62 protein-coding genes and 1 pseudogene (1 of these 63 cut by a window edge) are annotated in these 57,486 nt (G+C 35.1%); 15 read left to right on the top strand and 48 right to left on the bottom strand.

The features are described 5' to 3' along the window. Together AABM59_RS07200 and AABM59_RS07195 are read right to left on the bottom strand one after the other, a co-directional pair. Positions 1 to 287, bottom strand: the start of a protein-coding gene (locus AABM59_RS07200; protein ID WP_338408288.1) for a pyridoxal-phosphate dependent enzyme. The gene continues 1,075 nt to the left of window position 1, outside the view; only the first 287 of its 1,362 coding nucleotides appear in the window; it begins with the start codon at positions 285 to 287; its stop codon lies beyond the left edge, outside the window. An 18-nt stretch (positions 288 to 305) separates the two neighbouring features. Beyond that, the gene (locus AABM59_RS07195; RefSeq protein WP_338408287.1) at positions 306 to 2,249 is read right to left on the bottom strand and encodes a putative porin; all 1,944 of its coding nucleotides are present in this window, start codon (positions 2,247 to 2,249) and stop codon (positions 306 to 308) included. Positions 2,250 to 2,421: 172 nt separating this feature from the next. Here AABM59_RS07195 and AABM59_RS07190 point away from each other — a divergent pair, with 172 nt between their 5' ends. Next, on the top strand, positions 2,422 to 3,081 hold the full coding sequence (locus AABM59_RS07190; protein WP_338408286.1) for a ribonuclease HII: 660 nt from the start codon (positions 2,422 to 2,424) through the stop codon (positions 3,079 to 3,081). Between the two features lie 29 nt (positions 3,082 to 3,110). Here AABM59_RS07190 and lipB read toward each other — a convergent pair whose 3' ends face one another. Then, a complete protein-coding gene (gene lipB, locus AABM59_RS07185; protein WP_338408285.1) occupies positions 3,111 to 3,809 on the bottom strand; it encodes a lipoyl(octanoyl) transferase LipB in 699 nt (232 codons plus the stop codon). A gap of 305 nt (positions 3,810 to 4,114) precedes the next feature. Here lipB and lysS point away from each other — a divergent pair, with 305 nt between their 5' ends. Then, on the top strand, positions 4,115 to 5,824 hold the full coding sequence (gene lysS / locus AABM59_RS07180; RefSeq protein ID WP_338408284.1) for a lysine--tRNA ligase: 1,710 nt from the start codon (positions 4,115 to 4,117) through the stop codon (positions 5,822 to 5,824). A 92-nt stretch (positions 5,825 to 5,916) separates the two neighbouring features. Here the strand turns inward: lysS and AABM59_RS07175 are convergent. The 3 genes and pseudogenes from AABM59_RS07175 to AABM59_RS07165 form a co-directional block, all read right to left on the bottom strand. Continuing rightward, positions 5,917 to 6,069: pseudogene (locus tag AABM59_RS07175) on the bottom strand (DUF438 domain-containing protein); the annotation flags it as partial. A gap of 9 nt (positions 6,070 to 6,078) precedes the next feature. Continuing rightward, positions 6,079 to 7,641 carry an FAD-dependent protein gene (locus AABM59_RS07170; protein WP_338408283.1) on the bottom strand — a complete coding sequence of 521 codons (1,563 nt, stop codon included), beginning with the start codon at positions 7,639 to 7,641 and terminating at the stop codon, positions 6,079 to 6,081. 33 nt (positions 7,642 to 7,674) lie between these two features. After that, complete coding sequence (locus AABM59_RS07165; protein ID WP_338408282.1) at positions 7,675 to 8,727, bottom strand: DUF2891 domain-containing protein; 1,053 nt, start codon at positions 8,725 to 8,727, stop codon at positions 7,675 to 7,677. 60 nt (positions 8,728 to 8,787) lie between these two features. On the opposite strand from AABM59_RS07165, the gene AABM59_RS07160 reads away from it, so the two are divergent. Next, entirely contained in the window at positions 8,788 to 9,024 is a 237-nt protein-coding gene (locus AABM59_RS07160) for a hypothetical protein (protein ID WP_338408281.1), read from the top strand. A 63-nt stretch (positions 9,025 to 9,087) separates the two neighbouring features. On the opposite strand, the gene recQ is transcribed toward AABM59_RS07160, so the two are convergent. Then, on the bottom strand, positions 9,088 to 11,283 hold the full coding sequence (gene recQ, locus AABM59_RS07155) for a DNA helicase RecQ (protein ID WP_338408280.1): 2,196 nt from the start codon (positions 11,281 to 11,283) through the stop codon (positions 9,088 to 9,090). A gap of 86 nt (positions 11,284 to 11,369) precedes the next feature. Here recQ and AABM59_RS07150 point away from each other — a divergent pair, with 86 nt between their 5' ends. Genes AABM59_RS07150 through AABM59_RS07135 form a run of 4 tightly spaced genes read left to right on the top strand, consistent with a single transcriptional unit; the run spans position 11,370 to position 14,204 of the window. Next, entirely contained in the window at positions 11,370 to 12,335 is a 966-nt protein-coding gene (locus AABM59_RS07150; RefSeq protein ID WP_338408279.1) for a KpsF/GutQ family sugar-phosphate isomerase, read from the top strand. Next, entirely contained in the window at positions 12,335 to 13,156 is an 822-nt protein-coding gene (gene tatC, locus AABM59_RS07145; RefSeq protein ID WP_338408278.1) for a twin-arginine translocase subunit TatC, read from the top strand. Before AABM59_RS07150 ends, tatC begins: the two co-directional genes overlap by 1 nt. Before the next feature lie 33 nt (positions 13,157 to 13,189). Next, the gene (lptB, locus tag AABM59_RS07140) at positions 13,190 to 13,930 is read left to right on the top strand and encodes an LPS export ABC transporter ATP-binding protein (RefSeq protein ID WP_338408277.1); all 741 of its coding nucleotides are present in this window, start codon (positions 13,190 to 13,192) and stop codon (positions 13,928 to 13,930) included. A 34-nt stretch (positions 13,931 to 13,964) separates the two neighbouring features. Next, positions 13,965 to 14,204: a DUF5808 domain-containing protein gene (locus tag AABM59_RS07135; RefSeq protein WP_338408276.1), complete on the top strand. Its 240-nt coding sequence runs from the start codon at positions 13,965 to 13,967 to the stop codon at positions 14,202 to 14,204. A 39-nt stretch (positions 14,205 to 14,243) separates the two neighbouring features. On the opposite strand, the gene AABM59_RS07130 is transcribed toward AABM59_RS07135, so the two are convergent. Next, entirely contained in the window at positions 14,244 to 15,107 is an 864-nt protein-coding gene (locus AABM59_RS07130) for a glycoside hydrolase family 25 protein (protein ID WP_338408275.1), read from the bottom strand. Further along, the gene (locus AABM59_RS07125; protein WP_338408274.1) at positions 15,094 to 15,828 is read right to left on the bottom strand and encodes a CDP-alcohol phosphatidyltransferase family protein; all 735 of its coding nucleotides are present in this window, start codon (positions 15,826 to 15,828) and stop codon (positions 15,094 to 15,096) included. The genes AABM59_RS07130 and AABM59_RS07125 overlap by 14 nt, the downstream gene beginning before the upstream one ends. Positions 15,829 to 16,105: 277 nt before the next feature. On the opposite strand from AABM59_RS07125, the gene AABM59_RS07120 reads away from it, so the two are divergent. The 3 genes from AABM59_RS07120 to AABM59_RS07110 all read left to right on the top strand — a co-directional run bounded on the left by AABM59_RS07120 (position 16,106) and on the right by AABM59_RS07110 (position 19,108). Beyond that, positions 16,106 to 17,092: a PorV/PorQ family protein gene (locus AABM59_RS07120; RefSeq protein ID WP_338408309.1), complete on the top strand. Its 987-nt coding sequence runs from the start codon at positions 16,106 to 16,108 to the stop codon at positions 17,090 to 17,092. 110 nt (positions 17,093 to 17,202) lie between these two features. After that, positions 17,203 to 18,258: a DUF4105 domain-containing protein gene (locus AABM59_RS07115; RefSeq protein ID WP_338408273.1), complete on the top strand. Its 1,056-nt coding sequence runs from the start codon at positions 17,203 to 17,205 to the stop codon at positions 18,256 to 18,258. 91 nt (positions 18,259 to 18,349) lie between these two features. After that, positions 18,350 to 19,108 (top strand): CpsB/CapC family capsule biosynthesis tyrosine phosphatase, encoded by a 759-nt coding sequence (locus AABM59_RS07110; RefSeq protein ID WP_338408272.1) that lies wholly within the window; start codon positions 18,350 to 18,352, stop codon positions 19,106 to 19,108. 112 nt (positions 19,109 to 19,220) lie between these two features. On the opposite strand, the gene AABM59_RS07105 is transcribed toward AABM59_RS07110, so the two are convergent. From AABM59_RS07105 to rpsL, 39 genes are all read right to left on the bottom strand, one after another. Further along, entirely contained in the window at positions 19,221 to 21,164 is a 1,944-nt protein-coding gene (locus AABM59_RS07105) for a nucleoside-diphosphate sugar epimerase/dehydratase (RefSeq protein WP_338408271.1), read from the bottom strand. A 405-nt stretch (positions 21,165 to 21,569) separates the two neighbouring features. Continuing rightward, complete coding sequence (locus tag AABM59_RS07100) at positions 21,570 to 22,979, bottom strand: amino acid permease (protein ID WP_338408270.1); 1,410 nt, start codon at positions 22,977 to 22,979, stop codon at positions 21,570 to 21,572. Between the two features lie 246 nt (positions 22,980 to 23,225). Next, positions 23,226 to 24,632: a LysM peptidoglycan-binding domain-containing protein gene (locus AABM59_RS07095; RefSeq protein ID WP_338408269.1), complete on the bottom strand. Its 1,407-nt coding sequence runs from the start codon at positions 24,630 to 24,632 to the stop codon at positions 23,226 to 23,228. Between the two features lie 301 nt (positions 24,633 to 24,933). Next, a complete protein-coding gene (locus AABM59_RS07090) occupies positions 24,934 to 27,198 on the bottom strand; it encodes an aconitate hydratase (RefSeq protein ID WP_338408268.1) in 2,265 nt (754 codons plus the stop codon). A 269-nt stretch (positions 27,199 to 27,467) separates the two neighbouring features. Beyond that, positions 27,468 to 28,421, bottom strand: a complete 954-nt coding sequence (locus AABM59_RS07085) for a MoxR family ATPase (RefSeq protein ID WP_338408267.1) — start codon at positions 28,419 to 28,421, stop codon at positions 27,468 to 27,470. Positions 28,422 to 28,499: 78 nt separating this feature from the next. Next, positions 28,500 to 29,930 (bottom strand): peptidylprolyl isomerase, encoded by a 1,431-nt coding sequence (locus tag AABM59_RS07080; RefSeq protein ID WP_338408308.1) that lies wholly within the window; start codon positions 29,928 to 29,930, stop codon positions 28,500 to 28,502. A 393-nt stretch (positions 29,931 to 30,323) separates the two neighbouring features. Continuing rightward, positions 30,324 to 31,424 (bottom strand): glutamine-hydrolyzing carbamoyl-phosphate synthase small subunit, encoded by a 1,101-nt coding sequence (carA, locus tag AABM59_RS07075; protein ID WP_338408266.1) that lies wholly within the window; start codon positions 31,422 to 31,424, stop codon positions 30,324 to 30,326. Positions 31,425 to 31,673: 249 nt separating this feature from the next. Further along, positions 31,674 to 32,204, bottom strand: a complete 531-nt coding sequence (gene rplQ, locus AABM59_RS07070; protein ID WP_338408265.1) for a 50S ribosomal protein L17 — start codon at positions 32,202 to 32,204, stop codon at positions 31,674 to 31,676. A gap of 40 nt (positions 32,205 to 32,244) precedes the next feature. Then, a complete protein-coding gene (locus AABM59_RS07065) occupies positions 32,245 to 33,237 on the bottom strand; it encodes a DNA-directed RNA polymerase subunit alpha (protein WP_338408264.1) in 993 nt (330 codons plus the stop codon). A 21-nt stretch (positions 33,238 to 33,258) separates the two neighbouring features. Next, positions 33,259 to 33,864, bottom strand: a complete 606-nt coding sequence (rpsD, locus tag AABM59_RS07060; protein ID WP_143391037.1) for a 30S ribosomal protein S4 — start codon at positions 33,862 to 33,864, stop codon at positions 33,259 to 33,261. Positions 33,865 to 33,955: 91 nt separating this feature from the next. Further along, a complete protein-coding gene (rpsK, locus tag AABM59_RS07055) occupies positions 33,956 to 34,339 on the bottom strand; it encodes a 30S ribosomal protein S11 (protein ID WP_024981527.1) in 384 nt (127 codons plus the stop codon). A gap of 8 nt (positions 34,340 to 34,347) precedes the next feature. Continuing rightward, on the bottom strand, positions 34,348 to 34,722 hold the full coding sequence (gene rpsM, locus AABM59_RS07050) for a 30S ribosomal protein S13 (RefSeq protein ID WP_132006244.1): 375 nt from the start codon (positions 34,720 to 34,722) through the stop codon (positions 34,348 to 34,350). A 2-nt stretch (positions 34,723 to 34,724) separates the two neighbouring features. Then, positions 34,725 to 34,841, bottom strand: coding sequence for a type B 50S ribosomal protein L36 (ykgO, locus tag AABM59_RS07045; RefSeq protein WP_073370549.1), 117 nt, complete (start codon positions 34,839 to 34,841; stop codon positions 34,725 to 34,727). Positions 34,842 to 34,852: 11 nt separating this feature from the next. Then, positions 34,853 to 35,068, bottom strand: a complete 216-nt coding sequence (gene infA / locus AABM59_RS07040) for a translation initiation factor IF-1 (RefSeq protein WP_007136545.1) — start codon at positions 35,066 to 35,068, stop codon at positions 34,853 to 34,855. A 4-nt stretch (positions 35,069 to 35,072) separates the two neighbouring features. Continuing rightward, on the bottom strand, positions 35,073 to 36,419 hold the full coding sequence (gene secY / locus AABM59_RS07035) for a preprotein translocase subunit SecY (RefSeq protein WP_338408263.1): 1,347 nt from the start codon (positions 36,417 to 36,419) through the stop codon (positions 35,073 to 35,075). Positions 36,420 to 36,431: 12 nt separating this feature from the next. Continuing rightward, positions 36,432 to 36,884: a 50S ribosomal protein L15 gene (gene rplO / locus AABM59_RS07030; RefSeq protein ID WP_338408262.1), complete on the bottom strand. Its 453-nt coding sequence runs from the start codon at positions 36,882 to 36,884 to the stop codon at positions 36,432 to 36,434. Positions 36,885 to 36,894: 10 nt separating this feature from the next. Next, positions 36,895 to 37,077, bottom strand: a complete 183-nt coding sequence (gene rpmD, locus AABM59_RS07025; protein ID WP_338408261.1) for a 50S ribosomal protein L30 — start codon at positions 37,075 to 37,077, stop codon at positions 36,895 to 36,897. A gap of 12 nt (positions 37,078 to 37,089) precedes the next feature. After that, a complete protein-coding gene (gene rpsE / locus AABM59_RS07020) occupies positions 37,090 to 37,617 on the bottom strand; it encodes a 30S ribosomal protein S5 (RefSeq protein ID WP_035668102.1) in 528 nt (175 codons plus the stop codon). A 6-nt stretch (positions 37,618 to 37,623) separates the two neighbouring features. Continuing rightward, entirely contained in the window at positions 37,624 to 37,974 is a 351-nt protein-coding gene (gene rplR, locus AABM59_RS07015; RefSeq protein WP_338408260.1) for a 50S ribosomal protein L18, read from the bottom strand. Between the two features lie 11 nt (positions 37,975 to 37,985). Further along, positions 37,986 to 38,528 carry a 50S ribosomal protein L6 gene (rplF, locus tag AABM59_RS07010; protein WP_338408259.1) on the bottom strand — a complete coding sequence of 181 codons (543 nt, stop codon included), beginning with the start codon at positions 38,526 to 38,528 and terminating at the stop codon, positions 37,986 to 37,988. A gap of 18 nt (positions 38,529 to 38,546) precedes the next feature. Then, the gene (gene rpsH / locus AABM59_RS07005; protein ID WP_338408258.1) at positions 38,547 to 38,945 is read right to left on the bottom strand and encodes a 30S ribosomal protein S8; all 399 of its coding nucleotides are present in this window, start codon (positions 38,943 to 38,945) and stop codon (positions 38,547 to 38,549) included. Positions 38,946 to 39,017: 72 nt separating this feature from the next. Continuing rightward, complete coding sequence (rpsN, locus tag AABM59_RS07000; RefSeq protein WP_338408257.1) at positions 39,018 to 39,287, bottom strand: 30S ribosomal protein S14; 270 nt, start codon at positions 39,285 to 39,287, stop codon at positions 39,018 to 39,020. Positions 39,288 to 39,290: 3 nt separating this feature from the next. Next, on the bottom strand, positions 39,291 to 39,842 hold the full coding sequence (rplE, locus tag AABM59_RS06995) for a 50S ribosomal protein L5 (protein ID WP_133277482.1): 552 nt from the start codon (positions 39,840 to 39,842) through the stop codon (positions 39,291 to 39,293). Between the two features lie 2 nt (positions 39,843 to 39,844). After that, a complete protein-coding gene (gene rplX, locus AABM59_RS06990) occupies positions 39,845 to 40,159 on the bottom strand; it encodes a 50S ribosomal protein L24 (RefSeq protein ID WP_338408256.1) in 315 nt (104 codons plus the stop codon). A 10-nt stretch (positions 40,160 to 40,169) separates the two neighbouring features. After that, on the bottom strand, positions 40,170 to 40,538 hold the full coding sequence (rplN, locus tag AABM59_RS06985; RefSeq protein WP_291101987.1) for a 50S ribosomal protein L14: 369 nt from the start codon (positions 40,536 to 40,538) through the stop codon (positions 40,170 to 40,172). A 2-nt stretch (positions 40,539 to 40,540) separates the two neighbouring features. Beyond that, positions 40,541 to 40,801: a 30S ribosomal protein S17 gene (rpsQ, locus tag AABM59_RS06980; RefSeq protein WP_194312438.1), complete on the bottom strand. Its 261-nt coding sequence runs from the start codon at positions 40,799 to 40,801 to the stop codon at positions 40,541 to 40,543. Positions 40,802 to 40,818: 17 nt separating this feature from the next. Next, on the bottom strand, positions 40,819 to 41,010 hold the full coding sequence (gene rpmC, locus AABM59_RS06975) for a 50S ribosomal protein L29 (protein ID WP_338408255.1): 192 nt from the start codon (positions 41,008 to 41,010) through the stop codon (positions 40,819 to 40,821). A gap of 13 nt (positions 41,011 to 41,023) precedes the next feature. Then, on the bottom strand, positions 41,024 to 41,449 hold the full coding sequence (rplP, locus tag AABM59_RS06970; RefSeq protein WP_338408254.1) for a 50S ribosomal protein L16: 426 nt from the start codon (positions 41,447 to 41,449) through the stop codon (positions 41,024 to 41,026). 19 nt (positions 41,450 to 41,468) lie between these two features. Further along, on the bottom strand, positions 41,469 to 42,224 hold the full coding sequence (rpsC, locus tag AABM59_RS06965; protein WP_338408253.1) for a 30S ribosomal protein S3: 756 nt from the start codon (positions 42,222 to 42,224) through the stop codon (positions 41,469 to 41,471). A 5-nt stretch (positions 42,225 to 42,229) separates the two neighbouring features. Further along, positions 42,230 to 42,640 carry a 50S ribosomal protein L22 gene (rplV, locus tag AABM59_RS06960; RefSeq protein ID WP_338408252.1) on the bottom strand — a complete coding sequence of 137 codons (411 nt, stop codon included), beginning with the start codon at positions 42,638 to 42,640 and terminating at the stop codon, positions 42,230 to 42,232. A 6-nt stretch (positions 42,641 to 42,646) separates the two neighbouring features. Beyond that, positions 42,647 to 42,925: a 30S ribosomal protein S19 gene (gene rpsS, locus AABM59_RS06955; RefSeq protein WP_007136562.1), complete on the bottom strand. Its 279-nt coding sequence runs from the start codon at positions 42,923 to 42,925 to the stop codon at positions 42,647 to 42,649. A gap of 7 nt (positions 42,926 to 42,932) precedes the next feature. Continuing rightward, the gene (gene rplB / locus AABM59_RS06950; protein ID WP_338408251.1) at positions 42,933 to 43,757 is read right to left on the bottom strand and encodes a 50S ribosomal protein L2; all 825 of its coding nucleotides are present in this window, start codon (positions 43,755 to 43,757) and stop codon (positions 42,933 to 42,935) included. Positions 43,758 to 43,766: 9 nt separating this feature from the next. Beyond that, positions 43,767 to 44,057 carry a 50S ribosomal protein L23 gene (gene rplW, locus AABM59_RS06945; protein ID WP_194312442.1) on the bottom strand — a complete coding sequence of 97 codons (291 nt, stop codon included), beginning with the start codon at positions 44,055 to 44,057 and terminating at the stop codon, positions 43,767 to 43,769. Between the two features lie 6 nt (positions 44,058 to 44,063). Continuing rightward, positions 44,064 to 44,693 carry a 50S ribosomal protein L4 gene (rplD, locus tag AABM59_RS06940; protein ID WP_338408250.1) on the bottom strand — a complete coding sequence of 210 codons (630 nt, stop codon included), beginning with the start codon at positions 44,691 to 44,693 and terminating at the stop codon, positions 44,064 to 44,066. Continuing rightward, positions 44,693 to 45,310 carry a 50S ribosomal protein L3 gene (gene rplC / locus AABM59_RS06935; RefSeq protein WP_338408249.1) on the bottom strand — a complete coding sequence of 206 codons (618 nt, stop codon included), beginning with the start codon at positions 45,308 to 45,310 and terminating at the stop codon, positions 44,693 to 44,695. The genes rplD and rplC overlap by 1 nt, the downstream gene beginning before the upstream one ends. A gap of 101 nt (positions 45,311 to 45,411) precedes the next feature. Then, entirely contained in the window at positions 45,412 to 45,717 is a 306-nt protein-coding gene (gene rpsJ / locus AABM59_RS06930) for a 30S ribosomal protein S10 (RefSeq protein WP_011963470.1), read from the bottom strand. An 11-nt stretch (positions 45,718 to 45,728) separates the two neighbouring features. Further along, a complete protein-coding gene (fusA, locus tag AABM59_RS06925; protein WP_338408248.1) occupies positions 45,729 to 47,885 on the bottom strand; it encodes an elongation factor G in 2,157 nt (718 codons plus the stop codon). A gap of 10 nt (positions 47,886 to 47,895) precedes the next feature. Then, positions 47,896 to 48,372 carry a 30S ribosomal protein S7 gene (gene rpsG / locus AABM59_RS06920; RefSeq protein WP_338408247.1) on the bottom strand — a complete coding sequence of 159 codons (477 nt, stop codon included), beginning with the start codon at positions 48,370 to 48,372 and terminating at the stop codon, positions 47,896 to 47,898. A 56-nt stretch (positions 48,373 to 48,428) separates the two neighbouring features. Next, positions 48,429 to 48,812 carry a 30S ribosomal protein S12 gene (gene rpsL, locus AABM59_RS06915; RefSeq protein WP_144893908.1) on the bottom strand — a complete coding sequence of 128 codons (384 nt, stop codon included), beginning with the start codon at positions 48,810 to 48,812 and terminating at the stop codon, positions 48,429 to 48,431. A gap of 340 nt (positions 48,813 to 49,152) precedes the next feature. On the opposite strand from rpsL, the gene AABM59_RS06910 reads away from it, so the two are divergent. The 5 genes from AABM59_RS06910 (at position 49,153) to AABM59_RS06890 (ending at position 57,222) form a co-directional block, all read left to right on the top strand. After that, positions 49,153 to 50,778 carry a hypothetical protein gene (locus AABM59_RS06910; protein ID WP_338408246.1) on the top strand — a complete coding sequence of 542 codons (1,626 nt, stop codon included), beginning with the start codon at positions 49,153 to 49,155 and terminating at the stop codon, positions 50,776 to 50,778. A gap of 83 nt (positions 50,779 to 50,861) precedes the next feature. Continuing rightward, a complete protein-coding gene (locus tag AABM59_RS06905; RefSeq protein WP_338408245.1) occupies positions 50,862 to 53,975 on the top strand; it encodes a SusC/RagA family TonB-linked outer membrane protein in 3,114 nt (1,037 codons plus the stop codon). A gap of 10 nt (positions 53,976 to 53,985) precedes the next feature. Continuing rightward, on the top strand, positions 53,986 to 55,488 hold the full coding sequence (locus AABM59_RS06900; protein WP_338408244.1) for a SusD/RagB family nutrient-binding outer membrane lipoprotein: 1,503 nt from the start codon (positions 53,986 to 53,988) through the stop codon (positions 55,486 to 55,488). Between the two features lie 30 nt (positions 55,489 to 55,518). Next, on the top strand, positions 55,519 to 56,340 hold the full coding sequence (locus AABM59_RS06895; RefSeq protein WP_338408243.1) for a hypothetical protein: 822 nt from the start codon (positions 55,519 to 55,521) through the stop codon (positions 56,338 to 56,340). 18 nt (positions 56,341 to 56,358) lie between these two features. Beyond that, positions 56,359 to 57,222: a hypothetical protein gene (locus AABM59_RS06890; protein ID WP_338408242.1), complete on the top strand. Its 864-nt coding sequence runs from the start codon at positions 56,359 to 56,361 to the stop codon at positions 57,220 to 57,222. Positions 57,223 to 57,486: the final 264 nt, after the last annotated feature.

Here is a 57,486-nt window from a genome sequence, read left to right as displayed (position 1 = left end):
TCAGAAATCACGCAAATCAATTTATATCCTTTGATAATCGCGACCAATGCCAGTCCCATTCCGGTGTTTCCAGAAGTTCCTTCGATAATGGTTCCCCCTGGTTTTAGTCTTCCATCAGCTTCAGCATCTTCAATCATTTTTACGGCCATGCGGTCTTTTACGGAATTTCCTGGATTAAAAGTTTCTACTTTGGCAAGAACCAAAGCCTTAATTTCCGAAACGACCTTGTTTAGTTTTACTAAAGGTGTTCCTCCAATTGTGCCTAAAATGTTTTCTGAATATTCCATTTTTTATTAAATTTAAATTTATTCAAAGAAATTCCAAACCAAACCGAACCGAATCATAAAATCACGATAAGGATTATTGGGTGCCGAATAAAAATTATTTCCAGAAAAAGAAGAATTAAAATGTTCGGCAATCAGGTAAATCCTGGTTCTTTGAATTCGAGCATTAAAGAAAAAATCGAGATTTGGATAATTTCCTATTTGTTTTTTATTTTGGACGAAAAACTCGCCAATCACAGGATTATAATCATTGGCATAATAATTTGTAAAATAGTTAAGCGTTACTCCTGTTTGTAAAAATAAGGCTTTATGAAACATGTTGTCCGAATAATAAAATGTGTTTCTGCTGACAATTTCGGGTACATTTAAAATAAAATCTTGTTGGTCAGCCTTTTGATATAAAAGGGTATTATCTAAGGCAAACTTTCCAAATTTTAATTCTTTACTTAGCTTAACCGACAAATAATTTATGGTACTATTATATTGTTTGGGAGAAACAATCTGCTGATTTTCATCAGTAGCTGTATTTTCAAAATACAAATGATCCTTAAAAGTGGAAACCTGAAGTGATGCATCAAACCAGGGTGTGATAGCATTAGCACTAATCGAATTTATTTTTTCGTTGTTAAAATTATTCGACCAATTGTAGTTTACATAACTACTTTGATATAAATTATAATTATTGTTGGCTAATTTATTTATATTTTGGTATCGAAAAAACAGTTGTATTTCCTCATTCCAATCATATTGCAATTTGGCATCTAGATTCGACAAAGATTGATTGGTAACCGATCTTGAGAGAATGAATTTACCATTCCATTTGTTTTTTTGATAATCATATTGTCCTCCTACGCTATTTATTCTTTGACTTATTGAGCTAGGAACACTTTGACTGTCTAAAATTAATATTTGGCTGTAGTAATAATTACTAAAGAAGTCATCGGCAAAAAACTGAAATTTCCCTAAAGTCGTGTTTTCATAAATAAGCCCAACCCTGTTATAGGTTTTATTGTAACGGGTTTGGTCATTTATTCTACTGGTTTTGTAGGAATCCCCGAATCGATAAACGGTTCTTCCATTAACGGATGAAGGAACTGTTGCTTGATTGTATTCGAAAAATTTATTTTCGTAATTAAACTGATGCGTTACATACAAATTGTTTTTTCCTTCAACTGAATTTATTCTAAAAGAATGATCTAAAAATACCCGTTTCCCTTTTAAAAATGATTTTGCATCCGTTAAATAAACTTCTAATCTTTCTCGATTTGCATAATCTGGATTATCACTTTCGAAGTTCTGAATAGCGGTAATCCCACCATTTTCTCCATTTAAAATATCCTGGGAAGTGAAATGTGCATTGACTAAATATTGCCCTTTTTTTGTACTGTAACTAGTTGTAAACCTGAAATTTCCAGTACTTGACAATTGGTTAATATATTTTCCAATAGAACGCAAACCTCTATAAGCAATCGAAAAGTTTAACCTTGGAGAGGTGTTCAATGTAAGAAAAACATCTGTCGATTGTCCTTGTTTCATTACGGTTTTAAAATACAATTCGGTAACTGGTGTTGCTACAGAGCAATATCGAATTTGGTTTGCTTCCAGGAAATTAAAGTGTTTAGCCTTAAATCCAAATTCGGGATAGGGAGAAAAATCGGTTAAGCTATATTGCAAGGTATTGTAGGTTTGCCCTTCATTAGGGAAAGCTAAAAGCCCAAAAGTGTCTTTGCGCAAATAATTAAAACTGTATAATTTTTTTATGGTTTGAGAAGTATCGATATAAGTAGTGTCTCGTTCCAAGGTAATCACTCGATACATGTCTAATGTGGCAATCTTTGCTTTAGGCTTTGCAATAGAATCAGAGCTGTTGTATTTGCTGTTAAAATCTATTTTATTAAGCTTCTTCACTTGAGAAAACAGGAGTGTTGGCAATACTAAAAGATATAAGAAAAAGAGAATCCTCATTTTGAACGATATATAATTAAGCAATTATTCTGAAATTTTATTCAAGCAAAGGTAAATGAAAAAACATATAAATAAAAAAACGATTCAAATTATGGGGGTGTTTTGGTAAAGAGAAAAAATATACGTTTTTTGGATATTTTTTTTCAATATTTGTATTCCAATAAAAACCAATATGCTACTTAATAATTTTTCTAAATTCATCCTTGAAGCCGGAACTGACGAAGCTGGTCGTGGCTGTCTTGCTGGCCCAGTTACGGCTGCAGCCGTAATTCTTCCACACGATTTTGAAAACATGATTTTGAATGATAGTAAGCAATTATCTGAAAAAACGAGAGCAAAATTAAGACCTATCATTGAAAATCTATCAGTCTCTTTTGCCGTAACACATTTACATTCAAAAGAAATTGATGAAATCAACATCCTGAATGCTTCGATGAAAGGAATGCAAGAATGCGTTTTGAAATTAAACAAAACCCCCGAATTTATTATTGTGGATGGCAATCGATTATTGAACGCCAAATTAGGTTTGAAAAGTACTTTTGGCAAACAATTTTCCAAGACTGAAATCGAATTTTTAAAATCGATTCCCAATCAAAGTATTGTAAAAGGAGATTCAAAATACCTGAGCATTGCCGCTGCTTCGGTGCTAGCAAAAACGTATCGGGATGACTATATGAACTTGATTCACGAAGAATTCCCAATGTACAATTGGAAAAAAAACAAAGGCTATCCCACCAAAGAACATCGAGAAGCCATTCGGAAATATGGCGTGACGAAATACCATAGATTGACATTTCGATTGTTGCCAGACAAAGATTTATTTGATTTATGATTGTAGATTAACAATTTTAGATTGCAGATTTATTCAAACTCCGCTTCAAAAAGAATTGAAAAATGTTTCAGAATTTTTTCTTTAACTTCCTCTTCATCTACTTTTTCGACACCTAGTTCTACATTTAAAGAAGTCACCGTTTTGCCGCGAATGCCACAGGGAATAATATTATCAAAATACCCCAAATCTACATTCACATTTAGCGCTAAACCGTGCATGGTTACCCAACGAGAAGCACGAACGCCAAGCGCACAAATTTTTCTAGCGAATGGCGTTCCAGCACCCAGCCAAACTCCGGTTTCGCCGGGACTTCTGGCGGAATCGAGTCCATATTCGGCCAAAGTGAGAATTATAGCTTCTTCGAGAAAACGTAAATATTTATGAATATCGGTAAAGAAATTTTCCAGGTCCAAAATAGGATAACCCACGATTTGTCCTGGTCCATGATAGGTAATATCGCCACCACGATTGATTTTATAGAAAGTGGCTCCTTTAGCTTCCAGCTGCTTTTCGGATAAAAGCAGATTGGATAAATCACCGCTTTTACCTAAAGTATATACGTGTGGATGTTCGACGAAAAGAAAATAATTAGGCGTTTTGAGATTGAGTGCCTCTCTCCTATTCCTGATTTTTAAATCGACAACTGCTTTGAACAATTCTTCTTGGTATTCCCAAGTTTCTTTGTAATCTTTGAGTCCTAAATCTTGAAGTTGGATGGTTTTATTCATGTCATTACGAAGAACGAAGCAATCTCACTTCATTCGTTTATTTGTGAAATGCAAATGTACAAAGTTTTAGAGGATGAAATTGTATTTCGACTTTTTTTGAAACGTCTTTAAGAATCCAAAAATTGATGAATAGCCCCGATAGCCTCGGAAATCCTTTAGTGGCGGTGTTCGCCTCAAAAGATTGTAGCGAATAGCGGGACAACTAGTGATAAAACAAGCGAAATTTCTGCTCCTAAAAAATCTGAAATCTACGATCTGCTATCTCTAATCTTTTATTATCTTTGCACTCTTAAAATAAGAATCCAATGGCATTATCCGAACAAGAACTATTACGTAGAGAAGCACTTACCGAATTACGCAATTTAGGCATCGAACCTTATCCTGCAGCCGAATTTATCACCACCTCCTATTCTAGCGAAATCCTAGCCGATTTTGAGAAGTTTGATGGAAAAGAAGTGATTCTTGCGGGTCGTTTGATGGGAAAACGTATTATGGGAAAAGCCTCATTTGCGGAGTTGAAAGATGCTCAGGGACGCATACAAATTTATGTTTCGAGAGATGATATTTCTACGGATGAGGAAAAAACGATGTACAATGTAGTTTTCAAAAAACTATTGGATATTGGCGATTTCATTGGGATTCGCGGTATAGTTTTTAAAACGCAAGTGGGCGAAATTTCGGTTCATGTTTATGGTTTGACGGTTTTGGCGAAAGCTTTGAAACCACTTCCAGTAGTAAAAACGGATGCTAACGGAAAAACACATGATGCTTTTTCGGATCCAGAACAAAGATACCGCCGTCGTTACGTGGATTTAATTGTGAATGATCACGTTAAAGATACTTTTATAAAAAGAACAAAAATCACCAATACAATCCGTACGTTCTTGAACGAAAAAGGATATTTAGAGGTGGAAACTCCTATTCTACAACCTATTCCTGGTGGCGCTTCGGCAAAACCATTTATCTCGCATCATAATGCTTTAAATATTCCTTTGTATTTAAGAATTGCCAATGAATTGTATTTAAAAAGACTGATTGTTGGTGGTTTTGATGGTGTTTATGAGTTTGCCAAAGATTTTAGAAATGAAGGAATGGACCGAACGCATAATCCAGAATTTACGGTTTTAGAATTTTATGTTGCCTATAAAGATTACCATTGGATGATGGATACCACGGAAGCATTGCTTGAAAAAATAGCATTGAATGTTCATGGAACAAGCGAAGTTACTGTTGGAGATAAAAAAATAGACTTTAAAGCACCTTATCCAAGAGTTCCAATTCTTCAGGCAATTAAAGACCATACTGGTTTTGATGTTGCTGGAATGGATCAAGAACAATTGCTAGAAGTGGCTAAGAAATTACATTTGGATGTTGACGCTTCGATGGGAGTTGGAAAATTAATTGATGCGATTTTCGGAGAAAAATGCGAACATTTATATGTTCAACCTACCTTTATTACGGATTATCCAAAGGAAATGTCACCTTTATGTAAATCGCACCGTGACAATCCCGATTTGACAGAACGTTTCGAATTAATGGTAAACGGAAAAGAATTAGCCAACGCTTATTCGGAACTAAATGATCCAATTGACCAACGCGAACGTTTTGAAGAGCAAATGCGTTTATCTGAAAAAGGAGATGATGAAGCGATGTTTATTGACCAGGATTTTATCCGTGCTTTAGAATATGGAATGCCTCCAACATCTGGAATTGGAATTGGAATTGATAGACTAACGATGCTGATGACCAACAATAGTTCGATACAAGAAGTTTTATTTTTCCCACAAATGCGACCAGAAAAAACACATGTTCAAATTGAGTTGGAAGATGATGAAAAATTAATTGTTACACTATTGCAAGCTAATGATAACCAAATGGATTTTGGTTTATTGAAAATTAAATCAGAATTGAGCGGTAAGAAATGGGACAAAGCAATGAAAAATTTATCTTTACTTGGAATGACTGAGGTTGTCGTAGATGGAGACAGTAAAGCTTGTCGATTGAAAGTAGTATAACTCAAAAATATATTCATACTAAAAAGGAACCTCATTTGAAGTTCCTTTTTTTATGAAGTCAAATATTAAAATTGATAATACTGGCACCATAGCTATTCCCAATCCAGCAATCGTTTTTCGCCTTCAATTTTCTTGATATCGGTGATGTCCTGAGATAATTCTATCACACCTTTGTAGTTTTTATAAGCAACCCAAACGGCAAAATAACGGATTTAAATCAATCTATCCTTGAAATAAAATTAATAAATACCCTGTTACTTGATTAAAATTTTGCCAATCTTCAGAGCACATTTTTCACCGTCAATTGCTGCCGAGATAATTCCTCCTGCGTAACCAGCACCTTCACCACAAGGATAAAGCCCTTTAATTTGGACGTGTTCGAGTGTTTCTGAATCTCTGGGAATTCTTACGGGCGAAGACGTTCGAGATTCCGGTGCGTGAAGTATGGATTCATTAGTTAAAAAACCACGCATAGATTTTCCGAATTCTACGAAACCTTCCCGTAATATTTGAGTAAGAAATCTTGGAAAAACTTCGCCCATGTCAACCGAAGTGGTTCCGGGTACATAAGATGTTTTCGGAATATTCGAGGAAATTTTATTTTGGGTAAAATCGACCATTTTTTGGGCGGGAACTTTTTGAGTTTCTCCAGCCAAATGCCACGCTTTTTGCTCGATGCTTTTTTGAAATTCCATTCCTGACAAAGCACCAAATTTAGCAAACGGTGCAAAATCTTCCAATTTTAATTCAATGACGATTCCTGAATTGGCAGTAGCCTGATCCCGTTTTGAGGGCGACCATCCATTTGTAACCACTTCTCCAGGACTAGTTGCACAAGGAGCAATCACACCGCCGGGACACATACAAAAGGAATACATTCCGCGTCCGCCCACTTGCTTCACAATAGAATAAGGAGATGGCGGCAAAAATTCTCCGCGATAATCACAGCTGTATTGGATGCTGTCGATTAAGGATTGCGGGTGCTCGGCACGAATACCAAGTGCAAAGGCTTTAGCTTCAATAAAAATTTGCTTTCTGTCGAGTAATTCAAAAATATCCCTAGCAGAATGTCCTGTTGCTAAAATTATTTTGTTGGCAAGAATCGTATCTCCATTTTGGGTGATAATTCCTTGTACTTCGTTGCTTTTGATAATAATATCGGTCAATCGGGTTTCGAAAAGAACTTTTCCTCCCATTTCGATTATTTTCTCCCGAATATCTTGGATGATTTGTGGCAATTTATTAGTTCCAATATGGGGATGGGCATCAACTAAAATATCTGGCGATGCTCCATAAGCAACAAATAATTCTAATATTCGAGTGACATCTCCACGTTTTTTTGAACGGGTGTATAACTTTCCGTCCGAATAAGTTCCTGCGCCGCCTTCGCCAAAGCAATAATTAGAATCTTCATCAACAATATGATCTACGTTGATTGCTTTCAAATCACGACGACGACCTCGAACCTCTTTTCCTCGCTCTATAATTATGGGTTTCAACCCCAATTCTATCAATTGCAAAGCGGCAAATAATCCTGCAGGCCCAGCGCCAACTACGATTACTTCTTGTGAATTTGAAACATTTTTGTAGTTAGGAAGGTTAATTTTGTTTTCCTGAAAAGTTTCTCCGATTAAATAAATGGCCACTTTCAAGTTAATTTTCACTGCTTTCTGGCGCGCATCAATCGATCGTTTCAGAATAGAAATATGCTGAATTCCTTTAGTTTCAATCGAAATTATTTTTGAAACATGTTGTTTGAGCAACAGTTCGTTTGTAGCTATTTCTGGAGATACTTGAAAGAGTAATTCTTGAGGCATTAAATTGTTTTTGGCAAAAGTTATGTATTCCAGTTATTTTTTCTCTTCAAAAGTACGCAAAGCAAAAGAAGCCAACCAATGTTCTCCCTCATAATTCCCATCAACTATTGACGGCAAAGAAAAATTAAAATGAGTATCAGCCAATAACTTTAAATGTGAGAACTCTTTTGGATACAGATTAATCAAATGATACATATTCCAAGCACGACTAAAATTTAATCCATCTAGATGCACTAAATGCCCGTCTGTTCTATCAGAAACTTTGGCGACTTCCCAAGCAAACTTTTTATCAAATAGCTGAGGAGCAAACTTTTTTAACCAAGCAAAAAACTCTTTTTGGGGCAAAACACCTTGCATTAAACCCATTTCTTCCATACAAGGCGAAAGAAAATCGGTACCACTCGGTTCCCAATTAAAAGGACAGTTTTGATCCTTTTGATACAACCGAATAGCATTTTCTTTTATTAGTTTTTCAGAACTTAAGTCCTTAGAAAAAATAGCGTAATCTAATGCAAATGATAATCCAAAAGCAGTATTGGCGTGTGTTCCAGCCCGAATTGGGTATAATAATTTTGGTAAAAACTCAGAATATCTTTGAACAAATAAATTAGATAAAGGTTTTAGATTTTGTGCTAATTCTTGAGCAAAAGGTTCATTGTAATTTTCTAATTCCAGTTGTAGTTTTAAAACCCAAGCCCAACCATAAGTTCTTTCGAATGATTTTTCATGATCTTTTGATAGATACTCAATTTCTTTTTTAATATTTTCTTTTGATAGGTTGATTTTGAGTTTGGCGATAATTTCTTCTTTCTTTTCTATATTTGGAAATCGCTTCAGTAAATAAACCAAACTCCAATGTCCATGAACAGAAGAATGCCAATCAAAACATCCGTAAAAAGCTGGATGTAGTTTTTTTGGCGATTGAATCTCGGTGCTATCTATAAGCATTTGTCCTAATTTATTAGGATATTCTTGTTGCAAACATTTTATTGGAAGTGAAGCTAAATGATTTGCTTGTTCAATAGTAAGTTCTTGTGAAAAACTAGTAATAGAGATAAGAAGAAAAAAGTATTTTAAATAATTCATTGCGATAAATTTTTTCCAAATTTAACAAAAAGTTACCTTTGAAAAAAATATTAATATACAATGTCTCGACTAATAAAACTAATATGGGATTTTCGTGGAGCGGTTTCGGCAAAAACTGCCGAACATCATGAAATTCATTTGAAAGAATACATTGCAGCCGAAAAATTAACACCGAACATCACGGGTTTCGATGTCCTTAGCGAAATGTATGCGATAGCTTTTATGGTGGTAACCGATGAAACGATGATTCCCGTTCGTGATGCTTTGAAGCCACATCGTGCCGAATTATTTGAGTGATTTTACTGTTCACTATGAGCCAATAATTACCGAATGAGACCGAATACTGCGACTGAAAACTTTCTAATTCGCCACTTCGCTAATAAACTTGATTCGCATCAAGCGCAATTCCTCAAGATCATAATCCCCCTCAAATTCCTTCAAGGCATCTTCAATATTGTCTGAATGGGATTCCATAAAATAGTCGTGAATTTCTACTTGTTGTTCGTCATCTAGCATTTCATCGATCCAGTATTTTATATTCAACTTGGTGCCCGAATTAACGATTTGCTCCATTTCTGTTATCAAGTCGTTCATTTTCATTCCTTTGGAGGAAGCAATATCCTCAAGAGGTAATTTTCTGTCAATATTTTGAATAATATACAATTTGTTGGCCGAGTTGACTCCTGTAGATTTCACGACCAAATCATCTGGTCGAATAATGTCATTTTCATCAACATAACGGCTGATTAACTCTAGGAATTCCTTGCCATATTTCTTTGCTTTTCCTTCTCCAACGCCATGAATGTTCACTAACTCTTGATTTGTAAAGGGATATTTCAATGCCATGTCTTCGAGAGAGGGGTCTTGAAAAACAACAAATGGTGGAACTCCCAATCGTTTCGCTGTTTTTTTGCGTAAGTCACGCAACATACTCATCAATACCTCATCAGCTACTCCGGTTGATTTTGCAGCAGTTACGATGGCTTCATCCTCGGTTTCATTGTATTCATGATCCTCGGACATCATAAAGGAACTTGGTTTTTTAATAAAATTTAATCCTTTTTGCGTGATTTTTACAACTCCATAAGTTTCGATATCTTTAGACAACAATCCATCCACAAGCACTTGCCTTAACAATGCCATCCAATATTTCTCATCGTGATTAGCGCCCGATCCAAAAAATGGTTGAACATCTGTTCTATGTGCCTTTATTATAGCGTTTACACGGCCAATAAGGGTAAAAACAACTTCTTTAGACTTGTAAATGTGTTTGGTGTCGCGAACGACTTCAAGTAGTTTGACCGCTTCATTTTGGGCTTCAATTTTAACTTTCGGATTACGAACATTATCGTCCATATCGCCACCCTCACCAGTTTCACTATTGAATTCTTCTCCAAAATAATGCAAAAGAAATTTCCTTCTCGACATTGAAGTTTCGGCATAAGCTACTACTTCTTGTAATAAAGCGAAACCAATTTCTTGTTCGGCTACGGGTTTACCTGATAAGAATTTTTCGAGTTTTTCTACATCTTTATACGAATAATAGGCCATACAATGCCCTTCGCCTCCATCTCGACCAGCACGACCTGTTTCTTGATAATAACTTTCTAATGATTTGGGAATGTCATGGTGAATCACAAAACGCACATCGGGTTTGTCTATTCCCATTCCAAAGGCAATCGTGGCAACCACTACATCAACATCTTCCATAAGAAACATGTCTTGGTGTCTAGCACGTGTTTTTGCATCTAAACCAGCATGGTAGGGAACTGCGCTTATTCCGTTGACTTGTAAAACTTCGGCAATAGCCTCTACTTTTTTACGACTTAAACAATAAATAATTCCAGATTTGCCTTTATGTTGTTTGATAAAACGAATAATATCCGATTCAATATTTTTGGTTTTGGTACGAACCTCATAATATAAATTAGGTCTGTTGAACGATGCTTTATATGTTGTTGCATCGGACATATCGAGATTTTTCAGAATGTCTTCCTGTACTTTTGGGGTGGCAGTAGCTGTTAATCCTATAATGGGAACGTCCCCTAATTGTTTGATGATGTGCTTTAAATTCCTGTATTCGGGTCTAAAATCATGTCCCCATTCAGAAATACAGTGTGCTTCGTCAATGGCAACAAAAGAAATGGGCACGGTTTGAAGAAAATTTACATATTCTTCCTTGGTTAATGATTCTGGGGCTACATATAGCAATTTAGTTAAACCGGAACTAATATCGGTTTTAACTTGGGTAATTTCAGTTTTGGTAAGTGAAGAGTTTAAAACATGCGCAATACCCCTTTCGGTAGACAGGCTTCTAATGGCGTCAACTTGATTTTTCATTAAGGCAATTAAAGGCGACACTACGATAGCTGTTCCTTCTTGGACCAAAGCAGGTAACTGGTAGCAAAGTGACTTGCCTCCGCCTGTTGGCATAATTACGAAAGTGTTTTCCTTGTTAAGGATACTTTTAATAACTTGTTCCTGTAAACCTTTGAATTGGTTAAACCCAAAAAATTTCTTTAATTCTTTGTAGATGTCAATTTCGTTTGAATTCATTCTTTATTAATGGTATTTTATCTAAATTTGCGACACCTAAAGATACTAATTTCTTTCATACACACAAATTTTATAATAATTCTATTTTGGATACAAAAGAAAATATATTGATTTTAGCAAAAAAGACCATTCTTTCCGAGAGTGAATCTATCGCTAAACTAATTGATTTTATTGACATTAACTTCGCCGAAGCGACACAAATTCTGTTTAAATCCAAAGGACGATTAATCGTTACAGGAATTGGAAAGAGTGCAATTATCGCACAAAAAATGGTTGCCACGTTTAATTCAACGGGCACTCCATCGCTTTTTTTACACGCTTCCGAAGCTATTCATGGCGATTTAGGTATGGTACAAACTGACGATGTTGTCATTTGTATCTCAAAAAGTGGCAACAGCCCCGAAATAAAAATTCTCATTCCCATATTGAAACGTTTTGGAAATAAAATAATAGCCATAACAGGAAACATAACTTCTTTTTTAGCAAAAGAATCTGACTTTGTTTTGAACACTACCGTTGATGCAGAGTCTTGTCGAAACAATTTGGCACCCACAAACAGCACCACCGCACAACTAGTTATGGGCGATGCACTTGCCGTTTGCTTGATGGAAATGCGTAATTTTACGAGTGAGGATTTTGCAAAATACCATCCTGGTGGCGCTTTAGGTAAAAAACTATTGCTCCAAGTAATCGATATGCTTGAGTATTCAATGAAACCAATGGTAGCTCCTGATGCGCCTATAAAAAAAGTAATTTTCGAAATCTCCGAAAAACGATTGGGAGTGACCGCAGTAATCGAAAATGAAAAAGTAATCGGAATAATTACTGATGGAGATATTCGAAGAATGCTAAACGATAATGATACTTTTACCCATTTGACCGCAAAAGATATTATGACAAGAAATCCGAAAATGATACAATCCACTACCATGGTGGCCGATGCTTTAAATATTCTTGAAGATTTTGCCATCACTCAACTTATTGTGGTGGACAATGGAGAATATAAAGGCGTATTGCATTTACATGATATTTTAAAAGAAGGAATTGTGTAATGGGAAAGAAAATGCTTAAAGAAATGTCATTTTTAGACCACCTTGAGGAATTAAGATGGTTATTAGTTCGAAGTTCGGCGGCAGTAATAATAATGGCTTTTGCAACCTATTTTATAAGTGATTTCTTGTTTGATACCATCATATTTGGACCTACAAGACCTTCCTTTTTTACTTATCGTTTTTTTTGTGATTTATCCCATCAATTAAATTTTGGCGAGAGTATATGTATTGAAGAATTGCCATTTATCATTCAGAATACCGAGATGGAGGGACAGGTAAACATGTTTGTGTGGATGTGTATTTTGGCGGGTTTCATAATGGCTTTCCCCTATATTTTATGGCAAATTTGGAAATTTATTAGCCCAGCCTTATATGAAAAAGAAAGAAAAAATGCCCGATTATTCATATTCATTTCTTCTTTATTATTCTTTTTGGGAGTGCTTTTTGGTTATTTTGTGATTATTCCAATGTCGGTCAATTTTGTAGCCACGTTTTCGGTGAGTGACATTGTAAAAAATCAATTTACACTAGGTTCTTATATTGGAATGGTAAAAACATCTATTTTAGCGGGTGGTTTATTCTTTGAACTACCAATTATTATTTACTTCCTTACGAAATTAGGACTTGTAACTCCAGCCTTTTTAAAAAAATACAGAAGATATGCCATAGTCTTGGTATTAATTGTTGCCGCCATAGTAACTCCGCCAGACGTGGTGAGTCAAACCATTGTAGCCATCCCGATGCTGTTCATTTTTGAATTAAGCGTCCTCATTTCTTCTATTGTATATAATAGACAAATAAAAAGGGAACAGGTTAGCTAATACTAATTGTTTAATTTTGAATACCAAATTAAAATGAAATTAAGAGCCGAAAATCTAGTTAAAACATATAAAGGACGTAGTGTTGTAAAAGGCATTTCGGTGGAAGTAAACCAAGGTGAAATCGTGGGTCTTTTGGGACCTAATGGTGCTGGAAAAACAACTTCTTTTTATATGATCGTGGGATTAGTAAAACCAAACATGGGAAATATCTATCTCGATGATTTAGACATAACTCATTTTCCAATGTACAAAAGAGCCCAACAAGGTATTGGTTATTTGGCACAAGAAGCATCCGTTTTTAGAAAATTAAGTGTCGAAGACAACATTTTGAGCGTGCTGCAATTGACCCAACTTTCGAAAGAAGAGCAAGAAGCCAAAATGGAAAGTTTAATTGCCGAATTTGGTTTGCAACACATTCGTACCAATCGTGGCGATTTGCTTTCGGGTGGAGAACGTCGTCGTACCGAAATAGCACGTTGTCTTGCTACCGACCCCAAATTTATTCTGCTTGATGAACCTTTTGCAGGTGTCGATCCAGTAGCGGTAGAAGATATTCAGCGCATCGTTGCTCAACTCAAAAACAAAAACATTGGAATTCTTATTACGGATCACAATGTTCAAGAAACTTTAGCAATTACTGACAAAACCTACCTTATGTTTGAAGGTGGCATTTTGAAAGAAGGAATTCCCGAAGAATTGGTTGAGGATGAAATGGTTCGACGTGTATATTTAGGTCAGAATTTCGAATTAAGAAAAAAAAAGTTGGAATTTTAGGAAAGCAGTTCGTTAAAAAAAATAGATTTTAATAGTGAGAAATCAAGAAAAGCCTAGTCAAGAAACCAAGGATAAATGGCACAAAGCCCCTAACAACTGGATTTGGGGAATGTTTTATTATAACAAAGAAGACAAACGCTTAATGCCTCCAAAAAGAGTGACACTTATGGGCTGGACTGTGAACTTTGCTAATAGAAATTCGGTGTTGTTGTTTGTAACAGTAATAATTGCTATAATAATTTTAATCTATTTTTTGCCAAATCACAAAAAATAGATTGTCATTTATAATTAATAAACCAAAATAAAGAATTAATTACTCTAACGTAATAAATCGCAACTGCTCTACATCACCATTAAAGATATTGACATCAACATTGCCTTTTATTCCTGAAACTGAAGCTTTTTCGGTAAATTGCCAAAACAACCAATCGCCTCCTATTTTCTCCCGATAAAAATTATAATTGGCTATCCAAAAAAGATAGTCCGAGAATTCTTCTTTTAAGAAGTCATCATAATATTTTTCGCCTGTATATATAATCGGTTTTACTTTATAATGCCCTTCGATTGCTTTTAACCATCGTTTTAATCCGATTTTGAGATTTTTTAAAGATTGTTCTTTGGGCAATTTTTCAATGTCTAAAACGGGAGGCAAATCCCCTTTTTGCAATTGAACCGTTTTAATAAAAAGCTTAGCCTGTTCCAATGAATTTTCGTTAGGACGGTAATAATGATAAGCACCACGAATCATCTTATTCTTTTTGGCACCAAGCCAATTTTCTTTAAATTTTTTGTCTTCACGGTCGCTTCCGGCAGTGGCGCGGATAAACACAAAATTAAGCGAATAAGCGTTTTCAATTGTTTCGACCAAGGTCCAATCGATGGTTCCCTGAAATTCGGAAACATCCAAACCAATGGCTTTTCCTTGATGATTTTCCAAAACCTGATAATTGCGAACATCAGAAATTCGTTTGGCTTCTGCTTTTTCGAATTGGATTTTATTGGATTTGAATCCAAAATAATAGGCAAGTCCTTCCCTATAATGGTAAGCAAACCCAAAAAATAATACAACAACAAAAGTAATTAGAGAAAAACGCAACAACTTCGCCGAGAAAAAAGAAGGTTTTTTACGGGGTTTTCGCTTGATTGTAGTTTTGCCTCTGCTGCTATTTCTCCTCATGGATGACAAGCTGCTTTTTAAAGAACTTGTTATTAATTAATGACACTAAAACGTAAGTAATGATAACCAATGGAATTCCCAAAAATTGAAAGAACACCAACAACAAAACTGATAGTGACAAGAATACAATTTGGAGACGATTTTTCTTGAAACTAAATTCCTTTATTTTAAGGGAAAACAAGGGTATTTCGGCATTCAGAATATAAGCGCTAAACAAAGTGATGGCCAATAAAACCAGCTGATTAGTCAGGATTTCAAATACAACCATAGAGTCCGAATATTTTAAAACCAAGGGCAAACTCATTATAAACAAGGTGTTGGCGGGGGTGGGCAAGCCAATAAAAGAATCGGTTTGACGGGTATCAATATTAAAATTGGCCAGGCGATAACAAGATCCCAGAGTAATAATGAACCCAAGAAATGGGAAAATTACCGAAGGAGATAAAGGGTCTTGGCATTTTTGCAACAAACAAAACATCACATAACCTGGAACAACACCACTGGTCACCATATCTGCTAAGGAATCCAATTGCAATCCCAACGGACTGGAAACATGGAACAATCGAGCGAAAAAGCCATCGAAAAAATCAAGGAATATGCCCAAACAAACGAAATAAAAAGCCATTTCAAAATTCAATTTAGAAACAAAAACTAAGGCAATGCAACCGCAAAAAAGATTGAGTAACGTAATTATATTTGGAATGTGTTTTTTAATTTGCATGTTTATTTAAATTAGATTGACAAAGTTCACAAATTTAGTATAATAAGTGAAGGAGAAGTGCGTTTTTTAATAGAGTTTTTTAATCGCTGGCCTAGTATTGGGTTTTATTTAGCCTAAGTGAGGATGAAGCTCATTAAAAAATTATATTTTTGGTAAAAATTAAACAGCCCTTGAGTTAGCAAAGTACTCCATGTTAAAAAAAACGCAATTATTCTTTATCCTATTGGTTTGTGTTATCTCGTATGGACAAGCAGTTCGGAAATATTCGAATGAATTTATGAATATTGGTGTTGATGCGGCAGCATTGGGAATGGCTAATGCGGTAACTTCTAGCACCAGCGACGTGAATTCGGTTTATTGGAATCCGGCAGGGTTGGTGCATCTCGAAGACCATCAGGTATCTTTGATGCATGCTAATTATTTCGCCAATATTGCCCAATACGACTACATCGCTTATGCCAAACCCATAGATGACCAAAGCGCTTGGGGAGTTTCCTTGATTCGTTTTGGGGTTGATGATATTCTGAACACGACTGAGTTGATCGACAGCCAAGGCAATATTGATTACAACAGAATCAGTCTTTTCTCTACCGCCGATTATGGTTTTACTTTTTCTTATGCACGAAAATTGCAGCTACCGGGATTTCAATATGGTGTCAATGCCAAAGTGATTCGTCGAATCATAGGTAAATTTGCAAGTTCTTGGGGTTTTGGATTGGATGCAGGCATCCAATTCGAAAAAAACAACTGGCATTTTGGCTTGATGCTTCGCGATATAACCACTACCTACAACGTCTGGAATATAGACGAGGCCGAATACAAAAAAATAGCCGATGCCATTCCGGGACAAAACCAGGTATTACCAGAAAGCACCGAGATTACAGCTCCAAAAGCACAATTGGGCTTATCCAAGAAGTTTATTGTTCGCTATGATTACAGTGTTTTGGCGGCAGCCAACCTCAATATGCGGTTTGCCAAGACCAACGACCTTATTTCGACCGATTTCGTAAGTATCGATCCAGCGTTGGGATTTGAATTTGGCTACACCGAATTGGTTTTCGTGCGGGCTGGCGTGGGTAATTTTCAAAACATTGAGCAATTAGACAATAGCCAGAGGCTAGGTTTTCAGCCCAATATTGGACTGGGATTCAAATACAAAGGCATCCAGATTGATTATGCATTGACGAATTTAGGAAATCAAAGTGCGGCCTTGTATTCGAATATATTTTCGGTGAAAGTGGATTTGGGACTCTTTAGAAATTAATTTTACATTATAAAATACCGCAATAAATGAAACTATTTTTAATTAAAAAAACACTCTTTATAACGCTATTGATTAGCTCTCTAGCCAACTGTTTTTCCCAAAATATAATATTGTCCGATAAAGCTAGTGTAAGCGTCATTACTTGTGATACCGGCAATGAATCTTATGCGCTGTTTGGCCACACTGCTATACGCATCACTGATTTGGACAATAATTTGGATGTTGTCTATAATTATGGAGCCTTTGATTTTGCCACGCCTAATTTTGTTGCAAAATTCATTAAGGGAGACCTGCAATATTTTGCCGTCGCCAATCGCTTTGCCGATTTTATGCAACAATATACCTATGAAAAAAGAAGTGTTTACGAACAGGAATTGATTGTCCCTCTCGTGTACAAACAAAAATTATTTAACAATTTGACTGCTGTACTTGCCTCGAGCGAAAGTTATTACACCTATAAGTTTATAGATAAAAACTGTACTTCGATGGTGGTAGATATCCTGAATAAAACACTGGGAGGCCAGATTATTGTTAAGAAAATTAACACCGACCTGACCTACAGAGCCATTCTGTATCCTTATTTTGACCATTCTTTTTATGAAAAACTGGGCACCAGCATCATTTTCGGAAAGAAGGTAGATGAATATGGAACTACGATTTTCCTGCCTCTGGAACTCCGTAAAAGTCTCCAATTAATCCAGTATGAAAACCACTTGCTTTTTAAGGAAAGCCAAACCCTATTGGACATCAAAAAAGAATCACCAAGCTCTAGCTGGAACCATTTTTATACCTATGCACTACTTCTGGGCTTGATCGTTCTAATGAACAATAGAGGAGTCGATTTGTTTTATTTTTTAATAATGGGCTTGCTGGGAATATTCTTCGTTTTTGTGGGGGTTTATTCCTATCATCAAGAGTTGGCTTACAACTATAATGTATTGTTGTTTAACCCTGCCCTTCTAGTGCTACTCTATTTTATGTTGACCAACAACAAGAAATGGATCATCCGTTTATGCGTGTTGAATGTGCTTTCGATTCTTGTTTACTTGATTGTCATGCTCAACAAAATACATTTAATGATTGTGCTGCCGATGGCGGCAACAAGTGTCATTTTATTGTTAAAAATGGCTTTTAGGAATAGTAAACGGATACCAATCAGGTTATAGAGTTTAAAGAAATAAACCGCAGATTATTTTTGTGGATTTGGCTTTCGGAATATAATTAAAAATCAAACAACAAATTGTTTACCTTCGCAGTATGCTATCTTTTTTTAGACCCAAAACCGTACTCCAAGATTTGATTCCCGATAATCATGTCGATATTCATTCGCATCTTTTGCCAGGTATCGATGATGGCGCAAGGCATTTTGAGGACAGCTTGCGACTTACGCGATCACTTCAGTCTTTTGGAATTGCACAATTTATTACCACGCCTCATATCATCCATCACGTTTGGGACAATACAGGTGCCACAATTAAATTAAAGGAAGCGGCTACGGTTCTGGAACTAGAAAAACACCAAATCACGATTCCGTTTCGTGCTGCCGCAGAATACATGATGGACGATCATTTTGTGGAACTTTTCAAAAAGGGTGATGTTTTGACACTTAAAGCCAATTATGTGTTGGTTGAAATGTCCTATATCAATCCACCCATCCACTTGTATGAAATCCTATTCGATTTGCAGGTGGCAGGTTATATCCCGGTATTGGCTCATCCGGAGCGTTATTTGTTTTACCACAATAATTTTGAAGAATACCTTAAATTAAAAAGAGCAGGTTGCTTATTCCAGCTAAATCTAGCAGCAGTAGTTGGTTATTATGGCGAAGAGATTACCAAAGTTGCGGAGAAATTACTCCAAAAAGGGATGTATAATTTTGTAGGTTCTGATGTACATCACGACAATCATGTTGCCGCCTTTGAAAAAAAAGTGCGATTGAAAGACTTGACACCACTCCGAGAAATCATAACCAATAACCAGTTTTTTAAATTAGATCCCTCCATCCCAACTTTATAATATCCTAAAAAAGACAAAAGTTCACAAAGAAAAAGGTGTTTCCTTTGTGAACTTTTTTTTGGAAATAGAAAAGGCAATTACAAAATGAAGTAGTCCTTTTAACTGTTTATAATTACTTATCCATTAGGGAATAAATAGAATTCATACTCCTAAACTCAGGGACAATTTTTTTCATTTTTGCTACAATATCATCATTGTCGAAGAAATCAGCAATGCCTATAAGCTCCTCAATTTCTGCGAGAAGGTTTTCGAAATCCTCTTCCAATTCTTGAGCAATCATGATTTTTTCATGATAAGTAGGCAAGGTTTTAGCAGTGTCGTTGAGTAATTCTTCGAATAATTTCTCACCGGGTCTCAAGCCTACAATTTGAATTTTAATATCTACGTCAGGAATAAATCCTGCTAATTTGATCATTTTTTTTGCTAAATCGATAATCTTAACCGGTTTCCCCATATCGAAAATATAAATTTCACCCCCGTTACCCATTGTCGCAGCCTCAAGAACCAGATGACAGGCTTCGGGAATGGTCATGAAATAGCGGATAATGTCTTGATGGGTAATTGTAATTGGCCCACCCTTTTGAATTTGTTTTGTAAACAAGGGTACAACAGATCCATTGGATCCCAAAACGTTTCCGAAACGGGTAGTGATGAATTTTGTCCCTTTGAAACCATTTTCATTTGTATTTTTTAAATGTAAAGATTGCACATATTTCTCTGCAATTCTTTTACTGGCCCCCATGACATTGCTCGGATTAACTGCCTTATCCGTAGATATCATAACAAAGTTTTCAACCTTATATTCAACCGACAAGTCTGCTATAATTTTAGTGCCTTTCACATTATTTAGAATTGCCTGTGAAGGATTTTCTTCCATTAACGGCACGTGTTTATAGGCTGCAGCGTGAAATACCACTTGGGGTTTATATAAATGGAACACCCTCTTCATTACTTCCTTATTTCTAATGTCGGCAATTACATTGTGGATTTTAGCATTATAAGAAAGACTATTTAACTCCGTCACAAGATGGTGTAATTCTGTTTCAGCTTGATCTAAGATTATTAGCTGTTTTGGATCAAATCTTAAAACTTGCCTCACAATTTCACTTCCTATTGATCCGGCAGCTCCTGTTATCAAAACAATTTTATTTTCTAATTGCTTAGTGATTGATTTATTATCTAATACAATGGGTTTGCGTTCTAATAAATCTTCAATTTGGATGTTTTTAACTTTATTGGAAATCTCTTTTTTATTTTCCCAATCTGAAATTTTTGGTACGGTATACACACGGTAACTGGACTCTAGACATTGGTCAACAATAATTAATTGATCTTCTCGCGACAAACTTTTATCGGCAATGATAACACCTTGGGCTCCCATGGCGCGAATTAAGGTGGATATCTTTTTCTTTTGAACAAGAATTGGTAAATTCAGCATACGTTTGGAAGCATTCTGATAGTCTCTACTTACAAATCCCACAATTTTAAATCGCATTGGTGTCTCAAACTTTAAAGCATTAGCAACCGATATGGCATTAGCATCAGTGCCGTAAATGAGTATTTTCATTAATTTGGCGTCACTTATATCTGAAAAATAGATTTCAAAAACTTGTTTTACCATTACACGGTACAAAAACAAACCACAAAAGGAAATCACAATGTAGATGAAAAGTGCCGAGTTATTAAACACTTTTTCTTGGAATAATTGAAAGTATATAAAATTAAAAATAAGGCCCAAAACCAATACCGAAATTTGCGAAAATAAAATTTTTATCGCATCAGTAAAAGAAGAATGTCGAATAATTCCAGAATAAGTTCTAAAAAACCAAAAAAAGAAAACATTAATTCCCAATAGATAAGCTACAAATGAGAAATCATAGACGGGATATACATAATGGGAACCTAATCCTTCAAATATAAAATAAGTGATTAAAAAAGAAATTCCTAAAATAACGGAATCAATCATCAAAATTATCCATCGAGGCAAATAGCTCAAATTATTAATATTGAAACTTAAGTTTTCTCTTGAAAAAAAATTTGTAAATTTTTTAGTCATACTTGTTTTATTAATAATATGAAAATTCACCACAAAAGTAATGATTTAAAGTGTAAGATAATTTTTTAAAACGACGTAAAGCATTTTTTATTGGGGAACTACACGAAAAATAACTAGATTTCACTAAATTGATGTGAATTTATCTTTCACCTATGTTTCCTTATTATAGCTTCTCTTCATTTTTAAGTACAAAAATGTTATTTCTTTTTTACATTGAGTTTATATCCCTTTGATTCGTATAAATTTTAGCGAAAAATAACCAAACACTAACAGATTATGTTTTTCAGATAAAAAATATTTTTCTTGTTTATAGAAAAAAACCGTCCCGATTAGCGGGACGGTTTTCATGTTTTAATGAATAGGTTTGAACATCAAACACGAATGAAAACTTCGACTATAAACTTTCTATTCCTTCTGTTTTGTGAAGTAATAAATTGGGATTCCTATCAGCATGATAAAAACACCCCAACCGCAAGTACTGGTTTTTGTAATTAATAGGGTAATAGAAATTATAGAAGAAATTACAATATACAACATTGGTAGAAATGGGTACCCAAAAGCCTTGTAAGGTCTTTCGGCATCGGGCATTTTTTTGCGTAAGATAAAAATTCCGTATATAGTGAGGATGTAAAATATCAAAACTATGATTACGACAAAGTCTAACAAAGCTCCATATTTCCCTGTCAAACACAAAGCCGAAGCCCATAGGCACTGTGCCCATAATGCCCATTCCGGAACGCTTGCACTATTAAGATTAGCGGCTTTTTTAAAAAATAATCCGTCTTTTGCCATCGTGTAATAAACCCTAGCGCCAGCCATAATCAATCCGTTGTTGCAGGCAAAAGTCGAAATCATAATCATCAAAGCAATGATTAAAGTTCCTATACCCCCAAAAATAACTTGGGATGCTACAACAGCAACCCGATCTGATTTGGCCGTAGCAATATCTTGCAAAGGAAGTACCGCAATATACATCACGTTTGCCATTGTATAAATAACGCCAACAATTAAGGTGCCTAGAAAAAGGCTCAAGCCTACGTTTCGTTTGGGATTTTTAATTTCTTCAGCAATAAAAGTAACACCTTCCCAAGCCACACTCGAAAATTGGGATCCCACAAATGCAGCTACAAATGCAGATAATAATGTCGCTCCACTAATTGGAAACCAAGAACCCGTTGTTGTGTCAAGTGACTTTGAACCCCAGGCGTCAGCCCAGTTAGCATCCCATACTTCAGCTTTGGCGGCCAGAATAAAGCCGAAAATAATTAAACCTAGAAGTGACGAAACTTTGATAACCGTTAATACCGTTTGTAAAATTTTACTGTTTTTTACGCCGCGACTGTTAATGTAGGTTAGCAAAATAATGGTAATTATAGAAACAATTTGAGCGGCGTTGAGTTTAAATGCACTCATTTCGAAAAGAATATTTTCATCGCTTAAAGGCGCATAAATATAGGCGGCAAACTTCGAGAATGCTACGCCCACAGCGGCAATTGTACCCGTTTGTATGACGGCAAAGAAACTCCAGCCATACAAGAAACCAATTAATTTTCCGTAAGCCTCCTTGATATAAACATATTGTCCGCCCGCTTTTGGAAACATTGCGCTTAACTCGCCATAACTAACGGCCGCAACTATGGTAAGCAAAGCAGTAAGTACCCATATTGAAATGAGCCAGCCGGCAGAACCTACTTGGCGTACCATATCAGAGCTTACAATAAATATTCCCGAGCCTATCATCGATCCCACAACGAGCATTGTTCCATCGAATAATCCTAGTTCTCTTTTAAAATGGTCTTGGTTGTCTTCTTGCATATTCTTTTGGTTTTTTTTGGTTGGCCAAAGATATACCTTTTTTATAAATAGAGAAATAATTGGTTTGTAAATTGGATGTGATAATTAGTGGGTGTTGACACTATAAATAAATTAAATATATTGTAAAATAATTGTGCTTTTAACCCTTGAGTAGGGTTCAATGCCACTCCTAAAAATTACCGACTTGAACTAAAAAACCCCAATTTGCTTGAGGGTTTAGTGAAATCTATTTTTTATTTGTTTAGTTTATAATACGCGATTAATTTGAGCAAAATTCCTCCCATAATAGGACTCTTTTGTTGAAGAAATAATCACCCCCTGACTAGAAGAGTGGATGAATTTAATTTCCCCATTACAAACTTCAACCACCATTCCCACGTGATTTATTTTTCGTCGACCTCGGGTTTTGAAGAAAATCAAATCTCCTTTTTGGGCATTTTCGGAATTAATTTTAGAACCACAAGAAGCCATTTCTATTGACGATCTTGGAAGTATAATATTATAAGTGGCAAAAGTAGTGTACATCAAGCCCGAACAATCAAAACCCTCTTTTGTGGCTCCCCCATAACGATACCGTATTCCAATGTTTTCGGATGCAGTAAAAACCAATTGATCTACAAAGACAGCGCCGTGATCTTTATTTGTATTTTGATTCGAATCCTCGATGAGCACTTCCTCTTTTGCAACAACAAATTCCTCAGTGGCGACCGTGGCTTCAATCACTTTTGAACTGCGAATTTTGAGGACATAACCAATAGGGAGTTGTTTCGAAATTTTTGGATTTTGCTTCTCTAATTCTTTTACTGAAATTCCATATTCCTTTGCTATGCTGTATTTGGTTTCTTTAGGTAAAACTTCATGAGTAGTTTCAGTTTCTACTGTTGGGTTTTTAAGTACTGTTTGTATTAAAGCATTGGTTTGCTTACTATCAATGCTATTGACTTGGACATTCTCATTTGTTGATGTATTTTCTTTATCGGCCAAATCTAAATTATTGTCTAGTTTTACAGGAATCGCAATCTTTTGACCCATTTGTAATGCTTTATTTCCTATTGTAGGATTTGCATTTTTCAAATCGATCACCGTGATTCCATATTGCTTGGCAATAGAATATAAAGTTTCTTTTGGCAAAACTACACGAACAATTACTTGAACTTTAGCTTCCCCTTTCTCGACTAATTTTGATAAAACTACAACTTCCTCTTTCGTAACGGTTTTGGTTGAAATATTTGGCTTTAGAATTTCGTTTGGATTTTCTGATGATGTTGTCACTACCAAGTTATCTGAATAATTTCGAGGAATTTTAATTATTTGTCCTTTTTTTAAGCCCTCTTTTTCTAACTCTGTGTTAATTTTATATAAATCTTCAACACTAACATTGTATAGTTTTGCAATGCCATAAACTGTTTCTTTAGTCAGAACTTCGTGTTTTTTTTCAGGTTGATTAATTGCGATCTCGGCAGCTAAAATTTTAGTTTTTTTAGCATTAGTAGGAATTAATAAAACCGAATGGGATTTTATTCCTTTCTTGGCTTTTGGATTTAATTCGTAAATTTCTTGGGGTTTTACTTTGTAATATTCTGCAATTTCGCTAATTGTTTCACCCCTTAAAACAGTATGTTTTATGTGCTTTTCTTGAGAAAAAGCACTCATACTAGTAAAAAAAATGAACAAAAATACACAACTAAAATACTTCATAAAATCCATTTAAATTTCATTACCCACCCGTCCATTTTTTAGTTTATAAAACCAAAAGGAATTTATAATTATTTAAAAATTTGTTTTACTTTAATGGCAAAATACTTCAAAAAAATATTGGTTAAATGCGAATTTAATACAAAAATACAAATGTCTTACTTTTTTAACAAGCCTTTATATCCAATTTAACAAATTCAAGAATAAAAAAAATGCTCTGTGAAAACAGAGCATTTTAATAGTATTTAAAAACTTAAAATTATGCTTTTCCGTCAGCTATCAAATTTAAAGCTGAACCTGCAACGAACCAGCCAATTTGTCCTTCATTGTAAGTGTGGTTTGCCAAGATGACATCTTTAGTTCCATCAGCGTGAACGAATTCCAACGTCAATGGTTTCGCCGGAGCAAAATCAACCAAATCAATGAAGTTAATCACATCATTTTCCTGAATTTTATCATAATCGGCTTCGTTAGCAAAAGTCAATCCAAGCATTCCTTGTTTTTTTAAATTCGTTTCGTGAATACGAGCAAATGATTTTACCAAAACTGCTTTTACTCCAAGGAAACGAGGTTCCATTGCGGCGTGTTCGCGTGAAGAACCTTCGCCATAATTGTGGTCGCCCACAACTACTGAAGCAATTCCGGCCACTTTATAAGCACGTGCCACGGCAGGTACAGCATCATACTCTCCAGTTAATTGGTTTTTTACTGAATTTGGTTTTTGGTTAAAAGCATTTACAGCCCCAATCAACATATTATTCGAAATATTGTCCAAATGGCCACGGAAACGCAACCAAGGTCCAGCCATAGAAATATGATCAGTGGTACATTTTCCGAAAGCTTTGATTAATAATTTAGCTCCCATAATATTATTTCCGTCCCAAGCATCGAAAGGGGCTAATAACTGTAATCTATCTGAAGTTTCACTTACAGCAATTACAACTCCTGAACCATCTTCGGCGGGCGCTTGAAAACCGTTATCATCTACATCAAAACCTCTTTTTGGCAATTCGTCGCCAAACGGAGCTTCTAATTTAACTGCTTCACCTTTGTCATTTAACAACGTATCTGTTAATGGATTGAAATCTAATCTTCCGGCAATAGCTAAAGCAGCTACCATTTCTGGTGAAGTTACAAAAGCGTGTGTATTTGGATTACCATCCGCTCTTTTGGAGAAGTTTCGGTTGAAGGAATGTACAATTGTATTTTTTTCGCCTTTATCCGCTCCGTCTCTATCCCATTGTCCAATACAAGGTCCGCAAGCATTTGTAAATACTTTTGTTCCCATTTTTTCGAAAGTTGCAATAATGCCATCTCTTTCGATAGTGTAACGGATTTGTTCCGAACCAGGATTGATTCCAAATTCTGCTTTTGGCGAAATTCCATGCGCAACGGCTTGCTCAACGATAGAGGCAGCACGAGACATGTCTTCATAGGAAGAGTTCGTACAAGAACCTATCAATCCCCATTCTACTTTAAGAGGCCATCCGTTTGCGGCGGCTTCTTCTTTCATTTTTGAAACAGGAGTTCCTCTATCTGGAGTAAAAGGGCCATTAATATACGGCTCTAATTCTGATAAGTTTATTTCGATTACTTGGTCAAAATAGTGTTCCGGGTTTGCATACACTTCGGCGTCACCTGTTAGATAACTTGCAACTGTATCAGCAGCATCTACAACATCTTGACGACCTGTTGCAGCTAAATATCTACGCATCGAATCATCATAACCAAATGTAGAAGTTGTAGCTCCGATTTCGGCACCCATATTACAAATAGTTCCTTTTCCAGTACAAGACATATTCAAAGCGCCTTCGCCAAAGTATTCGACAATAGCACCTGTCCCTCCTTTTACGGTAAGAATATCAGCTACTTTTAGAATTACGTCTTTTGGAGCGGACCAACCCGATAATTTTCCGGTTAATTTTACTCCAATCAATTTAGGGAATTTTAATTCCCAAGACATTCCAGACATTACGTCAACAGCATCAGCACCACCAACTCCAATAGCTAGCATCCCTAATCCGCCAGCATTTACAGTATGTGAATCAGTACCAATCATCATTCCTCCAGGGAATGCGTAGTTTTCTAAAACGATTTGGTGAATAATTCCAGAACCTGGTTTCCAGAATCCGATTCCGAATTTATTGGATACTGATGATAGAAAATCAAAAACCTCGCTTGATTGCGTTTTTGCAAAAGCCAAATCTTTTTCAGCTCCCACTTTAGCAAGAATTAAGTGATCACAGTGAACTGTTGTAGGAACAGCAACTGTTTTTTTACCAGCGTGCATAAATTGCAATAATGCCATTTGGGCTGTAGCATCTTGACAAGCTACTCTATCTGGAGCAAAATCTACATAATCAACTCCTCTATTAAAGGTTTGAGATGGTGCTCCTTCCCAAAGGTGGTTGTATAAAATTTTCTCTGTCAATGTTAATGGACGTCCAACTAATTCGCGTGCTTTGTCTACACGAGTTGTCATGTTTGCGTACACATTTTTAATCATTTCTATGTCAAAAGCCATAATATATAGGATTTTTTTGTTTTGTTCTGCAAATTTAAGAATTTAAGACGAGAATATAAAAAAAATAACAAAAGAGGACTTTGATAAAATTATTATTACCAAATAAGAATTTTACACTTTAAATATTGTGATATATGCAAAATTAAATTATTCTATTGCGCTATCAACAATATAAAATCTAATTATTGATAAAGATGAAATTCTGGTAAATAAAAAAATCTTTATTCCCAATAGAATAAAGATTCTTTTTAAATTATATGATTTCTAATTTAGATTAACTTATCAATAATCATTTCTTCGGTAATTCCTTCGGCGTCGGCTTTGTAGTTTTTGATGATTCTGTGACGAAGAATTCCTGTAGCGACAGCCTTTACATCTTCGATATCAGGAGAAAATTTTCCGTTAAAAGCGGCATGGGCTTTGGCTGCCAAAATCAAATTTTGAGAAGCTCTTGGTCCTGCACCCCAATCCAAATAGTTTTTCACAAATTCGTTAGACAGTTTATTGTCAGGACGTGTTTTACTTACCAAAGTCACCGCATATTCTATTACATTATCAGCAACTGGAATCCTTCGAATCAAGTGTTGGAAATCAATAATTTCTTGAGCCGTGAACAATGGATTTATAGTATTGTTTGTATCTGAAGTCGTTCGTTTTACTACCTGAACTTCTTCTTCAAAAGAAGGGTAATCGAGTTTAATGGCAAACATAAATCGGTCTAATTGCGCTTCGGGCAAAGGATAAGTTCCTTCTTGCTCAATGGGATTTTGTGTTGCTAACACGAAATACGGCAATGCCAATTTATAGTTATGACCTGCAATGGTAACGGAACGTTCTTGCATCGCTTCGAGCAAAGCTGCCTGCGTTTTTGGTGGTGTTCTGTTGATTTCGTCAGCCAGAATAATATTCGAAAAAATGGGCCCTTTTATGAATTTAAATTGGCGATTTTCATCTAGAATTTCACTTCCCAAAATATCCGAAGGCATCAAATCAGGTGTAAATTGGATTCTTTTAAAATCTAAACCAAGTGCTTGTGCTAGCGTATTGACCATTAAGGTTTTTGCTAATCCCGGAACGCCAACCAAAAGTGCGTGTCCACCAGAAAAAATACAAAGCAAAATTTGGTCAACTACAGCATCCTGACCCACAATAATCTTTGCGATTTCGGTTTTTAGTTGGTTCCTTTTTTGAACCAAGTTCCCTATTGCTGCTACGTCTGACATTTTAGAAGTTAGAGGTTAAAAGTTAGGAGTGTAATCTGTACTGTATAGTTTTCGGTACTGAACCCCGCTATCTGAACACTATTTTTTTAACCAATTATTAGTGTATTCACAGTCTCTATATTCACCAATTATTTTGATATAGGTCTCTCTAATTTTTTCGTCAAACCACTTTCCGATGGCTTTGATTTGTTTTTCTTTTAATGCTAATTCTTTTATTTTGGTATAATCCTTTGCGTAATCAGCAGTGTGTTCATTAATTCTGTTAGTTACCACAATTAACTTGAATTTTTTCTTACCTGATTGGTCTTCGTCCATTAAAGGTTGTGAAATTTCACCTTCCTTTAAATTTGAAACTTGGCTGTATAAACTAGGGTCCATTTTTGTTAATTCGAAACGGGTATCTTGGGTTTTTGGATTGATCAAGGCTCCACCATTAGCCCTAGTTTCCTTTTCGTCAGATTCTTTTCGTGCCGCTTCTGCAAAAGTAATTTCCTTGTCTTCGATTCTTTTTTTGATTAAGAATATTTTTTCTTTAGCTTCTTTTAAAGCTTCTTCGGTAACTGTAGGAGTCAATAAAATATGACGTAATTCTAAATCTTGGCCTTTAATTTTTTCAACATAAATAATATGAAAACCAAAATCTGATTCAAAAGGCGCTGAAATTTCTCCTTCGGCAAGGCTGAAGGCAACGTCTTTAAACTCTTTTACAAAAGGTGTTTTTCGATTCATTTTATAGAAACCTCCAGTGGCTCTTGAACCAGGATCCTGAGAATACAACACGGCTTTTGTGGCAAAACTTGAGCCTTCCCGGATTTCTATTTTAAACTGGTTTAGCTTATCAATCACTTTTTGTTTTTCTACCTCAGAAATTTTAGGTTCCACCACAATTTGTGCCACTTCCATTTCTGCTCCAAAAACAGGTAATTGAGTTGCTGGAATTGATTTAAAAAAATTACGAACTTCTTCAGGTGTGATTTCTACTTCGCCAACGATTTTATTTTGCATTTCTGAAGTCAATTTTTGCTCCTTCAAAACGTCAAAGAAATAGGTTTTGAACTCTTCTTCGGAACTTTTCTTATAGTATTTTATCACTTTATCCATAGAGCCTATTTGCTCTACCATATAGCTCAACCTGTCGTCCATCATGGATTTAATCTCTGAATCCGTCACTTTTAAACTATCTTGAATGGCTTGATGTGCATATAATTTATCTTCGAGTAATTTACCCAACATTTGACATCTTGAGATGTCTTTAACAGAACCGCCTTGACTCGAAATTTCCAAATAAGATTTGTCAATATCTGAATCCAATATGATATAATCCCCAACTTTTGCAATTACGCCATCAATTTTTTGTTTTTGATTTGATGTTTGTGTTTTTATGGTATCAATGACACTTTCCTTAATGATTTCTTGAGCCATAGCGATTCCGCTTGAAAAAAGTATTAGAAAAAATGGAAGCGCAATTTTATTGTTTAAGGATTTCATTTGTATTGTTTTTAAAAGCATCATTTTGAAATTATATTTTAATATTTATTATAAATTATAGTGAAACTAACATTGAATTCAATTTTAAAATAGTCCTGATAATTTCTGACCAAATATACACTTTATGAATCAAGGAATGGAATTGTTTTAATAACCAATTGATAAGTTTTATTTCTACTTATTGCTAACAAAAATAAGAATTCAATTATATAATACAAGTTTCCTTACTAGTATTAACAAAAATTTATATGCCAATATATACAATCGTGATTTTACCCATTAAACTTTCACTAATGCTTATCATATGCATAGATATATTAAAAATAAAATTTTTGTTTGTCAAAAATTTAAAATAACAAAAAAGAGCCGTTATAATTTGCAGCTCTTTTTATGAATATAAATCACTCGAAACTTTTAAATTTTCATATTACCAATAAACTGATCAAATAAGTAAGCCGAATCATGTGGACCGGGGCTTGCTTCGGGATGGTATTGAACCGAGAAACAGTTTTTGTTTTTCATTCGCATTCCGGCAACTGTTCCATCATTCAAATGAAGATGTGTGATTTCCATGTGAGGATGATTGTCTAATTCTTCTTTGTTTACGGCGAAACCATGGTTTTGAGAGGTGATTTCTCCTTTTCCGGTTATGATGTTTTTGACAGGATGATTTATTCCTCTGTGCCCATTAAACATTTTATAGGTAGAAATTCCGTTTGCCAAAGCAATTACCTGATGTCCCAAACAAATTCCAAATAATGGTCTGTTATTTTCCAAAATTTCTTTTGCCACTTCAATGGCGCTGAAAAGTGGATCTGGATCTCCAGGACCGTTAGACAAGAAAAAACCATCCGGATTGAAAGAGTCCAATTCTGAATAATTTGAATCGTATGGAAATACCTTTATGTAGCAATCTCTTTTGGCAAGGTTGCGAAGAATATTTTTTTTAATTCCTAAATCAAGAGCTGCAATTTTGTAGGTTGCCTTCTCGTCTCCAAAAAAGTAAGGTTCTTTGGTAGAAACTTTGGAAGCCAATTCCAAACCTTTCATATTAGGAACTTTTGCCAAGGCTGCTTTTAATTCTTCTATAGGTGTTCCATCGGTACAAATAACGGAATTCATTGCTCCATTGTCGCGAATGTAACTTACGAGTCCGCGCGTATCTACATCTGAAATACAGATTAGGTTTTGTTTTACAAAATAATCTTCTAAACTAGCTGTAGCGTCCTCACGAGAGTAATTGAAGCTGAAATTTTTACAAACCAATCCTGCTATTTTAATGCTTTCGGATTCGACTTCCTTGTCGTTTACTCCGTAGTTTCCAATGTGAGCATTGGTTGCCACCATAATTTGTCCAAAGTAAGATGGATCAGTAAAGATCTCTTGGTAACCCGTCATTCCGGTATTAAAGCATACTTCGCCATAAGTAGTTCCTGAAATTCCGATGGATTTTCCGTGGAAAATGGTTCCGTCGCTTAATAGAAGTATGGCACTTTGTCGAGTTGTGTATTTCATGTGTAGTTAATTGTTTTGCAAATTTAATTCAAATTATGGTCTTGAAAAAATTAAGTTTTAAAAGAAATCGAAAAGTTCTGATCTAGCCCCGATTACAGTGGAAATCCTTTTTCTTTTTCTTTAAAAAGAAAAAGATTGCAACGGAAAGCGGGAGCAATGATTATTGAAATCTCAAATGTTTTGCTCCAAAAAAAAAGGACAAACTAGTAAAAGTTTATCCTTTTTTTTATAGAATGATTATTTTCATAATTATTCGGCAGTCTCTGTTGGATTTTCATCTTCAGCTGGAGTTTCAGGTTCAGCAGCCGGAGCTTCTGTTTGAGCAACAACTGGAGCTTCAACAGCTTCATCTTCTTTCTTAGCTTTTCCTCCACGACGGCTTTTTGCTTTTTTCACTTCTTTTTTACCACCATTGTAAAGTTCGTTAAAATCTACTAGTTCGATCATTGCCATATCAGCATTATCTCCTAAACGATTTCCAACTTTAATGATACGTGTGTATCCCCCTGGACGGTCACCTACTTTAGCAGCTACGTCTCTGAACAAGTCAGTTACGGCATATTTGCTACGCAAGTAAGCAAAAACGATACGACGATTGTGCGTTGTGTCATCTTTAGATTTTGTTATTAATGGCTCAACAAATTGTTTAAGCGCTTTTGCTTTAGCAACAGTAGTATTAATACGTTTGTGCTCAATAAGAGAACAAGCCATATTAGCCAGCATCGATTTTCTATGGGCTGTCTGTCTGCCTAAGTGATTGAATTTTTTTCCGTGTCTCATTGTGTTTTATCAAATTTAACCCCGATTAATCGGGATTAGATTACTCTTTATCTAGTTTGTATTTTGCTAAATCCATTCCGAAGTTTAAATTTTTAATTGCCACTAGTTCATCTAGTTCAGTTAAAGATTTTTTACCGAAATTACGGAATTTCATTAGGTCATTTTTATTGAATGATACTAAATCACCAAGTGTATCAACTTCGGCTGCTTTTAAGCAATTTAATGCTCTTACAGAAAGATCCATATCAACCAATTTGGTTTTAAGCAATTGTCTCATATGCAATGACTCTTCGTCATACGATTCTGTTTGTGCAATTTCGTCGGCCTCAAGAGTAATTCTTTCGTCAGAAAACAACATGAAATGGTGAATTAAAACTTTTGCAGCTTCAGTAAGGGCATCTTTTGGATTGATAGAACCATCAGTTTTTATTTCGAAAACTAATTTTTCATAATCTGTTTTTTGCTCTACACGAAAGTTTTCTATTGCATACTTAACATTTTTTACCGGAGTAAAAATAGAGTCAGTAAAAATAGTTCCAATTGCAGCATTTTGTTTTTTGTTTTCCTCAGCAGGAACATATCCTCTGCCTTTTTCGATAGTTAAATCGAAGTGGAGTTTGATTTTTGGATCTAAATTACAAATTACAAGTTCTGGATTCAAAACTTGAAAACCTGAAATAAATTTCTGGAAATCACCAGCTGTTAATTGATCTTTACCTGTTACTGAAATAGTAACAGATTCATTATCTATATCTTCAATTTGACGTTTGAAACGTACTTGTTTAAGATTAAGAATGATTTCGGTCACGTCTTCAACAACTCCAGGAATAGTAGAAAACTCATGATCTACACCGTCAATACGAACGGATGTAATTGCATAACCTTCTAATGCTGAAAGCAAAACTCTTCTAAGTGCGTTACCAACTGTCAATCCGTAACCAGGTTCTAAAGGTCTAAATTCAAATTTACCTTCAAAATCGGTTGAATCGATCATGATAACTTTATCGGGTTTCTGAAAATTAAATATTGCCATAAATTTCGACTAAGTCAATTATTATTTGTTGTACAACTCTACGATTAATTGTTCTTTAATGTTTTCCGGAATTTGGAGTCTAGCGGGTACTGAAACAAAAGTACCTTCTTTAAGGTCGTTATTCCAAGTAATCCATTCATAAACATGACTTGAATTAGACAAAGAACGTTCGATAGCCTCAATAGATTTAGATTTTTCACGAACAGCAACTTTATCACCAGGTTTAAGGTGGTAAGAAGGAATATTCACGTTTTCACCATTTACGGTTATGTGTCTGTGAGACACGATTTGACGAGCACCTCTTCTAGAAGGAGCAATACCCATTCTAAAAACTACATTGTCTAATCTAGCTTCACACAATTGTAATAAAACTTCACCAGTAACACCTTTTGTAGCTGATGCTTTTTTAAACAAACCTCTGAATTGTTTTTCTAAAATTCCATAAGAATATTTAGCTTTTTGTTTTTCCATTAATTGGATAGCAAACTCAGATTTTTTACCTCTTTTTTTAGCCATCCCGTGTTGACCGGGTGGATAATTTCTTTTTTCGAAAGCTTTGTCGTCTCCGAAGATTGCTTCGCCGAATTTACGAGCGATTCTTGTACTAGGACCAGTATATCTTGCCATTTTAAATTGTTTAAGATTGAGATTATGAATTCAGGTCTTATCCTTCATTAATCGATATTCAATCTAGGTTATACTATAAATATTTTGAGTATTAAACTCTACGTCTTTTAGGAGGACGACATCCGTTGTGAGGCATTGGAGTAACATCGATAATTTCGGTCACTTCAATTCCACCGTTATGCAAAGAACGAATCGCAGACTCACGTCCGTTTCCTGGTCCTTTTACATACACTTTTACTTTTTTAAGTCCAGCTTCTAACGCTACTTTACTACAATCTTCTGCTGCCATTTGGGCTGCGTACGGAGTGTTCTTTTTAGAACCTCTGAAACCCATTTTACCAGCTGAAGACCAAGAAATAACTTCACCTTTTTTGTTTGTCAAAGAAATGATGATGTTATTGAAGGTAGCAGAAATATGAGCTTCTCCCGTTGATTCAACGATAACTTTACGTTTTTTTGCAGTTGCTTTAGCCATATTACTTATTATTTAGTTGCTTTTTTCTTGTTGGCAACAGTTTTTCTTTTTCCTTTTCTTGTTCTAGAGTTGTTCTTCGTTCTTTGTCCTCTTAATGGAAGACCAGATCTATGACGGATACCTCTATAACATCCAATATCCATTAAACGTTTTATGTTTAAAGAAACTTCTGAACGTAGTTCACCTTCAATTTTGAAAAATGATACGGCTTCACGAATTGCTCCGATTTCATCATCATTCCAATCTTGTACTTTTGTATCTTGGCTAACTTGAGCTTTTTCTAATACCTCAATTGCTCTACTTTTACCGATTCCGAAGATGTAGGTTAAAGCGATAACTCCTCTTTTGTTTTTTGGGATGTCTACCCCTGCTATTCTTGCCATAATTATCCTTGTCTTTGTTTAAATCTAGGATTCTTTTTGTTGATTACGTATAATCTGCCTTTTCTCCGTACAATTTTGCACTCGGCACTTCTTTTTTTAACTGATGCTCTTACTTTCATTTTGAATATCTTTAATATCTATAAGTAATTCTTGCTTTGGACAAATCATAAGGACTCATTTCTAGTTTCACTTTATCACCAGGTAATAATTTGATGTAATGCATACGCATTTTTCCAGAAATATGAGCAATTACTATATGTCCATTTTCTAACTCAACACGGAACATTGCATTTGACAATGCTTCAATTATTGATCCGTCTTGTTCTATTGCTGATTGTTTTGCCATAAGATTAAGCTACTGCTTTTCTATTTTTTCCACTTTTCATCAAACCATCATAATGTTTGTTCAACAAGTATGAATTGATTTGTTGTATCGTATCGATTGCGACACCAACCATAATTATCAATGATGTACCTCCAAAAAACATTGCCCAAGATTGTTGAACATCCATAATACTTACTATAATTGCTGGGAACACAGCTATAAAAGCAAGAAATAAAGAGCCTGGAAAGGTTATTAAAGACATCACTTTGTCTAGAAAGTCAGAAGTTTCAACTCCCGGTCTAATACCTGGAATAAAACCACCACTTCTTTTCAAATCATCGGACATTTTGTTTGTAGGAATCGTGATCGCAGTATAAAAGAAAGTAAAAACAACAATAAGTGTTGCAAAAACTAGGTTATACCAAAATCCGAACATATTACTAAAAGCACCAACGATCGATTGTGAAGCATCTGATTTAGACAATCCTGCCACTGCGGCGGGAATAAACATAATTGCCTGAGCAAAAATGATTGGCATAACACCAGCTGCATTTAATTTTAATGGAATCCATTGTCTGTTACCACCCATCATATCTTTTTCGAAATCACCTGATGTTGTACGACGTGCATACTGTACAGGTATTTTTCTAATTGCCATTACTAGCAATACACAAGAAATAATAATTAATAACCATATAATAATTTCGATAACCAATAACATTGGTCCACCGTTATTGTTAGTTACTCTGGCGGCAAATTCTTGGATAAATGCTTGAGGAAATCTCGCCAAAATACCCACCATTATCAATAGTGATATTCCGTTTCCGATTCCTTTATCGGTAATTTTTTCTCCTAACCACATGGCAAATATTGTACCTGTAACCAAAATAATCACTGAAGAAAATAAGAATTCGAATGAATTAAACCCCAACAAGAAAGCACTACTAGGTAATGTTCTATAAAGATTGTAGATATAACCTGGACCTTGAACCAATGTAATACCTATTGTTAACCAACGGGTAATTTGATTAATTTTTTTTCTCCCACTTTCTCCATCGCTTTGAAGTTTTTGCAAATATGGAATCGCAATTCCCATTAACTGAACAACAATCGAAGCAGAAATATAAGGCATAATACCTAATGCAAAAACCGAAGCTTGTGAAAAAGCACCACCAGTAAACATATCGAGAATTGAACCAATTCCTTCTTTTGTTTGTCCGGCTAGTCCGGCTAATTGTGTTGCATCAATACCTGGTAGAGTTACCTGAGCTCCAAAACGATACACTAAAAGGATTCCCAAAGTAATTAGGATTCTGTTTTTTAGTTCCTCGATTTTCCAAACATTAATTAGTGATTCAATAAATTTCTTCATCTTAATCGGAAATTAAATGGTTACAGCTTCTCCACCAGCAGCTTCAATAGCGGCTTTTGCAGTAGCAGTAAATTTGTGAGCGGTTACTGTTAATTTTGCTGTCAATTCTCCTCTTCCTAAAATCTTAACGATTTCATTTTTAGTGGCCAAACGATTTGCAACATACACAGTCATATCAACTGAATTCGTTACTATACCATTATCTACCAATAATTGAAGCGTATCCAAATTTACACCTTCGTATTCTTTACGATTGATGTTTGTGAAGCCAAACTTAGGCACACGTCTTTGAAGTGGCATTTGACCCCCTTCAAAACCAATCTTTTTAGAATAACCAGAACGAGATTTTGCTCCTTTGTGTCCACGTGATGCGGTACCCCCTTTTCCAGAACCTTCTCCTCTACCTAATCTTTTATTTTGATTGTGTGTTGACCCTTCAGCAGGTTGTAAGTTACTTAAATTCATAACGTATTTGTTATTTAGCTTCCTCTACGGAAACTAAGTGTTTAACTTTATTTATCATTCCAAGGATAGTTGGATTTGAATCATGTTCTACAACCTGACCCATTTTACGAAGACCTAAAGCTTCCAAACCTCTTTTTTGAGTAAGAGGACAGTTGATTTTGCTTCCAACTTGTTTTACTAATAATTTAGCCATAATTTCCTTGAATTAACCTTTAAAAACTTTTTCTAAAGAAACGCCTCTTTGTTTTGCAACAGTATAAGCACTTCTCATTTGTAATAAAGCATCAAAAGTTGCTTTTACTACGTTGTGAGGATTTGATGATCCTTGAGATTTTGATAATACATCATGTATTCCAACTGACTCAAGTACTGAACGAACAGCTCCACCTGCAATAACTCCTGTACCATGAGAGGCAGGAATTAAGAACACACGTGCTCCACCAAATTTACCTTTTTGTTCGTGAGGAACAGATTGTCCATTCAAAGGAATTTTCACAAGATTTTTCTTTGCATCTTCTACTGCTTTCGCAATTGCTTCAGAAACGTCTTTAGATTTTCCTAATCCGTGACCCACTACTCCATTTTCATCACCTACAACTACAATTGCAGAAAACCCGAAAGCTCTACCCCCTTTTGTAACTTTGGTAACACGATTTACACTTACCAAACGATCTTTCAATTCAAGACCACTTGGTTTTACTAGCTCTACATTCTTGTATTTACTATTAGACATACTATATTAGAATTTAAGTCCAGCCGCTCTCGCGCCTTCCGCTAATGATTTAATACGACCGTGATATAAATAACCTCCTCTATCAAAAGTGACTACTTCAATCCCGGCTTTTACCGCTTTTTCTGCAACTAGTTTTCCAACAGCTGTTGCAACTTCTACGTTTGTACCTTTTCCTATTTCTTTTTCTCTTGAAGAAGCAGCTAGAATAGTAACTCCGTTTACGTCATCAATAAGTTGCGCATAAATTTCTTTGTTACTTCTAAATACAGATAGTCTTGGATTAGTGGATGTACCACTAATTGTTTTTCTAATTCTGAATCTAATTCTTTGTCTTCTTTCAGGTTTTGTTAATGACATAATGTTATTTTTTAAGCTGATTTACCTGCTTTTCTTCTTAATACTTCACCTACAAATTTAACACCTTTTCCTTTGTACGGTTCTGGTTTGCGGAAACCTCTGATTTTCGCAGCAACCTGGCCTAAAAGCTGTTTGTCTATTGATGTTAACTTCACAATTGGGTTTTTACCTTTTTCAGATATCGTTTCCAAAACAACTTCTGGAGCTACTTCTAAAACAATATTGTGAGAATATCCAAGAGCTAAATCTAATTTTTGTCCTTGATTCGAAGCTCTATAACCTACTCCAACTAATTCCAATGATTTTGTAAAACCTTCCGTTACACCTATAATCATGTTATTGATTAAAGATCTGTACAATCCGTGTTTTGCTCTTTGATCTTTGTGATCAGATGATCTGTCCACTTGAACTAGATCTCCTTCAACTGTTACAGTAACATCTGAATATTCCTGTGTAAGTTGACCATTTTTTCCTTTTACTGTAATGATACCATTTGCAACTTCAACAGTTACTCCGGCAGGGATTACAACGGGATTTTTACCTATTCTTGACATCTCTTATAAGTCTTTTAATTAGTATACGTAACAAATTACTTCACCACCTACATTCAATTGTTTTGCTTTTTTTCCGGTCATAAGACCTTTAGAAGTTGAAACAATTGCTATTCCTAATCCGTTAAGGATTCTTGGGATGGAAGAAGAACCTGAATACTTACGTAAACCTGGTTTACTAATTCTTTGGATATCTTTAATTACTGACTCTTTGGTATCTTTATCATACTTCAAAGCAATTTTGATTGAACCCTGAACGGCGTTGTCTTCAAATTTGTAACTCAAGATATATCCTTGATCAAATAAGATCTTAGTTATTTCTTTTTTTAGATTAGATGCTGGAATTTCGACAACTTTGTGGTTTGCAGCCACGGCGTTTCTAATTCTAGTTAAATAATCTGCAATAGGATCTGTATACATGTGTATCAATTTGCGGTTTTGGTTTTCAATAAAACTATTCTATTGAACCTTAAACCAGTTTATAAATATTTATTACCAGCTGGCTTTTTTAACACCTGGTATCAATCCATTATTTGCCATTTCACGAAATGTTACACGTGAAATACCAAACTGACGGATATACCCTCTTGGTCTACCTGTTATTTTACAACGATTGTGTAAACGAACTGGTGAAGCATTTTTTGGTAATTTTTGTAATCCTTCAAAATCTCCAGCTTCTTTCAACGCTTTTCTTTTCTCAGCATACTTTGCTACCGTTTTTTCTCTCTTAACCTCGCGGGCTTTCATTGATTCTTTAGCCATGTCTTAATTCTTTTTAAAAGGTAAACCTAGTTCAGCCAATAACGATTTTGCTTCTTTGTCCGTAGCAGCAGAAGTTACAAAAGTAATGTCCATTCCAGATATTTTATTTACTTTATCAATATCAATTTCTGGGAAAATGATTTGCTCTAAAACACCGAGGTTATAGTTTCCTCTTCCGTCAAAACCAGTAGCTTTAATTCCACTGAAATCTCTAACACGTGGCAAGGCAGAAGTAACTAATCTATCTAAAAATTCGTACATTCTTTCTCCTCGCAAGGTAACTTTTGCTCCAATAGGCATCCCTTTTCTCAATTTGAATGACGCAACGTCTTTCTTTGAAATAGTAGATACTGCTTTCTGTCCAGTGATCTTTGTTAACTCATCGACTGCATAGTCAATTAGTTTTTTATCAGATACAGCTGCACCAACTCCTTTACTCAAAACGATTTTTTCCAATTTTGGAACTTGCATTACGTTTGTGTATCCGAATTCCTCTTTAAGAGCAGAGATTACTCTGTTCTTATACTCTTCTTTTAGTCTAGGTATATATGCCATTACTATAGTACTTGATTAGATTTTTTTGAAAATCTTACTTTCTTATCTCCTTCAATTCTAATTCCAACTCTAGTTGTTTCCTTTGTTTTAGGATCAATTAAAGATATGTTAGATATTTGTATAGAAGCTTCTTTTTTTACAATACCACCTTGAGGGCTTTTTGCACTTGGTTTCGTGTGTTTTGAAACCATATTTACGCCTTCAATAATTGCTTTATTTTTCTCGCGGTATACACGTAGTACTTTACCTTCTGATCCTTTGTGATCTCCAGCAATTACTCTTACAATGTCACCTGATTTTATTTTTAGCTTTATCATCTTAAAATAATTAAAGCACTTCGGGTGCCAATGATACAATTTTCATGAATTGTTTTTCACGAAGTTCTCTTGCTACTGGACCAAAAACGCGAGTTCCTCTCATTTCACCAGCAGCATTTAACAATACGCAAGCGTTATCGTCAAATCTAATGTATGAACCGTCGGCTCTTCTCACTTCTTTTTTGGTACGTACAACAACTGCAGTTGAAACTGATCCTTTTTTAACGCTTCCGTTAGGAGCAGTATCTTTGATAGAAACTACAATCTTGTCACCAACAGAGGCATACCTTCTTTTGGTACCTCCTAAAACACGGATAGTTAAAACTTCTTTTGCTCCCGTATTATCTGCTACTTTTAGTCTTGATTCTTGTTGTACCATAATTATTTAGCTCTTTCAATGATTTCAACTAACCTCCAACATTTTGTTTTACTCAAAGGACGTGTTTCGCTAATCCTTACAGTATCTCCAATGTTACAGTCGTTCTTTTCGTCGTGTGCGTGATACTTTTTAGTTTTCAACACGAACTTACCGTACAGTGGGTGTTTTACTTTTCTAACTTCCGCAACAACAATAGATTTATCCATTTTGTCTGAAGTTACAACACCAACTCTTTCTTTTCTTAAATTTCTTTTTTCTTCCATCTTTCAGCAGATTACAGTTATTGTAACTCTCTTTTAGTAAGTTCTGTGGCTAATCTTGCAACTGTTCTTCTTACACTTCTAATTTGAAGTGGATTCTCAATTGGAGATATAGCGTGAGCCATTTTTAAGTCAGCATAGGCTTTCTTAGTTTGGTTAAGTTTTTCTTGCAACGCAGTTGCAGAAAGATCTTTTATTTCTGATTGTTTCATAATATATAATTAATTATGCTTCGAAATCTCTAGCAACGATGAATTTAGTTTTACATGGAAGCTTTTGGGCTGCAAGACGTAATGCCTCTTTTGCAACTGATAAAGGAACTCCTCCAACTTCAAACATTATTCTTCCGGGTCTAACAACGGCAGCCCAATATTCGACTGCACCTTTACCTTTACCCATACGTACCTCAAGAGGTTTCTTTGTGATCGGTTTGTCTGGAAATATTTTGATCCATAATTGTCCTTCTCTTTTCATGTAACGAGTTGCAGCAATACGCGCAGCTTCGATTTGACGTGAGGTTAAGAACATTCCATCTTCATGTACAGATTTAATACCAAACATTCCATTAGAAAGTTCGTGCCCTCTCTGAGAGTTTCCTTTCATTTTACCTTTCTGTACCTTTCGGTATTTTGTTCTTTTAGGCTGTAACATTTTTCTTTATTTTAAAAATTTACTTTCTCTTGCGAGCGTCTGGTTTTCCACCTTTATTGAAAGGTTTTCTATCTCCTCTCGGAGAATCGCCACCTTTGCCACCACCAGGTTGTTTTTTATCCATTCCTGCAAGTGGAGAAAGATCTCTCTTTCCATAAACTTCACCTTTCATGATCCATACTTTAATACCCATTCTACCATAAGTAGTGTGAGCTTCAGCAAGAGCATAATCGATGTCGGCTCTGAAAGTTGATAAAGGAACTCTACCTTCTTTGAAACCTTCTGAACGTGCCATCTCTGCACCATTCAAACGACCAGAAATCAAAACTTTGATGCCTTCTGCGTTCATACGCATTGAGGCAGCAATAGCCATTTTGATTGCACGTCTGTAAGAAATACGGCTTTCGATTTGACGACAGATGCTTGTAGCAACTAGATACGCGTCAAGTTCAGGTCTTTTGATTTCAAAGATGTTAATTTGAACCTCTTTGTCAGTAACTTTCTTAAGTTCTTCTTTCAACTTGTCTACCTCTTGGCCACCTTTTCCGATAATAATACCAGGTCTAGCAGTAGTGATAGTAACGGTTACAAGTTTCAAAGTTCTCTCGATGATTACTTTTGATACACTAGCTTTTGATAAACGAGCATGGATGTACTTTCTGATTTTATAATCCTCGGCAATTTTATCACCGTAATCATTTCCACCATACCAGTTTGAGTCCCATCCTCTGATGATACCAAGTCTATTCCCAATTGGATTTGTCTTTTGTCCCATCTTTATTAAATTGCTTGTGTGTTATTAATTGCTCCCAACACGATTGTTACGTGATTTGAACGTTTTCTTATTCTATGTGCGCGACCTTGTGGAGCTGGACGAAGTCTTTTCAACATCATACCACCATCTACTCGTATCTCTTTAACAAATAAACCAGCTTCTTCCATATTAGCGTCAGGGTTTTTTGCTTGCCAGTTGGCAATAACAGATAAAACCAATTTTTCTAATTTTCTTGAAGCTTCTTTAGAACTAAATCTTAATATGTTAAGTGCTCTTTCTACCTTCTGACCTCTTACTAGATCTGCTACTAAGCGCATTTTTCTAGGTGAAGTAGGGCAGTTATTCAATTTTGCAAAAGCCAATGACTTATTAGCCTCTTTTCTTGCATCTGCTGTTTCTCTTTTACGAACTCCCATTGCTTCTTATTTTTTACCTTTATTTTTTGCTCCAGCATGACCTCTAAAAGATCGAGTTGGTGAAAACTCTCCTAATTTGTGACCTACCATGTTTTCTGTTACGTAAACTGGTACAAATTGACGACCGTTATGAACTGCGATTGTTTGCCCAACAAAGTCCGGAGTAATCATAGAAGCTCTAGACCAAGTCTTAACTACTCCTTTATTACCTCCTGCAATGTTTTCTTGAACTTTCTTGTCTAACTTATAATGAACGAAAGGTCCTTTTTTTAATGAACGTGCCATATCTTAATTATTTCTTTCTACGTTCTACAATATACTTGTTACTCGGGTTTTTCTTAGAACGTGTTCTATAACCTTTAGCAGGTATACCGTTTCTAGATCGTGGATGCCCACCAGAAGAACGTCCTTCACCACCACCCATTGGGTGATCGACTGGGTTCATGGCTACTGGTCTTGTTCTAGGTCTTCTACCTAACCATCTTGTTCTACCTGCTTTACCAGATACAACTAATTGATGGTCTGAATTAGAAACTGCTCCAATTGTAGCAGCACAAGTCAACAAGATTAACCTTGTTTCACCAGATGGCATTTTGATTGTTGCATATTTTCCATCTCTTGCCATTAATTGAGCGAATGTTCCAGCCGAACGAGCGATTACTGCTCCTTGTCCTGGTCTCAATTCGATACAAGAAATTACAGTTCCTAATGGAATTCTGCTTAATGGTATAGTATTCCCTATTTCTGGTTGAGATTCTGGACCAGAAACTAATTTCTGACCTACCTTCAATCCGTTTTGAGCAATAATGTATGTTTTCTCACCATCAGCATAAGCTAACAATGCGATAAACGCAGTGCGATTTGGATCATATTCGATTGATTTTACTGTCGCCGGAATTCCTTCTTTTGTACGTTTAAAATCAATGATACGATATCTCTGCTTGTGACCACCACCCGTATAACGCATGGTCATCTTTCCTTGACTATTTCTACCTCCAGAGTTTTTTATCGGCGCTATCAAAGAGCGTTCCGGCTTATCAGTTGTAATGGCGTCATAACCATTCACAACTCTAAATCGCTGACCTGGGGTAATAGGTTTTAATTTTCTTACTGACATTTTTCTATCTTAGATATTGTTGTAAAAATCAATTGTTTCTCCTTCTTGTACTTGTACAAATGCTTTTTTTGCAGCATTTGTCTTTCCACTGATAAGACCACTTTTAGTGTATTTTGTAGTTCTATCCGGTCTTACATTCATCGTATTGACACTCAAAATAGTTACTCCATAAGCAGCTTCAACAGCTTTCTTAATTTGTACTTTATTTGCTTTTTTGTCAACGAAAAATCCAAAGCGGTTTAAAACTTCACTTTCTTTGGTTACTTTTTCTGTTACTATAGGTTTAATTATGATGCTCATATCCTATTATTTGCTTAAATTATCTTCAATTACCTCTAAAGAACCTTCTAAAAGCACTAAACTATTAGTGTTTAAAATGTCGTAAGTACTTAATTCTGAGCTACTTATAACCTTAGATACCTTTAAATTGCGTGACGACAAATATACATTTTTATTCGAATCGCCCAACACAAATAAAGATTTTTTATCTTCCAACCCTAATGCTTTCAATACATTGATGAAATTCTTAGTGTTTGGTGTTTCAAAATTAAAGTCTTCAAGAACAATTATGTTTGCTTCTTTTGCTTTAATTGAGAAAGCAGATTTTCTTGCTAGACGTTTCAAGCTTTTATTCAATTTGAATGAATAACTTCTTGGTCTTGGTCCGAAAACTGTTCCACCACCTTTAAACAATGGATTCTTTGCACTACCCGCACGAGCAGTACCAGTTCCTTTTTGTTTTTTAATCTTACGTGTACTTCCCGCTACTTCAGCTCTTTCTTTTGCTTTGTGCGTTCCTTGTCTTTGATTAGCAAGATATTGCTTTACATCAAGGTATACTGCGTGATTGTTTGGTTCAATTGCGAATACTGAATCAGAAAGTTGTACTTTTCTTCCAGTATCTTTTCCGTTGAAATCTAATACTTTTGCTTCCATTACTTGTGAATGATTACATAAGAGTTGTTACATCCAGGAATACATCCTTTAATAACAAGTAGGTTCTTTTCAGACACTACTTTTAAAACTCTAAGGTTTTGAACGTTTACATTTTCGCCTCCCATTCGCCCAGCCATACGCATTCCTTTGAATACTCTAGATGGATAAGAAGAAGCTCCTACAGAACCCGGCGCTCTTAAACGGTTGTGTTGACCGTGAGTTGCTTGTCCTACCCCGGCAAAACCGTGACGCTTAACAACCCCTTGAAAACCTTTACCTTTAGATAAACCTTGTACATCTACAAACTCTCCTTCTACGAACATGGAAACATCTATGACGTCTCCTAATTTTTGTTCTGTTGCAAAATTTTGGAATTCAACGACTTTTTTCTTAGCTACAGTTCCTGCTTTCGCAAAGTGACCTACGGCCGCTTTTGTGGAATGTTTCTCGTTTTTGTCATCGAAACCAAGTTGCAACGCTTCGTACCCGTCAACACCTTTGGTTCTGACTTGGGTAACAACACATGGGCCAGCTTCGATTACCGTACAAGGAATATTCTTCCCGTTTTCGTCGAAAATGCTGGTCATGCCGATTTTTCTACCAATTAACCCAGACATAATTATTATTTATTAATTATTAAAAATTGCATATTATACAATGAAAACACATTAAGAAGACTCCTAATATAATTTACACTGTAAAATTGAATACAATATACCTATACTTTGATTTCTACTTCAACACCACTTGGCAATTCTAATTTCATCAAAGCATCAATTGTTTTTGATGATGATGAGTAAATGTCAATTAATCTCTTATATGACATTACTTCAAATTGCTCTCTCGCTTTTTTGTTAACGTGTGGAGAACGTAGAACAGTAAAAAGTTTTTTGTGAGTTGGTAACGGAATTGGTCCTGTTACTACTGCTCCAGTGCTTTTTACGGTTTTTACAATCTTTTCAGCAGACTTGTCTACCAACATGTGATCGTAAGATTTTAGTTTTATTCTGATTTTTTGACTCATTTTCTTAAAGATTATGCGTTTCCTTTTGCTTTTTTGATAACTGCTTCCGAAATATTGGAAGGTGTTTCTGCGTAGTGTGAAAATTCCATTGTAGATGTTGCTCTACCAGACGAAAGGGTTCTTAATGTTGTTACATATCCAAACATTTCTGATAATGGCACATCGGCTTTGATGGTTTTAGCACCAGCTCTGTCGCCCATGTCATTTACTTGACCTCTACGACGATTAATATCACCTACGATATCTCCCATATTTTCTTCTGGAGTTATAACTTCCATTTTCATTATAGGCTCTAGAATAATTGCTCCAGCAGCTTTTGCTACTTCTCTATACCCCATTCTTGCAGCTAACTCAAAAGAAAGTGCGTCAGAATCGACAGGGTGGAAAGATCCGTCTAATAAAGTTACTTTTAAACTATCTACTTGGTATCCTGCTAAAGGACCTGTTTTCATAGCTTCTCTGAAACCTTTTTCTACAGATGGGATATATTCTTTAGGAACGTTACCTCCTTTAACCGCATTCACAAATTGCAATCCAACCGGAGTTTTACCGTCAACTTCTTCAGCAGGTTCCAATCTAAATACGATATCACCGAATTTACCACGACCTCCAGATTGTTTCTTGTATGTCTCTCTGTGTTGAGCCACTTTTGTAAAAGCTTCTTTGTATTCCACTTGAGGCTCCCCTTGGTTCACTTCAACTTTGAATTCACGACGCATTCTGTCCACAAGGATGTCCAAGTGTAATTCTCCCATTCCTGAGATAATTGTTTGTCCAGAAGCTTCATCCGTTCTAACAGTAAATGTTGGATCTTCTTCGGCTAATTTAGCCAAAGCCATACCCATTTTGTCAACGTCAGCTTTTGTTTTAGGCTCGATTGCAATACCAATTACCGGTGCAGGGAATTTCATTGACTCTAAAATAATTGGGTGTTTTTCATCACACAATGTATCTCCAGTTTTTATATCTTTAAATCCAACTGCTGCGCCAATATCACCTGCTTCGATATAATCGATTGGGTTTTGTTTGTTAGCATGCATTTGATAAATACGAGAAATTCTTTCTTTATTTCCTGAACGCGTGTTCAATACATAAGAACCAGCATCTAAACGACCCGAATACGCACGGAAGAAAGCCAAACGACCTACGAATGGGTCAGTAGCAATCTTAAATGCCAAAGCAGCGAATGGTTCTTTAACATCTGGCTTACGCATAATTTTAGTTTGATCTTCTTCTAATAAATCCGCATCATCAGGATGAATTCCTTCAATACCTTCTTTATCCATTGGAGATGGCAAGTATTTACATACCGCGTCTAACATGAATTGAACTCCTTTGTTTTTGAAAGAAGAACCAGCAATCATCGGAATGATAGCCATGTCCATAACAGCGGCTCTTAAAGCTGTGTTGATTTCTTCTTCAGTAATTGAGTCTTCATCTTCCATGAATTTCTCAAGCAAATTCTCATCATAATCAGCAACTGCTTCAATAAGAATTGATCTGTATTCTTTTACTTCATCAAGCATATCTTCTGGAATAGGCACAATATCAAATGTAGCTCCTAAACCTTCTTCATGCCAAACAATAGCTTGGTTTTTTACTAAATCAACAACACCTTTGAAATCATTTTCTTCACCAATTGGCAAAGTGATTGCAACTGCATTTGATTTTAACATGTCTCTTACTTGTTGACATACCATCAAAAAGTTAGATCCTTGTCTGTCCATTTTATTAACAAAACCGATACGCGGTACTCTATATTGATCTGCAAGTCTCCAGTTCGTTTCAGATTGCGGTTCCACACCATCAACTGCACTAAACAAGAAAACCAACCCATCAAGTACACGTAAAGAACGATTTACTTCAACAGTAAAATCAACGTGTCCTGGGGTATCAATAATATTGAAATGGTATGGTAATGTTTCGGGTAATACTTTACCTTGTTCCGTTGGAAAATTCCATTCACAAGTGGTAGCAGCAGAAGTAATTGTAATCCCTCTTTCTTGCTCTTGTGCCATCCAGTCCATTGTTGCAGCACCATCGTGTACTTCACCAATTTTGTGTGATTTTCCAGTATAGAATAATATACGCTCAGTTGTTGTTGTTTTACCAGCATCAATGTGAGCAGCTATTCCTATGTTTCTTGTAAATCTTAAATCTCTAGCCATTTCTTATTAATTAAAATCTAAAATGTGAGAATGCTTTATTTGCTTCAGCCATTTTGTGAGTATCCATTCTCTTTTTAACAGCAGCACCTTCTTCTTTAGCCGCAGCTAAACATTCTGACGCTAGTCTTTGAGCCATAGATTTCTCATTTCTTCTTCTAGAATAAAGTATTAACCACTTCATTGCCATAGAAATTTTTCTGTCTGGTCTGATTTGCATTGGGATTTGGAATGTAGCTCCACCTACTCTACGACTACGTACTTCTACGTGAGGCATAACATTAGTTAAAGCATCTTTCCAGATGTCTAATGATAATTTTTCTGCATCTTGCTTTTTAGTTTCTATAATGTCAATTGCATCATAAAACACTTTGAAAGCTGTTGATTTTTTACCATCCCACATTAAGTTGTTTACAAAACGTGTCACCAGTTGGTCATTAAACCTTGGATCTGGTAAAAGTGGTCTTTTCTTTGCCGCTCTTTTTCTCATTTCTTGTTTTTTTGGCTTTTGGCTTTTAGCTTAGCTAACAGCTAAAGGCTTTTAAATTACTTTTTTACTTCCTTTGGGCGTTTTGCTCCGTACTTAGATCTTCTTTGTGTTCTTCCTGCTACTCCTGACGTATCAAGCGCACCACGCACAATGTGATATCTTACTCCTGGCAAATCTTTTACCCTTCCACCCCTAACTAATACTATCGAGTGCTCTTGTAGATTGTGTCCTTCACCAGGGATGTAGGCATTTACTTCATTACCATTAGTCAAACGTACACGCGCTACTTTACGCATTGCAGAGTTTGGTTTTTTTGGTGTAGTAGTGTAAACACGCGTACAAACCCCTCTTCTTTGAGGACAAGAATCTAAAGCAACCGATTTACTCTTCTTAGTTATCTGAGTTCTTCCTGTTCTTACTAATTGTTGAATTGTTGGCATAATTAATACTAAAAATTACTTATATATTAAATTTCCCGCTTTTTACGGGGTTGCAAATGTAAAAAATATTTTTTACTAAACAAATCATAATCCATTAATTTTTACACGAAGTAAATAATTGTTTTTTAATGGAATACCGAATAGCTATTTTGCAAACCATACTGAAAAATAAAACAACACATCTCTGACCATTTCAACGATGTTTTTCAACGTTAATTTTTTTATATGAAACCTTACTTTTTTGCGTTATATTTATTAAAATTTATTTAATTTGAAACATTCTCTATTCATTCTATTTCTTTTTTATTTTGGCCTGAATTGTTCCGCCCAAAATTTTCATTTGCAACTAATTGGAAGTGCCGATTCTGAAAGCAAAACCATTGATTCATTGGGTTACCATTCAAAACACACAAATGCTAAATCCATTAGTGACGAGGTAAATTCAGCAGCAGAAAAACTGTCGAAAATAGGATATATTGAAAACCAAATTCTTGAAAACAAGAAGATAAATGATTCTAGTTATGTTGCAAAATTGACTTTGGGGAAAAGGATCAAATTTATTCATATATATATAGGTAGGAATTCAGTTCTCAATGATATAATAGCATTGGAAAAAAAAGACACGCTAATTGTTCCATATAACGAAGTGGAAACCTTTTTAAATCATTCATTACAAAAACTGGAGCAAAAAGGATTTGCATTGGCAAGATTGAAATTAATCAACATCTACAAACAAGACCATTCCCTTTATGCCGATTTACAATTTGACACGAGCCAACAAAGAAAGCTGAATTCGATTGTTGTAAAATTTACCGAAGACGGCAAGAAAAAAAGTTTTCCCGAAGGACATTTAGCGCAAATCAATCGAAAATATCACACTATTACATTCAACAAGAATGTCGTTAGACAAATTCACAATGATTTCGAAAAATTTGGATTCGTGAACCAAATAAAATATCCCGAAATTTTATTCACAAAAGACACCACCAAAGTTTATGTCTATCTCGAGAAAAGAAAATCAAACACCTTTGATGGGTTTGTTGGTTTTACCAATACCGAAAACAACAAACTTACTTTTAACGGATACTTAGATCTAAGCTTAGAAAACTCCTTGTTATTGGGGGAGCAATTTTCTCTTTATTGGAAAAGCGACGGAAACAAACAGAAAACATTAAAAGCTGGCATTGATTTACCCTACCTATTTAAAAGTCCTATAGGTGTGAAAGCACAAATTCATATTTTTAAACAAGATAGTATTTATCAAAACACAAAAACGGAAATAGATTTAGGTTATTTTGTAGATTACAATACTCGAATTTATTTAGGCTATCAATCTACCGAATCCAGCGATATCCAAAACACAAACAACGCCATAATAAGCGATTACAAAAACAATTATTTGACTTCGAATTTAGAATATTCGAAATTTGATTATGTCAACACGACATTTCCAAAAAAATCAAATCTTTCGCTTACTTTGGGAATAGGAAAAAGAAACACTAATGACCTTATTGCAACTGCAGGAACAAGTGGGCAGTATTTTATAAACTTAAATGCAACTCATAATTTCTATTTGAACAAAAAAAACTGTATAAACATAAAATATCAAAATTATTTTCTAAAAAGTAAAACCTATATCGTCAATGAATTATACCGTTTTGGAGGCGCAAATTCCATCCGCGGCTTTACCGAAAATAGCCTGCAAGCGAATTACATGACTGCCGTTATTTCAGAATACCGCTATATCATATCTCCAGATTTACACCTCCATACCATAATGGATTACGCTCATTACCAAGACGATATTACAAATAAAAAAGGAAATTTATTAGGATTTGGACTTGGATTAGGAGTGCAAACTAATAATGGATTACTTAAATTATCTATTGCAAATGGAATTTCAAAAAATGAAAAGATGAAGTTTTATAACACAATAGTTGCCATATGTTATAATGTTAAATTTTGAGACTGGTGAAAATAAACTTTAATTAATTAGGAAAGTTAACAAATTATTTTGATTTTTGTTCCACTAATTCAAAATATTTAAAAATGAAACTAAAGTTAAATGGTTTTTTAACGCTTTTGTTAGCGTTTACAGTGCAAATAACATTTGCACAAGAAAAAACTGTTATGGGTAACGTGTCCGATGCAAGAGGACCCTTACCTGGAGTAACAGTTATGGTTAAAGGTATACAAACAGGTATACAAACTGATTTTGACGGTAAATATTCTATCACAACTAAATCTGGAGCTACGCTTCAATTTAGTTTCCTTGGAATGAAAACGGTTGAAAAACAAGTTGGGACTTCTAACACAATAAATGTTGTGATGGTAGAAGATGCCGAATCTCTAGATGAAGTTGTAATTACTGCATTTGGGATTAAAAGAAAACCTGATCAGTTAACTACCTCTAACCAAGTAGTAAAGTCTGACGAATTAATAAAGGCTAGTCCACAAAACTTAGCTAGCGCTTTAACGGGAAAAGTGTCAGGATTAGATATCCGACAAACTAATCCTGGTGTAAATGAGTCCTACTCTATCACATTGCGTGGTATGAGATCATTCTCAGCAAGTAATGAAGCATTAATCGTTATTGATAATGTTCCTTCTTCAACTGCTTTATTTTACGCATTAGATCCTGCAACTGTAGAAAGCATTAATGTTATGAAAGGTGCAAATGGTGCAGCTTTGTATGGGTCAAGAGGCTCTAATGGGGTAATTCTTGTTACTACCAAAAAAGGAAATTCTGCAACGGGTAGTAAGTTTTCAGTGAACTTTAAATCAACAGCGTCTTTTGAAGATATTGCATACTTACCCGAAAGACAAACACGTTATGGCCAAGGATGGGCAAGTGGAGGGGTTTTTAAACACTTTGTTTATGAAAATGGGGCTTGGGGTCCAGAACATGATGGCTCAATGGTTCCTGTAGGTCTTCCACTTGCAGACGGAACATATCGAATGTTCCCTTATGAAACTTTAGGCTCAGATAATATTAAAGCTTTTTTCAAAACAGGTTTAACAAAAGAAAACACTGTTTCAATTAGTGGTGGAAATTCTGAAGATGGGTTTGCCGTATTAACATTAGGCAATAAAAACCGCGCTTATGTTATCGATGGTGACGAAAACAAAAGAAATTCTGTGTCATTTAGAGCAGGTAAACAATTTGGCAAACTTAATTTAGAGGGAAGCATTACATATGTTAATTCTAATATTAAAACAGCTGGTGGGACTTTATATAGCGATTTATTGCAAGCAGCTACAAATATTGACATTGCTGCATTTAGTGCTCCAACCAATGAAACACACTGGAATGGGTATATGACAAGTCCATACTGGAAAGTAGCTAATGTTCGTAACTTTAGTTATACAGATAGAATAAACACTAATTTCACTCTTGGTTATAAAATTAATGATCATATTAATATAAAATCTACTGCTAGTTTGTATTCTTCAACTGGTCACGGATATAATTATAATAATGGTTATGAAGACCCTAGTAATGTTTCTGATTTATCTGGTTACACTAGAACCGAAACTTCTTCTTATGGTGCTAACACTAGCTCATTCAAAACTGCTTATGGAGATGTCATTTCAAATTTTGACTACCAAATAGCTGAGAATGTTACTTTTTCTGGTTCAGTCGGAGCTACTGTAGAAGAGACTTCTTCAACTAACCATGGATTAAGTGGTATTGGGTTAACTATTCCTGGTTTTTATAACATTTCTAACATAAGTGGTACGCCTAATACTACAGATAGTAGATCTCTTGAGAGAAGTCTAGCTTTATTTGCAAGTGCTTCATTTGGTTATAAAGATTATTTATTTTTAAATCTTACAGGGAGAAATGACTGGACATCTAAATTAAGTTTAGATGGTAATTCATTCTTTTATCCAAGTGCAGGTGTATCTTTTATTCCTACTAAACTAATTGAATCTTTAAAGGATAGTAAAGTAATAGATAGAATTAAATTATCATACAGTTATGTAAGAGTTGGTAACGCCAGTGGTGTTGGTGCTTATAATATAAACGATACTTATAGTCAAGCTAGTGGTTCATTTTATGGAAATTTCCCATTTGGAACACTAAATTCATTTATACCTAGCACAAGCGTTACAGATCCTATGATTCAACCAGAATTTGTTACATCAAACGAGGTTGGATTAACAATGGAGTTCTTAAAAAGAAGAATTAGATTAGACATGTCTGCTTATAAGGGCAATACAAAAAATCAAATTAGTCAAATTAGTACTTCATACGCTTCTGGTTTAACTAATAATAGAATAAATATTGGTGCTGCAGATACTGAAGGTATGGAAATTGATTTAGGTTTAACACCTTTTGATTCTGGAAATTGGAAATGGGATATCAATGCAAGTTATGCAACAAGTAAAATGACCGTAACTAAAGTTTCTGATCAAAGTGATGAAGTATCGTTAGAGGGTGGTGGTTCTACTATTGGAATTTTCGCAACTGTTGGAGAAGTATTTCCTCTTATAAAAGGTACAGATTTTGTATATGACCCTCAAGGACATGTTGTTATTGATGCCATATCAGGTAACCCACTTATAAGTCCTGAATTAGAAATTTTAGGGCGTTCAACCCCAAAATATATTTTAGGGTTTAATTCTTCTTTAAGCTATAAAAACTTTACCCTTACAGCAACAGCAGATTATAGAACTGGACATCAATTTTATTCTGGTGTAAAGGACCAATTAGCATGGTCTGGTTATTTAGTTGAATCTGCTCAAAATGGCAGAAAAGAATTTATATATCCGAACTCTGTAATTCAAACCTCTCCAGGAGTTTACGTTACAAATACTAATGTACCAACAGCTGGACGTAATGATTCTGCTTTTTTAAATTATTATTCTAATAATTATAGAGATATTAGTAGAAATTTAGTAATGGATGCAACTGCATTAAAAGTGAGAGAAATTACGCTTTCGTATTCTTTACCTAAATCGTATGCAGAAGCCATTGGACTTACTAATTTCAAATTAACTGCATTAGCAACTAATCCAATTACTGTTCTCTCTAAACAAAACAGAGGCTATGCAGATCCTGAGTCTTCTAACAGAGGAGGTAATGCAGTAGGACTTAGTGTTACTGGTAATTATCCGAACACTAGAACTTATGGACTTAGTCTTAATTTAACCTTTTAATCATTGAATTATGAAAATACTAAATAAATCGTTTTTAATTCTAATCATAATTACTAGCCTATCTGCTTGTAATAATTATTTAGATGTAAACACAGATCCTAACAACCCAACCGCAAATGTAGTTGGACCAGAATTAACTCTACCTGCAGCGCAAAACGGCTCTTACGCCGCATTAGTTGGTAGTCAAAATAGATTAGGACTTATTATGAGCAACCAATGGGCTGGAGATGTTACAAATTTTACCAGTGGAAATGAAGATGAGTATCGTTTTAACATTACTTCTACATTTTATGGTAGTGTTTGGAATAATCAGTATTTAGTTACTGATAAATTACAATCTATAATTAATAAAAATTCAGACGAAAACGTATATTATACTGCCATTGCTAAAATATTGAAAGTGCATAATATGCAATACGTTGTGGATTTATATGGTGACTGCCCTTATACTGAAGCATTTCAAAGAGGTGTAAATTATCAACCAGCTTATGATTCAGCCAGTTCTGTATATATAAGTATGTATGCTGAATTAGAAGAAGCAATAAGTTTAATTAGTTCTGCTACTGACGCCGCAATAAATCCAGGTTCTAACGATGTTATGCTAGGTGGGGCTATGGGTACATGGACAAAATTAGCAAATACATTAAGACTAAAATTATTAGTGCGCGCTTCATCATCATCTGACGCAACTATGCAGACTTTTGTTAATTCAAAATGGTCTGGTTTAGCATCCGCACAATTTTTAGATAACAATGTAACTATTAATCCTGGTTACTCTATAGATGCAGGTAAACAAAATTATTTTTGGGATACTTATGGTTATGATGCCACAGGTTCAAGAACACAAAGCAATAAGTTTTTTGTTGGATCTCAATATTTTATTGAATATTTAAAAGCTAGTGGTAATGTGTTACCTATAGGAAGTTATGATGCTCGTTTAGCAAAAATGTTTACAACTGCCTCTGGTAGTGGTGGAGATTTTCAAGGGGTTGTACAAGGTGCCGATGATCCAGCAAACCCTTCTATTGGACTTTCTTATATAGGTCCAGGATTGTTAGTTAGTGGAACACAATCAGGATTGTTTTTCACAGCAACAGAAAGTTTATTTTTGCAATCTGAAGCGGTCTTAAAGGGTCATTTAACTGGAAGTGCTGAAACTTTGTTTAAAGCTGCTATTACTAGCTCTTTTAGTAATTATGGTCTTAGCTCTACAACTTATTTAGCTGGTATTTCAAGTTTAAGTGGTATTGGTTGGACAAATTCAGCAAGTAAAGATTTAGAAGCTATTAGACGTCAAAAATGGGTAGCATTGCATGGAGTAGATGGTGCTGAAAATTTCATTGAATCTAATCGTGCTGGGTCTCCAAATTTACCATTACCATTAATAGCTTCAAAGTCTCATAGACCTTATCGTTTGCTATATCCAAGTTCTGAACTTAGTGGTAACACCGCAAACGTACCAGCTGTTTCTGACAGTCAGATATTTAGTCCAAGTATTTTTTGGCAAAATTAACTAGTATTAAAATTTAAATATATAAAGATTATGAAAAAAATAAAAATCATATTGTTTTTTGTCCTTATAGCTACCCTAGCTTCTTGTTCTGGGGGTATTGGGGATGATCTACCCGGAGCTGATTATACTAATAGTCCTACAATTATTGGTTGGGGAAAACCAATAGTAACTGAAAGTTATTTTACAGATTTAGGCATCTTAAATAATACGTACCCAGTAAATATACTAGGTGGTGGAGATGGCTCACCAACTACGACAGATATTTCGGTTACTATTAGTGTCGATCAAGCTAAAACAACGGCAATAAGTGGGGAATATTCTATTCCTTCTACAACTGTTACAATACCTGCTGGAAGTAAAATTGGTTTAGTGCCAATAAACGTTAACACAGCTTCTTTTAGCGCAACTGAACCTACCAAAGTAGTTCTTAATGTTACAACTTCTTCAAATGGCGCAGTTGTTTCGGCAACAGAAAATACGCAAACCATTAACTTTGTAGGGTGTAAATCAACAATTGCTAATTACACCTATCTAATGACGGTTACTAGTAGTACTGGTGCTGTATATGGTCCTGTTATTGAAACGGTGCTTATGGAAAGCGTAAATAGCTTTATGACCTATAGTGCAGGAACTTGGAATCCGCCATTAAATCCAGGACATGGTATTCGTTTTGAAGCTATTTGTGGTACTTTAAGTATGCCTGCTCATCAAGGATTAGTAGATGTCTATAGTAATGATGTTACTCCAATAGGCACCGCAACGGTTGATCAAAATGGTAATTTTACTTTAAGGTATACCATTGGCTTTGCCGCAGGTCCAAGAGATTATACAGCAGTTTATATTAGACAATAATTTTAAAATAATAATAAAATGAATAAAATAAATAAAATACTAAAATTAGGAATTTCATTCCTGCTAATTACACTATTTTTTGTTTCTTGTGATACAACAGATGAGGTAATAATGGCTAGAAGTGAAAAACCGGTAGTTAATGTTTCCACTACTGATGTATCAGTAATGGGAGAAACTAATAGTACAATTACATTAACAACTGATAAGATATCTTCAAACGCCCAAGTATTTACACTAATACAAGAAAGTGGAAATGCTGTTGAAGGGACAGATTATACTTTTGCAGAAAACTCTGCTCCAGATTATGGTGAAGTAGGTGGTAGAATTGTAATTCCTGCCTTTGAAACTAGTGGCTCTACAACTGTTACAGGTATTTCAGATTTTGTAGATGGTTCTAAATCAGCAACATTTAAACTAGTATCTATAGAATCTATGATAGGTATTGTTGGTAACTCAGGTTCGGTAAAAATAACTATATCTGACTTCTTTGACCCAGAAAAATTAAATATTTATTTCTCTTGGGATGCTCCTTATAATAAGAAAGATTTTGATATGGTTACTTGGAGTGCTACTTGGGGCGAATGGGGTGATGGCGGTGCTGGATCTGGTAACCCAGAACATGATGATTCTATTTGGACAGCGGATCCTGACGGAACCTATTACGTGAATGTTATGGATTGGGATGAAGGATTAGATTTTAATTATCATTTTGTTATCCTTAATACAAATGGTAGTATTCAAAAAATTAATGGGACGTTTAAAGGCACTGACAAAAGTATGTATACCAATGATATATGGAGAGCTTGGGGTGGTGGATATGATTCTTATAGAATGCTAAAAGTTGTTAAAAGTGGCTCTAGCTTTACAATAACTGCTTTATAGTTCATTAACTTATTAAATTAAAAAAAAGGGTTGTCTTTAAAAGGCAATCCTTTTTTTATTAAAAACATAACTATCAAACTATATTTTCACTATGGAAAATGAAGTTTCAAAAATAATTGGTATTAGGGTGGTTATAGAAACTATAAATTTAAGAAAAACAATTAGTAAATTTTTCCTTCAAAAAAAATAACTGGTCATTTATTTTATGAGCTAAATACACTTGTAAAAAAACATAGCAACAAGCTATATGCTTATAGAAAAACA

This window comes from uncultured Flavobacterium sp. (assembly GCF_963925185.1).
In the GTDB taxonomy this organism is placed as follows: Bacteria; Bacteroidota; Bacteroidia; order Flavobacteriales; family Flavobacteriaceae; genus Flavobacterium.
This window is presented reverse-complemented; position numbering and strand designations above follow the sequence as displayed.

Excerpts from the sequence above, each read along its gene's own strand:
- AABM59_RS07195 (WP_338408287.1), bottom strand. The coding sequence starts at position 2,249 with ATGAGGATTCTCTTTTTCTTATATCTTTTAGTATTGCCAACACTCCTG.
- AABM59_RS07190 (WP_338408286.1), top strand. The coding sequence starts at position 2,422 with ATGCTACTTAATAATTTTTCTAAATTCATCCTTGAAGCCGGAACTGAC.
- lipB (WP_338408285.1), bottom strand. The coding sequence starts at position 3,809 with ATGAATAAAACCATCCAACTTCAAGATTTAGGACTCAAAGATTACAAA.
- lysS (WP_338408284.1), top strand. The coding sequence starts at position 4,115 with ATGGCATTATCCGAACAAGAACTATTACGTAGAGAAGCACTTACCGAA.
- AABM59_RS07170 (WP_338408283.1), bottom strand. The coding sequence starts at position 7,641 with ATGCCTCAAGAATTACTCTTTCAAGTATCTCCAGAAATAGCTACAAAC.
- AABM59_RS07165 (WP_338408282.1), bottom strand. The coding sequence starts at position 8,727 with ATGAATTATTTAAAATACTTTTTTCTTCTTATCTCTATTACTAGTTTT.
- AABM59_RS07160 (WP_338408281.1), top strand. The coding sequence starts at position 8,788 with ATGTCTCGACTAATAAAACTAATATGGGATTTTCGTGGAGCGGTTTCG.
- recQ (WP_338408280.1), bottom strand. The coding sequence starts at position 11,283 with ATGAATTCAAACGAAATTGACATCTACAAAGAATTAAAGAAATTTTTT.
- tatC (WP_338408278.1), top strand. The coding sequence starts at position 12,335 with ATGGGAAAGAAAATGCTTAAAGAAATGTCATTTTTAGACCACCTTGAG.
- lptB (WP_338408277.1), top strand. The coding sequence starts at position 13,190 with ATGAAATTAAGAGCCGAAAATCTAGTTAAAACATATAAAGGACGTAGT.
- AABM59_RS07130 (WP_338408275.1), bottom strand. The coding sequence starts at position 15,107 with ATGAGGAGAAATAGCAGCAGAGGCAAAACTACAATCAAGCGAAAACCC.
- AABM59_RS07125 (WP_338408274.1), bottom strand. The coding sequence starts at position 15,828 with ATGCAAATTAAAAAACACATTCCAAATATAATTACGTTACTCAATCTT.
- AABM59_RS07120 (WP_338408309.1), top strand. The coding sequence starts at position 16,106 with ATGAATATTGGTGTTGATGCGGCAGCATTGGGAATGGCTAATGCGGTA.
- AABM59_RS07110 (WP_338408272.1), top strand. The coding sequence starts at position 18,350 with ATGCTATCTTTTTTTAGACCCAAAACCGTACTCCAAGATTTGATTCCC.
- AABM59_RS07105 (WP_338408271.1), bottom strand. The coding sequence starts at position 21,164 with ATGACTAAAAAATTTACAAATTTTTTTTCAAGAGAAAACTTAAGTTTC.
- AABM59_RS07100 (WP_338408270.1), bottom strand. The coding sequence starts at position 22,979 with ATGCAAGAAGACAACCAAGACCATTTTAAAAGAGAACTAGGATTATTC.
- AABM59_RS07095 (WP_338408269.1), bottom strand. The coding sequence starts at position 24,632 with ATGAGTGCTTTTTCTCAAGAAAAGCACATAAAACATACTGTTTTAAGG.
- AABM59_RS07090 (WP_338408268.1), bottom strand. The coding sequence starts at position 27,198 with ATGGCTTTTGACATAGAAATGATTAAAAATGTGTACGCAAACATGACA.
- AABM59_RS07085 (WP_338408267.1), bottom strand. The coding sequence starts at position 28,421 with ATGTCAGACGTAGCAGCAATAGGGAACTTGGTTCAAAAAAGGAACCAA.
- AABM59_RS07080 (WP_338408308.1), bottom strand. The coding sequence starts at position 29,930 with ATGCTTTTAAAAACAATACAAATGAAATCCTTAAACAATAAAATTGCG.
- carA (WP_338408266.1), bottom strand. The coding sequence starts at position 31,424 with ATGAAATACACAACTCGACAAAGTGCCATACTTCTATTAAGCGACGGA.
- rplQ (WP_338408265.1), bottom strand. The coding sequence starts at position 32,204 with ATGAGACACGGAAAAAAATTCAATCACTTAGGCAGACAGACAGCCCAT.
- AABM59_RS07065 (WP_338408264.1), bottom strand. The coding sequence starts at position 33,237 with ATGGCAATATTTAATTTTCAGAAACCCGATAAAGTTATCATGATCGAT.
- rpsD (WP_143391037.1), bottom strand. The coding sequence starts at position 33,864 with ATGGCAAGATATACTGGTCCTAGTACAAGAATCGCTCGTAAATTCGGC.
- rpsK (WP_024981527.1), bottom strand. The coding sequence starts at position 34,339 with ATGGCTAAAGCAACTGCAAAAAAACGTAAAGTTATCGTTGAATCAACG.
- rpsM (WP_132006244.1), bottom strand. The coding sequence starts at position 34,722 with ATGGCAAGAATAGCAGGGGTAGACATCCCAAAAAACAAAAGAGGAGTT.
- ykgO (WP_073370549.1), bottom strand. The coding sequence starts at position 34,841 with ATGAAAGTAAGAGCATCAGTTAAAAAAAGAAGTGCCGAGTGCAAAATT.
- infA (WP_007136545.1), bottom strand. The coding sequence starts at position 35,068 with ATGGCAAAACAATCAGCAATAGAACAAGACGGATCAATAATTGAAGCA.
- secY (WP_338408263.1), bottom strand. The coding sequence starts at position 36,419 with ATGAAGAAATTTATTGAATCACTAATTAATGTTTGGAAAATCGAGGAA.
- rplO (WP_338408262.1), bottom strand. The coding sequence starts at position 36,884 with ATGAATTTAAGTAACTTACAACCTGCTGAAGGGTCAACACACAATCAA.
- rpmD (WP_338408261.1), bottom strand. The coding sequence starts at position 37,077 with ATGGCTAAATTATTAGTAAAACAAGTTGGAAGCAAAATCAACTGTCCT.
- rpsE (WP_035668102.1), bottom strand. The coding sequence starts at position 37,617 with ATGTCTAATAGTAAATACAAGAATGTAGAGCTAGTAAAACCAAGTGGT.
- rplR (WP_338408260.1), bottom strand. The coding sequence starts at position 37,974 with ATGTCATTAACAAAACCTGAAAGAAGACAAAGAATTAGATTCAGAATT.
- rplF (WP_338408259.1), bottom strand. The coding sequence starts at position 38,528 with ATGTCAAGAATAGGTAAAAATCCCGTTGTAATCCCTGCCGGAGTAACT.
- rpsH (WP_338408258.1), bottom strand. The coding sequence starts at position 38,945 with ATGTATACAGATCCTATTGCAGATTATTTAACTAGAATTAGAAACGCC.
- rpsN (WP_338408257.1), bottom strand. The coding sequence starts at position 39,287 with ATGGCTAAAGAATCAATGAAAGCCCGCGAGGTTAAGAGAGAAAAAACG.
- rplE (WP_133277482.1), bottom strand. The coding sequence starts at position 39,842 with ATGGCATATATACCTAGACTAAAAGAAGAGTATAAGAACAGAGTAATC.
- rplX (WP_338408256.1), bottom strand. The coding sequence starts at position 40,159 with ATGATAAAGCTAAAAATAAAATCAGGTGACATTGTAAGAGTAATTGCT.
- rplN (WP_291101987.1), bottom strand. The coding sequence starts at position 40,538 with ATGGTACAACAAGAATCAAGACTAAAAGTAGCAGATAATACGGGAGCA.
- rpsQ (WP_194312438.1), bottom strand. The coding sequence starts at position 40,801 with ATGGAAGAAAAAAGAAATTTAAGAAAAGAAAGAGTTGGTGTTGTAACT.
- rpmC (WP_338408255.1), bottom strand. The coding sequence starts at position 41,010 with ATGAAACAATCAGAAATAAAAGATCTTTCTGCAACTGCGTTGCAAGAA.
- rplP (WP_338408254.1), bottom strand. The coding sequence starts at position 41,449 with ATGTTACAGCCTAAAAGAACAAAATACCGAAAGGTACAGAAAGGTAAA.
- rpsC (WP_338408253.1), bottom strand. The coding sequence starts at position 42,224 with ATGGGACAAAAGACAAATCCAATTGGGAATAGACTTGGTATCATCAGA.
- rplV (WP_338408252.1), bottom strand. The coding sequence starts at position 42,640 with ATGGGAGTTCGTAAAAGAGAAACAGCAGATGCAAGAAAAGAGGCTAAT.
- rpsS (WP_007136562.1), bottom strand. The coding sequence starts at position 42,925 with ATGGCACGTTCATTAAAAAAAGGACCTTTCGTTCATTATAAGTTAGAC.
- rplB (WP_338408251.1), bottom strand. The coding sequence starts at position 43,757 with ATGTCAGTAAGAAAATTAAAACCTATTACCCCAGGTCAGCGATTTAGA.
- rplW (WP_194312442.1), bottom strand. The coding sequence starts at position 44,057 with ATGAGCATCATAATTAAACCTATAGTAACAGAAAAAGTAACCAAAGAA.
- rplD (WP_338408250.1), bottom strand. The coding sequence starts at position 44,693 with ATGGAAGCAAAAGTATTAGATTTCAACGGAAAAGATACTGGAAGAAAA.
- rplC (WP_338408249.1), bottom strand. The coding sequence starts at position 45,310 with ATGTCTGGGTTAATTGGTAGAAAAATCGGCATGACCAGCATTTTCGAC.
- rpsJ (WP_011963470.1), bottom strand. The coding sequence starts at position 45,717 with ATGAGTCAAAAAATCAGAATAAAACTAAAATCTTACGATCACATGTTG.
- fusA (WP_338408248.1), bottom strand. The coding sequence starts at position 47,885 with ATGGCTAGAGATTTAAGATTTACAAGAAACATAGGAATAGCTGCTCAC.
- rpsG (WP_338408247.1), bottom strand. The coding sequence starts at position 48,372 with ATGAGAAAAAGAGCGGCAAAGAAAAGACCACTTTTACCAGATCCAAGG.
- rpsL (WP_144893908.1), bottom strand. The coding sequence starts at position 48,812 with ATGCCAACAATTCAACAATTAGTAAGAACAGGAAGAACTCAGATAACT.
- AABM59_RS06905 (WP_338408245.1), top strand. The coding sequence starts at position 50,862 with ATGAAACTAAAGTTAAATGGTTTTTTAACGCTTTTGTTAGCGTTTACA.
- AABM59_RS06900 (WP_338408244.1), top strand. The coding sequence starts at position 53,986 with ATGAAAATACTAAATAAATCGTTTTTAATTCTAATCATAATTACTAGC.
- AABM59_RS06895 (WP_338408243.1), top strand. The coding sequence starts at position 55,519 with ATGAAAAAAATAAAAATCATATTGTTTTTTGTCCTTATAGCTACCCTA.
- AABM59_RS06890 (WP_338408242.1), top strand. The coding sequence starts at position 56,359 with ATGAATAAAATAAATAAAATACTAAAATTAGGAATTTCATTCCTGCTA.